This window comes from Methylobacterium sp. J-026 (assembly GCF_022829585.1).
GTDB lineage: Bacteria > Pseudomonadota > Alphaproteobacteria > Rhizobiales > Beijerinckiaceae > Methylobacterium.
The window spans coordinates 1-54888 of the sequence record NZ_JAKSYC010000113.1 but is presented as its reverse complement, the minus strand read 5'-3'; the positions used below and the strand labels follow the sequence as shown (position 1 = coordinate 54888).

Below are 54888 nucleotides of genomic sequence, written 5' to 3'. Positions count from 1 at the left end.
ACATCCTCGGGGTGCGGCCGACCGGAGGGCTTCCCGCCGGGCTCACGGAAGGTCTGCGCCGGAGCGCCGTCTTCGCCAGCGCGCGCTCCGGGGCGCTGCGGCTCAGCCCGCATGTCTGGGTGGACGGCGCGGATCTTGCGCGCTGCGTCGCGGCCCTGCGGACCCTCGTGCCCGGCCGGGGCCAGGACGGCGCGGATGATCATGGGCGCTCGAGCATCATCTCGAACGGTGGCCGCCGACGTTCGGAATAAGACGGTGTGGACTCAAAGAGCGACCGCATCGCGCCGGGTCCGATGCCCGTCACGATCCCGTCGGCCGATCTCCCCGGGGCGGCACCGGACTGGCGGAACCGATGCCGCGTCCCGGTGACCTCCTCCGGCTGGCCCGGGCGCTGCTCTCGGGACGCTATGCCGTGATCCTCTCCGGCGAGCTGGCCCAGAGCCTGTTCCACTTCGTCCTCAACATCCTGCTCGTGCGCGAACTCGGCGCGCACGATTACGGGCTGTTCGCCATCGTGTTCACCGTGGGCGCCGTCGGGATCACCTACATCCGTGCGCTGGTCGCGGTCCCGGCGACGCTCCACCTCGCCCGGAGCCTCGGCCGCCCGGCGGCGCGGGGCTACGACGTGATGTTCGGGTCCGGCGCCATCCTGGTCTCCGGCCTGCTGGCGGTGGGCGTCGGCGTCGCGCTCGTGCCGGTGATCGGCTTCGGCGCCCTGGCGGCCGGGGCCTTCGTGGGCCTCTACGCCTACCGCAGCTACCTGCGGATCGTGCTCCTGGCCCGCGGCCGTCCGCGGATCGCCGGCCTCAGCGACCTCGTCTACGCCGTCTGCGGGGGCCTGCTCGTGGCGCGCGGGCTCGATGGTGCCGGCGCGGCGCTCCTCGACCGCGCCTTCGCGGCGATCGCCCTGGCGCACGCCCTCGCCATCGCGGTGGCCTACGGGGCCCTGCGCGAGCGTCTGCGGATCGCGCTCCACGCCCGGGCCCGGGCCCGGTATCGGTCGATCTGGAAGACTCTGGCCTGGTCGCTCGCCGGCGTCACCGGCCTCACCGTGCAGGGCCAGGGCCTGACCCTGCTGTTCGCCCTGCTCGCCGGCCCGGCCGCCTATGCGCCGATCGCCGCGACGCTCGTCCTCTACGCGCCCCTGCGCATCCCGACGATGGCGCTGATGAACATGGTGCTGCCGGAGATCACCCGGCTGCTCGCCTCCGGGCAGGTCGAGGCCGCCCGGCGCATCGTCGTGCGCCGGGCGGCTTTGCTCGGCGGCGCCTGCGTCATCTACGGTGCGGCGATGGCGGCGCTCCTGCCGGCCGTCGAGGGGGTTCTGTTCAAGGGCCGCTTCGCCGGCGAGCCGATGGGCTGGATCGGGCTCGGCGTCTGGGCGGTGGTGACGGTCTCGCTGCTCTACGCGATCCCGCGCGCCTATCTGGAGGCGTCGGCGGCCTTCCGGAGCATCACCGCCGGAGCGGTGGCGAGCGCCGCCCTGGGTTTCGCCATCATGGTCCCGGCCCTGCTGTTCTTGCCGGCCGCGACCGCGCTCGTCGGCCTGCTCGCCTCCGAGGTCGCCACGCTGGCGTGGTCGCTCGGCGCGTTCCGCAACCTCGCGCGGGAGCCGCGCTTCTCCGCCTCCGCCGCCGGCGCAACCTGAAGGCGCGTCCGCGCGCCCGTCAGGCCGCAGCCTCCGCGACGGGATTCCCGCTGTCCGGCCGCCCGGGCCGGCCGAATCGGCGCTGCAGGGCGTGCCGCGTCCGGTCCACGAGATGCGCCGCGGCGCCCTGGGGCGTGCGCGCGCCCATCATCGAGGCCAGGGTCAGGGTCTGGGTGCCGAAGCGGCCCTTGAAGCCCTCGTCGCCGCACAGGAAATCGACCGTGTGCAGGCCGCGGTCGATCGACCACATGATGTAGTCCATCATCAGCACCATGCCGGGCGAGGCGCGCTCGGCCGCCGGATCGTAGGTGGTGACGAAGGCCATCATCGTGCCGCGCTGGACGAAGTTGATCGAGACCGCCACGACGGCGCCGCCGCATTCCAGCACGAAGGCGTGCAGGAGCCCCGCCTCGGCCAGCACCTGCACCATGGCGGGGAGCGCCCGGGAGCCCGCGTCGTAGAAGGCCGTCGAGGCCAGGCCGTGGGTCTCGAGCCAGGCCCTTTTGAAGGTGGTCAGCCGGTCGAGCACCGGGGCGAGCGGTTCTTCGGGTCCGAGCAGGCGGAAGGCGAGCGGCCCGCGCTCGCCGAGGAATTTCTGGCCGCGGCGGTAGTTCTGCCGGGTCTTCTTCGATTGCGCATCGAACCACGCCCGGCCGGTCGTCCAGGGGCCGCGCACCCGCCAGTTCGCCTCGTCGCGGTGGTTCAGGTGCAGCCGCACCCCGCCGCCGCCCGGTTCGAGCAGCGTCCGCGCCGCGGCGTCCGGCAGGAGCCGGTTCAGGTAGGCGAGGTCGAAGCCGCCGGCCCGGCCGGCCGCGCGCCACATCCGCCGGACTAGGTCGTGCCCCGTCCCGGGGGCAAGCAGCGCGTCGCCGAAATCCGAACAGTCCTTGGCGGCCCATTCGAGGACCCGGAACCCCTTCCGGCGGATCGTGGCCAGCGGCAGCACCCCGACGAGGTCGCCGCCTCGCCAGACCAGGACGATGTGGAGCGTCCGGCGCTCCCGGTCGGGCAGGCTCGCCCACCAGGCGGCGATCCAGGCGTGGCTCTGGAACACCAGGGCGCCGCTGCGGGCCCACAGCTCCGTCCAGGCGGCCCCGACCTCGGCGAGCCGCCCGGCCGTGCGGACCGTCTCGAGGCGCTCCGTCGCCATGGTCACGCCCCCGGCCGGGCGGGCGCGCCGCGCAGGCGCCGCACCTGCCGGGCGATCCGCCGGCCCATCTTCCGCAACGGCAGCAGGTAGAGCCCGGACAGGGATTGATAATCGGCCACGTCCCGGTCGACGAGCCCGAACTTGAAGTCCTCGTCGGGGTGCGGGACGTACAGGGTCCCGAACAGGCGGTCCCAGAAGGAGAACAGCAGGCCGAAGTTCTTGTCGTAGTGCTGCGGCGCGGTGGAGTGATGAAGCTGGTGCCAGTGCGGGCACAGGATCACGGAATTGAGACGTCCGAACGAGATCTTGAAATGCGTATGCCGGACGAAGTCCATCATCAGGATGTTGCGCATGATGTAGACGTTGATCCCGAACACGGTCAGCTCGACCGGGTCGAGGGCGACGAGGCTCCAGATCCCGAAGCAGATGCCGGGGATCACGCCGTCCCAGGCGCGGTTCATCAGCTCGTCGAGGGGATGGACCCGGTCCTTGGTGATTCCGACCATCACCTCGGCCGAGTGGTGGACCTTATGCAGCTCCCACAGGAACGGGTAGCGGTGCTGGGCCGTGTGGTAGAGGTAGTAGGACAGGTCGTAGGCCAGCAGCATCGTGGCGGTGAACACCACCACGGTCACCGGCCCGGGCTCCCCGAGGACCGGCTGATCGACCCCGAAGATCCCGCCCAGCACCCGGTTGGTCGCGTAGCCGACCGCGACCACGAAGGTCACCCCGGCGGGGATCAGCAGGAACGGCATGATCGCCTTGCGGGTGACGTAGAACAGCAGGTCCGCCCGCGCGGACGGGTGCGTCATCACCTCCCGCGGGAGCGCGAATTCGAAGAACTCCGCCAGGGAGTATCGCTCCGCCGTGCGCAGATAGGCGATCAGGGCGCAGCCCAGCGCGGTCGCGAACAGCAGGCCGGCGGCGAGCAGGTTCTCGCCGGAGACCTTCGCGACGATCCGCTGAATGAAGTCGGCCACATCCATGTCTACGCGTTCCCTTCGCCCGACCGGGCTCGATCCCCACCGGGCCGATTCACGGGCCGCCGAACCCGAGGGCAGTCCCGGAAGACGGCAAGAGATGCGATCCGCAGCAAGCGGACTATTTTGTCGCTATAATCGTCTGCCGGATATTGGTTTCGATTGCGGATCAATGAGTCGGGCACCATACGATATAGTGCGATCCTGTTCGATGCTGGAGACGATGCCATCGCGCGAATCCCCTCACTCCAGCGAGGATGTCGGCGGGTGAGCCGTTCGAGACCGTCGCAGGGTCGCCCGGACCACGGCGTCGATGCCCTCCGCCGCGGAGGCCTCGGAGAACACAGTCTCGTAGCGCGCCCGCGCGGCTGGTCCGAAACTCCGCCACGCCGCCGAATCGGCGATCAGGGCCGCCAGGGTGTCGGTGATCGCCTCCGGCCCGCCGGGCGGTACGACCCAGCCGGTCCGCCCATGCTCCACGACCTCCGGAAGCCCGCCGACTGCCGTCACCAGCGGCGGCACGCCATACGCCATGGCCTCGATCGCCACCCGGCCGAGGGATTCGGGCCGCTGCGACGGCATGGTCACCACGTCGGCCCAGCGATAGAGCGCCGACGGATTGGCCACGAAGGGCTCAAGGCTCACGTGGTCCGACAGGCCGGCCCCGGCGATCCGTTCCGCGAGGGCGCGTTCCCGCGCCGTGTCCTCGAAGGCGCTGCCGACGATGCGCAGCTCGATCCGCCGCCGCACCGCCTCCGGCAGCGCGGCCACCGCCTCGATCAGCACGTCCTGACCCTTGATCCGGCTGATGCGCCCGAGCATCAGCACCCGGAGCGGACGGCTGCCGTCGTAGCCGCCCCGGTTCGCCGCCGCCGGCCCGGCGATGCCGTTATAGACCACCCGGGCGGCGGTGCCTGTCGGCAGCGCGTAGGCCGCGGCGGTGGCGTGCGAGTTGAACACCACGTCGGCGCCGCTCCAGCGGATCAGCCCGCGCAGGACCGTCAGGATGGGCCCCTCGGGGATCTCGTGGACGTGGACGATGCTGCGTCCGGGCCGCAGACGCGCGGCGAGCAGGTAGTCGGCCACCACGGTGGTGTTGACGTAGACGAGGTCGCTCGCGCGGATGCGCCGGAGCGCCCGCAGGACCGCGACCGGCAGGGCCATCAGATCGACGGTGAGGCGCCGAGTCAGATCCTTCCGCCGGAGGATCCACAGGGGCTCGATCACGACGCGGCTGGCGACGGGTTCCAGCGCCGCCACGATCGGGCCGTGCCGGGGCAGGACCACGTCGATCCGCGCGGTCGGATAGGCGGCGCGGAGGGTGCGGACGGTCTCGATGAAGCAGCGGTCGGATCCGTAGAGTTCGAACCCCTGATGCACGCACGCGATGCGCAGCGCCGGAACCGCCCCCGGTCGGGACGCGGCTGGAGCGGCGCCGCTGCGGTCGGGCGCTGCGCAAGTCGAGCGCAATAACGGATCGTCTATCATAGGATTAAAAATCGCATAATCAGCAAACCAGGGGTTGAAATTCGCGCTGCCCGCTTGGACGAGGCGACAATTTACAATATGGGCGGTGAATTGGGAAGGAGAGACAATGCCTGACCCTGTACCCGCAGTGCTTATTCTAGGAACACGTGGGATCCCGGCCGCGCATGGCGGGTTCGAGACTTTCGCGGAACGGTTAGCCCGCTATCTGGTCGGCCGCGGCTGGCGCGTCGGCGTGTATTGTCAGCGGGAGGTCGACCGGGTGCACGCCCGGGTCTCGTCGCGGATCTGGGACGGCATCGAGCTGATCACCGTGGAGGTCGGCCTGAACGGACCGGCCGCGACGCTCGCCTTCGACGCGATCTGCGCGCACGATGCCGCGGCGCGGGGCGGCGTCTGCCTCGTGCTCGGCTATAACGGCGCGGTGTTCCTGCCCTACCTGCGCGCCCGCGGCGGCCGAATCCTGACCAACATGGACGGCATCGAGTGGCGCCGTCCGAAATGGTCGCTGCCCGTCCGGGCGTTCTTCTACGTCAGCGAGTGGATCGCCGCCTGGTCCTCGCAGCGGCTCGTCGCCGATCACCCGGCCATCGCCGACCACCTCGCCGGCCGGCGTCCGCGCCGCGCCATCGCGACGATTCCCTACGGGGGCGACCCGCCGCCCACGGATACGGGACCGCCGCCGCTGGGGCTGGAGGCCGGCCGCTATCTGGTCTCGATCGCCCGCATCGAGCCGGACAACAACATCCTGACGATGGTCGCGGCGTTCTCGCGCCGGCCCCGGGGCGTGCGGCTCGTGGTGCTCGGCACCATGCGGGTCCGCAACCCGTATCATCGCGCCGTCGAGGATTCCGCCTCCCCCGAGGTGCTGTTCCCCGGGGCCATCTACGAGCCCGATCAGGTCCAGGCCCTGCGGCTGCACGCGCTGGCCTATCTCCACGGCCATACGGTGGGGGGCACCAACCCATCGCTGGTGGAGGCCCTATGGGCCGGCAACGCGGTGATCGCCCACGACAATCCGTTCAACCGGGGGACCGCCGGCGACGGGCCGTTCTATTTCACGGACGGCGAATCCTGCGCCGCCGCGATCGAGCGGGTGCTGTCCGACGCGGAGGCCGTCGACCGCGCCCGCGCGGCCGCGCGCCGGCGCGCCGAGCGGTTTCGCTGGGACGACGTGCTGGTGGCCTATGAGGACCAGGTGCGCCGGGTCGGCGGGTATCCCCCGCTGGCGCAGGCCGCGACGCCGGGGGTCGAGGTTGGCGCCGCGGCGGGGTCGGGGTGGTGAGGGCGAGCCGCCGGGCGATGCTCGCCGGCGGCCTCGCCACCGCGGGGGCGGGGATGCTCCCGGCCGCCGCCGCGGAGCCGATGCCGCTGCGCCGGGGCATCGCGCTCTGGCCCTGGTTCTCGCTCACCACCGAGTTTCCGGCGCCGCGGATCGACTACGCCTGGCCGCCGTTCCAGGCGGACCGCCCCGTGCCCTGCCGGGCCGACCTGCATCGCCTCGCGGCCCTCGGCTTCGATTTCGCCCGCCTGCCCCTTGATCCCGGTCCGTTCGTGGCGTTCACGGGGGCCCGTCGGGCCGAACTGTTCGGCAGCCTGTCGGCGGCAATCGACGCGGTGCTGGCGGCCGGACTGCGCGTCCTGGTCAACGTCCAGGCCAATGCCGCGACCCACCACTACACGCCGGAGGCCTTCTACGGCACCGACCGGGCGCCGCTGTTCCCCGCCTACCGGGACCTCGTCGTCGAACTGGCCCGCCTGTGTGCCCGGAAGGGCGCCGACCGGGTGGCGCTGGAGCCGGTCAACGAGCCGCCGCAGGCCTGCGGTGCGATCGCGTGGATCCGGGTTCAGGACGGGCTGCTGGCCGCGGCCCGGGCGGCGGCGCCGTCGCTGACGCTGGTGGCGACGGGGTCCTGCGGCAGCCTCGTCGCCGGCCTGACGGCCCTCGACCCGGCGCCGCTCACGCGGTTCGCGCCGTTGGTCTACACCTTCCATTTCTATGAGCCCTACCTGTTCTCCCACCAGGGGGCGACGTGGCTCACCGAGGAGCCGTTCTATCGCTGGCTCAACGCCGTGCCCTGGCCGGGCACCCGGGACCGCCTTCCGGAGACGCTCGCGGCGGTGCGAGCGCGCATGGATGCCGACCGGTCGGTCCCCCGGGCCGAGAAGGCCCGCGACCTGGCGGTGATCGAGGCCAAGCTGAACGAGTATGGCGAGGCCGCGCCCGGACCCGCCTTCCTCGCCGCCGCCCTGGATCCGGTCTCGACCTGGGCCGAGCTCTACGGGATCCCGCCCCGGGCGGTGCTGATGGGCGAGTTCGGGGCCCTGCGCACCGATGGGCGCTACACGGCCGCCCGGGCCGCCGACCGGGCCGCCTATATCCGCGACGTGCGGCTGGCGGCGGACCGGGCGGGCTTCGGCTGGTCGTTCTGGAACCTGTTCGACGGCCTGGGCCTCATGGACGACGCCCATGTCGCCGAGCCCGCCCTGATGGCCGCGCTCGGGCTCCGGACGCCGCCCTAGGGCATCGTTCCGGAGGGTCGAGGCCGACCATCGGGACAGGACGCGGCGTCCGGCTCAGGCCGGCTGCCGGACCCGGCCCGGCGGGTACAGGACGATCAGCATCAGGGCGAACTTGGCCAGCAGCGTGGTCTTGCCGGCCAGCCCCTCGAAGGTGTTGACCAGGATCACGAAGCTGAGGATCGGCAGCCAGACCCCGCGCCGGCAGGCGCGCGCGATCTCCGCGAGGTAGAGGCCCACCGCCACCACGAGGAGCGTGGTCATCAGGATCCCGTGGTAGAGCACGTCCGAGAGGATCGAGTTCTCGATGCCCCATTCCAGGCCGTAGATCCGCCGCAGGGTGGTGACCTGGGCGAGATCGGGACCCAGCAGCAGGTCCCGGAACGGGATCGCGTCGAACACCGCTAGCATGTCGACCCGGGCCTTCGCGCTGCCCCCATCGGAGACGAAGCGGCTCAGCAGGGTGTCGAAGAAGCCGATGGCGGCCAGCAACGCCAGGGCGACCGGCACCAGCGTCAGCGCGAAGCAGGCGCAGGCCGCGCCGATCAGCGGGACCCGGCCGCCGCGCAGGAGGCCGGCGAGGGCGAACATCCCGACGCCGCCGCCGAGGACGAGGGTGGTCACGGTGGCGGAGCGGCCGCCGAAGGTGACCAGCGCCACGAGCTGCAGGGCGATCATCCCGGCGCGCAGGGCCGGACCGAGCCGGCCGCCGCCCGTGGCCAGGGCCAGGATGTAGCAGGCGGTGAGGGTCGCGTTGCCGAGCGGGTGGCCCTGGAGCGCCGCCGAGCGGGTATCGGTCTCAAAGGCCATGCCGTCCATGCGGAACGGGAAGAGGCGCTGTCCGCTGGCGAACTCGAACAGGCCGAGGGCCGCGTTGGCCAGCAGGACCAGATGGAAGACGGTCTCCAGCCGGGCCAGGGTCGCGGCGTCCCGGTTTAAGAGCAGGATCGGCACGAGTCCGGCCAAGACGAAGGTGTCGATCGCGCCGGCGAGCCCGGTCCCGCCCCGGGCCGCGATCAGGGCGAGGAGGAGCACACCGCAGACGGTCACCAGCACGCTGGCGGGCCGGCGGTTCAGGGCCTGCGCCACCGGGATCACCGGGTTGCCGGCGCGCAGCAGCGTCCACCCGGCCAGGGCGACCGCCAGGTAGGTTGACGGATGGATCTTGGAGGCGGCCGAGCCGCTGAGCCCGTCGTAATTGAGCCCCAGCGCCCAGAGTAGGCCCCCGGAAACCCCGACCAGGATCACCGCCCAGGCGACGAAGACGAGGGACTCCGCCCGCGCGACCACGCCTGCCGGACCGGCCCGTGTTGGTGCGCCGCCGCGCGCCGCGCTGGCCGATTGGCGGGCGGTGCTCACGCCCGGCGCCGGTCCAGGAGCAGGGAACCCGAGATCGGCCGGCCCAGCGCCTCGGAGGTGTCGACGAGGTCGATCAGGTCGCGCTGGCGCGTCGCGCCGTTGCAGGCGACCACCAGGACCCTGTCGGCCGCGGTCGCCAGGGGGCCGAGCCGCAGATTCTCGCTGAGCACGCCGCCGTCCACGATCACCAGTTCGAACCGGGCCTTCACCCCGGCGACGAACCGCTCGATGTTCTCCGGCGTGAGCGCGTCGCGCGCCGGCTTGCGGGTATCGCCGAGGCCGATCCGGCGCGCGCCGGTCTTCGGGTCGGTCTCGGTCACGGCGTTGAGGCTCTGCTCGCCGCGGAGCACGTCGAGGAGGCCGCCCGCGCCCGATCCGTCGGCGCGCAGGTCCGCATCCACCAGCAGGACCCGGTCGCCGCGCCCCACCGCCACCGCGGCGAGCAGCCCGATCACCGCCCGGCGCTGCACCTCGTCCGCCTCGCCCGAGGTCACGAGCAGCACCAGGGAGCGCCCGCGGCTGCCCGCGGTCGCGGCGAGCTGGTCCAGGGTGACGCCCGCCGCCGCCGCGTTGGCGCCCCGGGGCCGCAGGCCCGGCAGCACCGCCACCACCGGTGCGTTCGAGAGCCGTTCGAGCTGGCGCGGCGACAGCACCGTCGGCGCGAGGTATTCCCGGATCAGCGCGAGGCCGGCGCCGAGGCCCAGGCCGCCGAACAGGGCGGCCACGACCAGGATCAGCCGCGGCGGCCAGCTCGGATCCTCCGGCGGCCGGGCCGCCGTGATGATCCGCGCGTTCGAGCTGTCGATGCTGGTCTGTTCCTTGATCTCCCGGGCACGGACCAGGAAGCTGTTGTAGACCGAGCGCGCCGCCTCGACCTCGCGCTCCAGCTCGCGGAGCTGCACCGTCGACTGGGCGGTCACCGCCGCCTGCCGCTGGAGCCGTTCCAGCTCGGTGGCGAGTGTCCGCTCGTTGGCCTGGGCGCGCTGATATTCGGTCTCGGCGGCGCCCGCGATCCGGTTCAGCTCGGCGTCGATCAGCCGGCGGACATCCTGCATCTGGGTGCGCACGGCGGCGATGAACGGGTGGCGCTCGCCGAGATTCGTGCGCAGGTCCGCCTCCCGGGCGGCGAGCTCGGCATACTGGCCGCGCAGGCGGTCGATGGCGGCGGACTGGACCGCCTCCGGCATCGCGCCGGACCCGACCGCATGGCCGCGGGCGTCCCGGATCCCCTGGAGCCGCGCCTTCGCCTCGGCGGCCCGGGCGCGGGCTGCCACCAGCCGGGTGTTCAGGTCCGTGAGTTGCTGCTCGTTCACCAGCCGGCCGCTGGCGGTGATCAGGCCGTTGCGGGCCTTATAGTCCTCGAGCCTCTTGTCGGCGACGTTCACCGCATCGCGCAATTCGTCGAGCCGGCCCCGCAGATCGCCCGCGCCGCGCCGCGCGGCCGCGGCCCGCGCCTCGGTCTGGTCGGTGAGGTAGGCGTTGGCGATGGCGTTGACGATGCGCGCCGAGAGGTCGGGGTCCACCGTGGTGACGACCACATCGATCACGAACACCTTGTCGGCGCGCTTCACCGCGAGCCTGCGACGGAGCTGGTCGAGGGCGCGGCCCTGCGCGTCGACCGGCCGCTGCGGCTTCGGCCCGGTCACCAGAACCCGCAGGCTCGCTACGGCGCGACCGAGCCAGCTGTCCCGGGGCACGCCGAAGCCGGGTTCGGTCTCGAGGCCGGTCTGGGCCACGGCGCGTGCCAGGACCGCGTCGGACTCGATCACCTTCACCTGGCTCTCGACCTGCGCGATGCCGCCGTCCGGCGACAGCGCACCCGGGTTGACGTCGTTGGAGACGACCTGCCGGTCGCGGGGATCGATCAGGATCTGGGCGGTCGCCGTGTAGAGGGAGGGCGTGGTCGCGGCGTAGGCGAGGGCCAGCGCCGCGAGCAGCAGGGCGGTCCCGAACACGAGCCGCTTGCGCCGCCACAGGATGCGCCACAGGTCGCCGAACTCGGCCGTCGTCTCCGGCCGTCCCGGCCAGGGCCGCTCGGGAAGCGCGGGCTGCACCGGTGCCAGCCAGGTCGCGACGGCCAGATTAGGGTCGATCCGTGTCACGATCGGTCACCGTCGTCTCAATCCAGTCCAAACCCGTGCGGGCCGCATCCCTGATTGCAAGCGTCGTGCAGGCCGGCGGTACGCTCCAGACATTGAGATTGTCCCATCGAGATGTATCGATTACTGGAGTTCTGGTAAACACCGGGCGCAACTCCGAATAAGCGCCGCCGCGTTATCATTCCCGTTACGATTGGGAGTCTGACCTGAAGTCGGTTCGCCGATCAAAGGATCAAGGTGCCGTACGGAGCGCGCCAGTCAATGCACGTGCGGGTTCGTCTCGACGGCGCCAGGCCACTCGGCTGGCATGTGAAGCTGCTCCGGCGGATCGGCGAGATCCCCGGGATCGGTGTGCTCAGCGTCGACGACGCGCCGGGACCCGGGACGTGGCCGCACACGGCGGACCTGCTGTTCCGCCTCGAGGCGCTGGTCCACGGCCTCCGCCGGGTGGGTTCGGAGCCGATCCCGGGCGCAGAACTCGATCCTTGGCGGCGGGCCGCCCCGGCCCCCGATCTGGTCCTCGACCTGTGCGGCGACGTCCCGGCCGGGCCCGGGATATGGCGGCTCGTCTACGACGACCGGCCCGGTGAAGACGCCTTGCTGGCGGCCCTCGTGGCGGATGCGGTGCCGCATCTCGCTCTGGTCGAGGACGGGGCGACCCGCGCCGCCGGGCGCCTCGGGGCCGACCGGCCCGGGATCGTGCTGGCGAGCTTCGAGGACGCGCTGGCCCGGACGGTGACGCTGATCGCCGCGGCCCTGCGCAACCGGATCGCGGGACGGACCGGTGCGGGCGCCACCGGCCCCGGATCGGTCGGCCATCGGGGGGGCCTGACGGTGCCGCGACTCGGCTCACGCGCCGGACGCATGCTCGCCGGTGCCCTCGTCCACCGGCTGTACCGCCTGTGCTATCACGCGCCGCATTGGCGCTGCGGCTGGCGCGCCCTCTCCGGGCCGGACCTGATCGAACTGAAGCGCCATCCCGGGACGGGCTGGACCGTGCTGCCGGATGACGGCCGGCGCTTCTATGCCGATCCCTTCCCGATCGCGGTGGCCGGGGCCACGCACCTCTTCGTCGAGGATTTCCCGCACGCGACTGGCAAGGCGATCATCTCGGCGGTCCGCTTCGGCCCGAACGGTCCGGACGGGGCCCCGGTGCCGGTCCTCGAAGAGGCGCATCACCTCTCCTATCCCTTCGTCTTCGAGCGGCAGGGCTGCGTCTGGATGGTGCCGGAGAGCTCCGCCGCCGGGACGGTCGACCTGTACCGCGCCACGCGCTTCCCCGGCGGCTGGGTCAAGGAGGCCACGCTCCTCTCCGGCGTCGTGGCGAGCGACGCGACCCTGGTCGAGCACGCCGGTCGCTGGTGGATCTTCGCCGCCGTTCGCGATGCCGAAATCGACGCCCCCGCCGGGTCGGGCTCCTTCCACGACGCGCTCCATCTCTGGTCCGCGCCGGATTTCCGCGGGCCCTACACGCCGCATCCGGCCAATCCCGTGCTGGTGGATCCCGCCCTGGCGCGCCCGGCCGGGCGGATCGTCGCCCGCGGCGGACACCTGATCCGCCCGATCCAGGATTGCGCCGACGGTTACGGCCGCGCCCTCACGCTGGCGCGGATCGACCGCCTGGATTCGGACGGGTTCGCCCAGACCGTGATCGGCCGGATCGCGCCCGGCCCGGCCTGGCCGGGCAATCGGTTGCACACGCTGAACGCGGGCGGCGGCATCGAATGCATCGACGGATCCGGGCGCGCGTCACGTGCCCGGGCGATCGCGGGCGCCTGACGCTGCGGCCACGCCATTTTCCCGCGCGGACAGCCCTGGCGGGAACGCCTCCGGACAGCTACATATCGTCGGCGGGGCTGCAGAGTTCGTCAGGAGCACTATCCCCGGGGCCTTATCGACTCCCTCGGGAGCTGTCCCTGGCCTCGTCCCTGGACTTGGCCAACACGGCGCCCACCTACGCTGTAGGTTTCCCGGGATCGATCCTCCAACGGCTCACGTGGCTCCGCACTCGACCCTTCCTGAGACCCGGACGCAAACCGCGGATGCGGCGCGCAAGACCGAACTCCGGCGCGCGGCCCTGGCGGCGCGCGACGCCCTCGATCCGGCCGCCCGACAGACCGCCTCGGCGCTGATCGCGCGCACGCTCCTCGCCCTGCCCGAACTGGCCGACGCCCGGCTCGTCGGGGCGTTCTGGCCGATCCGCACCGAGGTCGATCCGCGCCCCGCCGCCGAGGCCCTGCTCGCCCGCGGCCAGGGTGTGGCGCTCCCGCAGGTCACGCCGGACGGCCTCGTCTTCCGGGACTGGCGCGCCGGGGACGCGCTGGTCGCCGGCCGCTTCGGCCTGAGCGAGCCGGACCCCGCGCGGCCGCCCGTAGAGCCCGACGCGCTGATCGTGCCGCTGGCCGCCTTCGATCGGACCGGCCAGCGGATCGGCTACGGCCGCGGCTATTACGACGGCGCGATCACGCGCCTGTCCCGCACCCGCCCGCTCTTCACCGTCGGCATCGGCTTCGCCGTCCAGGAGGTGGAGCGCGTGCCCGCCGAGCCGCACGACCGGCCCCTCCACTGCGTAATCACCGAAGCGGGCCTGGTCCGCTTCGACGGGACGTTCTGACCGATGCGGCTGCTCTTCCTCGGCGACGTCGTCGGCCGCTCAGGCCGTCTTGCGGTCTGCGAGCACCTGCCCCGGCTGCGGGAGCGGTGGCGGCTCGACTGCGTGGTGGTCAACGGCGAGAACGCGGCCGGCGGCTTCGGCATCTCCGAGGCGATCTGCGACGAACTGATCCAGGCCGGCGCCGACGCGGTGACGCTCGGCAACCACAGCTTCGACCAGCGGGAGGCGCTGGTGTTCATCGCCCGCCAGCCCCGGCTGGTGCGCCCGGCCAATTACCCGCCCGGCACCCCCGGCCGCGGCGCCACGGTGGTGGAGACCCAAGGGGGCGCCCGCGTCCTCGTGGTCAACATCATGGGCCGCGTCTTCCTCGACCCGTTGGACGACCCCTTCACCGCCGTGGAGCGCGAGATCACGGCCTGCCCCCTCGGGGCGGCGGCCGACGCCGTGGTGGTCGACGTGCACGCGGAGGCGACCAGCGAGAAGCAGGCCTTCGGCCACTATCTCGACGGCCGGGCGAGCCTCGTCGTCGGGACGCACACCCACACCCCCACCGCCGATCACCGGATCCTGCCCGGCGGCACCGCCTACATGTCGGATGCCGGGATGTGCGGCGATTACGATTCGGTCATCGGCATGCAGAAGGACGAGCCGATCCGCCGGATGATCCAGAAGACGCCCGGCTCCCGCTGGGAGGTCGCCACCGGCGACGGCACGCTCAGCGGCATCGCCGTGGAAACCGATGCGCGGGGGCTCGCCACCCGGGTCGCGGCGCTCCGCCTGGGCCCGCATCTCGAAGAGAGCCGGCCGCACTTCTGGGATTAGTACGCGTCAGCGGGATGGAGACGTGTTCGGCGCGGGAGAGTGCCGCCCGCACGACTTGATCGCGTGCGAGCGTGCCTCCACAGTGACTTCGACGGACGCCGCCGGCGGCCGCATCCCTGAGATCAGGCTAGAGCGACTGATGGCCGCCCGCGAGACCGGCGAAATCAACGGGGAACCGCTGGCCCGGCCCGGGATCTATCTCGGGCGGATGGTTGTCTTTCTGATCCTCGTCGGCTTCCTGGCCTTCATTCTGTTCAAGCAGATCACGCCGGCCTTCCTGGCCAATCCGGGGCTCAACGGCCTCATCCTGGGCGTGCTGCTCATCGCCATCCTGATCGCCTTCGGGCAGGTCGTCCGGCTGTTCCGGGAGGTCGCCGCCGTCAACGCCGCGGCGCGGGGCACCCAGGCGAGGCGTCCGCCCGCCCTGCTGGCCCCGATGGCGCCGATGATCGCGGCCCGGGTCGCCGGGACGACGCTGCCGGGCACGTCCGGCTATCTCGACACCATCGCGGCCCGCCTCGACGAGGGGCGCGAGATCCTGCGCTACATCGCCGGGATCCTGATCCTGCTCGGCCTGCTCGGCACCTTCTGGGGCCTGATCGACACGCTCTCGGCGGTGGGCGGCGTGATCAAGGGCATGCGCGGCGGCGGCGATGCCGGGGTGATGTTCGACGAGCTGAAATCGGGCCTGGCGGTGCCGCTGTCGGGGATCGGCCTCGCCTTCTCGGCCTCGCTGTTCGGCCTCGCCTCCTCGCTGATCACCGGGTTCCTGGAGCTCCAGGCGGGCCAGGCCCATGCCCGCTTCCACAACGAATTGCAGGATTGGCTGATGTCCGGCGAGGCCGTGGCCGGCGCGGCCGCGCCGGTCCGGTCGGCGGCCGGCACGCAGGACCTGAAGGAGGCGATCGAGCGGCTGACGGCGCTGGTGGCCGAGGGCGGGGGCAGCCGCGCCGCGACGCTCGCCATGACCAACCTCGCCGAGGGCATCCAGGGCCTCGTGCAGCACATGCGCGCCGAGCAGCAGATGATCCGCGACTGGGTCGAGGCGCAGGCGAGCCGGGAGCGCGAGCTGAAGCAGGTGCTCGACCGGCTCGGCCGGGAGCGGGTCTGATGGCGTCCACGGCGGCGCGGTCCCGGCGCACCCTCAACGTCTGGCCGGGCTACGTCGACGCGCTGGCGACGCTGCTGCTGGCGGTGGTGTTCCTGCTCACGGTGTTCGTGGTCGGGCAGTTCTTCCTGTCGCAGGAGCTGACCGGCCGGGACGAGACCCTGGCCAAGCTCAACCGGCAGATCTCCGACCTCACCGACCTCCTCGCCCTGGAGCGTTCGAGCCGCCGCACCCAGGAGGACGAGGTCCGCAACCTGCGCACGACGCTGGCGGGCGTCGAGGCCGAGCGCGATCAGGCGAAGTCACAGGCCGAGGCCGCCACCGTCAGCCAGGGCGCGGCGGGCGCCCTCGACAAGCAGCTCGACGCCGAGCGCGGCGCGACCAAGCGGGCCCTGTCCCAGATCGATCTGCTGAACGAGCAGATCAGCGCCATGCGCCGCCAGCTCGCCGCCCTCGAAGATGCGCTCGCGGCCTCCGAGAGCCGGGACCGGGAATCCCAGGTCCGCATCGCCGAACTCGGCAGCCGGCTGAACGTCGCGCTGGCGCAGAAGGTCCAAGAGCTGGCCCGCTACCGCTCGGACTTCTTCGGACGGCTGCGCCAGATCCTCGGCAACCGGCCGGACATCCGGGTGGTCGGAGACCGCTTCGTGCTGCAATCGGAGGTGCTGTTCCCGGCGGGCTCGGCGACCCTCAAGCCCGAGGCGGGTCCCGAGATCGACCGGATCGCCGGGGCGATCTCGGACCTCGCCCGGCAGATCCCGGCGGACCTGCCCTGGGTGCTGCGGGTCGACGGTCACACCGATGCCCGGCCGATCAGCACGCCGCAATTCCCGTCGAACTGGGCGCTCTCGGCGGCCCGCGCCATCGCGGTGGTGCAGTACCTCGCCGGCAAGGGGATCGCCCCGCAGCACCTCCTGGCCGGGGCCTTCGGCGAGTTCCAGCCGCTCGATCCCGGCACCACCGAAGACGCCTATGCCCGGAACCGCCGCATTGAGATGAAGCTCACCGAGCGGTAGCGGTAGCGGCCGCGTCCCGGTCCGCCTGAGCGCCCCGCTCAGCCCGCCAGCGCGTCCTTGTAGGCGAAGATCCCAGGCGTGCCGCCGGTCATCAGGAACAGCACCGCCGATCCCGCCGGGTACAGCCCGCCCCGGACATCGTGCAGCAGACCCGCGAAGGCCTTGCCGCTGTAGACCGGATCAAGGAGCTTGCCCTCGGTCCGCGCCAGCAGCCGGACGGCCTCCAGCATCCCGGCGGTGGGGATCCCGTAGCCGGGGCCGCGATGGCGCCCGTCGAGATCGATCTCCTGCGCCGTGACGCGCCGCGCCGCTCCGATCAGCGCCAGCGTGGCGTTGGCCTTCTCCAGCACCTCCGCCCGGGCGCGCCCTTCCTCGGCGAGCACCGCGTAGGATTTCGCCAGGCGCGGATCGATATCCATCGCGGCGAGCCCCGACACGAGACCCGCATGGGTGCCGGCGCTGCCGTTGGCGGTGACGATCTGCGCGAAGCTCAGGCCGAGATCCTCCGCCTGCGCCAGGATCTCGGCGGCGCAATTGGCGTAGCCGAGGCAGCCGGTCGGGCTCGAGCCGCCGGAGGGAAAGGTGTAGACGGCGCGGCCTTCGGCCCGAAGCTCCGTCGCCCGCGCCTCGGCGGCCGCCAGGGAATCGGCCTCGCCCGGCAATTCGTGAACGGTGGCGCCGAACACGTCGTCGAGCAGGCGATTGCCGTTGCCGGTGTAGTCCAGATCCTGGCGCGGCACGCTGCGGGTGAGGAACAGCTCGCAGGCGAGTCCCGCCCGCGCCGTGGCGGCCGCCGTCAGCCGCGCGTGGTTCGACTGGATGGCGCCCACCGTGATCGCCGTGTCAGCGCCCGCGGCCTTGGCGGCGCCGAGCAGGTATTCGAGCTTGCGCAGCTTGTTGCCGCCGAGCCCGATCCCCGCCACGTCGTCGCGCTTCACGAAGATCCGGACGCCGTTGAGGGTATCCCCGAGATGGGCCGCCAGCCCGTCCAGGGGCTCGATCGGCGTCGGGAGCGCCAGCAGCGGCAGGCGCGGGAAGCGGGCGAGGTCGAGCGTCGGCATGACGGCCTGTCTATACCGGGACGCGATCCCTGTCCCGGGGTCGCGGACTCATTCGGCCGCCGGCAGCCGCTCCCCGCGGGTGCGGGGCTCCTTGCCCCGGGCGGTCTCGTCGAGGGCGTCGGTGAATTGCAGGTTGGCGAGCTGCGCGTAGAGCGCACCTTGGGCCAGCAGGCTCTCGTGGGTCCCGGTCTCGACGATGCGCCCGTCGTCGAGGACGAGGATCCGGTCCGCGGCGCGGATCGTGGCGAGCCGGTGGGCGATGACGAGGGTGGTGCGCCCGCGCATCAGGGTGTCCAGGGCGGCCTGGACGGCCCGCTCGGATTCCGCGTCGAGCGCCGAGGTCGCCTCGTCGAGGAGCAGGATCGGCGCGTCCTTGAGGATCGCCCGGGCGATGGCGATGCGCTGCCGCTGGCCGCCCGACAGGGTCACGCCGCGCTCGCCGACCTGGGTGGCGTAGCCCTGCGGCAGGGCCGTGATGAAGCCGTGCGCGTTGGCGAGTTCGGCCGCGTGCCGGATCTCCGCCTCGCCGGCCTCCGGGCGGCCGTAGCGGATGTTCTCCGTGACGGTGCCGGAAAACACCACCGGGTCCTGCGGCACCAGGGCGATGCGGGCGCGCAGCGCCTCGGGATCGACCTGCGCGATGTCGGCGCCGTCGACCAGGATCCGGCCCCCCTGCGGGTCGTAGAAGCGCAGGAGCAGCTGCAGCACCGTCGACTTGCCGGCTCCGGACGGTCCCACGATGGCGATCCGCTCGCCGGGGGCCGCCGCGAAGGTCAGGCCGTCCAAAGCGGTGTGGCCGGGACGCGTCGGATAGGCGAAGCGCACGGCCTCGAAGGTCACGGCCCCGCGTGCGGGCTCGGGCAGCGGCAGCGCGGGGACCGGCGCGCGGATCGCGGGTTCCGTGGCCAGGATCTCGGTGAGGCGCTCGGCCGCCCCGGCCGACATGGCGAGGTCGCCGTAGACCTCGGAGAGCTGGCCCAGGGCCCCGGCGCCGAACACCGCGTAGAGGACGAACTGCGAGAGTTCGCCCCCGGTCATGGTGTGGGCGAGGACGCCCTGCGCGCCGTACCACATCACCCCCACCACCGAGGCGGAGATCAGGAAGATCGCCACGCCGGTGAGCAGCGCCCGCGCCTGGATCGAGGCGCGGGCGGCCCCGTAGGCCTCCTCGGAGGCGGTGGCGAACCGGGCCGCCGTGGTGCCCGACCGTCCGAAGGCCTGCATGGTCCGCACCGCCCCGACCGCCTCGGCGGCGTAGGCCGAGGCCTCGGCGAGCCGATCCTGGGCGGCCCGGGAGCGCCGGCGCACGCCCCGGCCCGACAGGATCAGCGGGAAGACGATCACCGGAATGGCGGCGAGCACCATCACGGACAGGCGCGGGCTCGTGATCACCATCATGGCGGTGGCGCCGACGAACAGGAACAGGTTGCGCAGCAGGATCGACACCGAGACCCCGAAGGCGGACTTGATCTGCGTCGCGTCGGCGGTGAGCCGCGAGACGATCTCGCCCGATTGCGCCCGGTCGAAGAAGGCGGGATCGAGGATCGTGAGCCGGGCGAAGACGGCGCTGCGCAGATCCGCCACCACACGCTCGCCCAGCGTCACCACCGTGTAGACCCGCGCGGCGCTCGACAGGGCGAAGGCCGCCACGACGCCGAGCAGCGCCAGGAAATAGGCGTCGATGACGCCCGAGCCGTCCGCCGTGAAGCCGTGGTCGATCACCCGGCGCATGGCCACGGGCACGACCAGCGTCGAGGCCGACGCGCAGACCAGGGCAACGAGACCTGCGACGATCCGGCCGCGGTAGCGCAGCGCGAACGGGACCAGCGGCCTGAGCGCGCTCAGCGGGGCTTTGGGACGGCTCTCGGCGGCCGCCTTGGTCTTACGGGCCATCACGCCTCTTGTGTCCGATCTCCGGTCCGCGGCGCTTGTGACCGGGGAGAGCCTGCGGTATACGCCGCCGCTCATCCGATTGCGTGTGTTCAATGGCCGCGGGCCGCCACCACGGTCGGCTTGGACGTGCCGTTGCCACGAACCTACGGTTCGGTGCAACCGGTGACATCTTCCGCATTCCGGGCCGGGCGGCGCCTCCTGCGCTTCCCGCCGGCGTGCCAGATCAGGGACCACAGGTCATGGCGAAGGACGCGGCCGCAAAGGCCAAGGGGACTGAGCATCCCGACTACCACTTCATCAAGGTCGTGATGACGGACGGGACCGAGTACAGGACCCGTTCGACCTACGGCAAGGAGGGCGACACCCTCAACCTCGACATCGATCCGCTCACCCACCCGGCCTGGACCGGCGGTGAGCAGAAGATGCTCGATCGCGGCGGCCGTGTCTCGCGCTTCAACTCGCGGTTCGGCAACCTCGGCAAGCGCTGATCCCGGATCCGCCGCCCCTCGGGCGCGGCGTTTTCAAAGCGGGCGGTCACCGAAAGCGGCCGCCCGTTCTTTTGCGTATCCCGGCGCCGGTTCAGCCCTCGCGCATGCGGAACGCCATCCGCAGCAGGCCATGCTGCTGGGCCACCGGGCTCTCCACGGGGGCCGGGGTCGGGCGATCCTCCGTGATCAGCACGTCGAGGTGGAGGATGCGGCTGTGCAGGCGGCGTGCCCGCACGATCAGGTGCTGAAGGCGCATCGGCAGGAGATTGAAATCCTGGGGCCTCGGCGGCTCGCTGCTGCCGAGCTTGACCCGGTGCTTCTCCTGGAGGGCCTCGGCCGGCGTCATCTCGCCCTCGGCGACCGCGCGCTGCACCAGAAGCCAGGACGCGATCTGCATGAGCAGCGTGGTGAGCCGCATGCTCTCGGCGGCGTAGCTCAGCGTCGCGTCGCGCGAGACCAGGCGCGATTCGTCCCGCCCCTCGCCATCGAGATAGGCCGCCGTCTCCTCAACCAGCTTCATCCCCTCGCGGAAGAGGGCCTTGAACGCTTCCGAGTTGACATAGGACTTGCCGAAATCGACCCAGTCCTGATCGTCCCGGAACGTGACATCGAAGCCGTTCATCCTGCCTCTCCTGTGCCGTCCGACGGCCCTGTCCGTCCGGATGTGGGACGCCTGGTCCCGTGCTGTCCGACGACGCTGCAATCCTAGCGCCGATCGACGGTGGCATCAGGGTTCATCCTTTCTTAACCTTAACGGATTGCCGAACCGTCAGATATGTTCTTCTTGATCGCATACCAGCGCTCAGAACGCCGCGCGTAGGCCGCCGAATACACTCCGGCCACTGCCCGGATAGAATGCCGCCAGTCCGCTCACGCCCCCGGCGGTCCTGGCATTGGCCACGACCGCGATGTCCGAAACATAGCGCGCGTCCGTGAGATTGCGCGCATCGACGAACAGGGCGACGCCGTTGGCGAAGTCGATCCCGGCCTCGACGCCGAAGAGCGCGTAGCCCGGCACCCGCAGGGTGTTGGCATGATCCGCGAAGGCGCCCTGGGGCACCCAGTCGACGGCCGGCGCGATGTGCAGGCCGCTCGGGTGGCGATAGGTCAGGACGGTGCGCAGCACGTCCGTGGGGATGCCGGCGATCCGGTCGTTGCCGAAGACCGGGTCGCGGACGAACCGGAAGTCGTTGTGGGTCCAGATCTGCGTCAGGCTCATGCCGTCGCCCGCTCCGACGAGGTCGCGGGCGAGGTCGAGGGTCACGGCCGCCTCGACGCCCTGGTGGATCGAGCGCGGCGTGTTGAAGGTCGCGGCCGGGATGTTGAGGCCGGGATTGGTCGAGAAGTTGATCAGCTCGTCGCGCAGGTCAGATCGATAGAGCGTCACGTCGAAGGCGAGGCGGTCGATCCGGCCGCGGGCGCCGGCCTCGTAGGTCCAGGCCCGCTGCGCCCGCAGGGGCACGAAGGTGGTGTTCAACAGGTTCTGCTGAACGAGGTCGCCGAAGTCCGGCACGTCCCTGGACCGGGTCACGTCGCCGAACAGCTGCACTTCGGGGAGCGGCTGCCAGAGCAGGCCGATCTTCGGGTTGATGCCCGCATAGGTCGCGTCGGCGAAACGCGGGGTCACGTCCCCGGGTAGGCCACCCTTGTCGCTGTAGGTGCGGTTCGACGAGAATGCCTTGGCGCCGGTCATCAGCGCCACGTCCGGCAGGAACCAGAACCGGTTCTCCCCGTAGGCCTCGTAGCTCGAGGCGCTCTGAAGCGAATTCAGCGTCTGCGTGCCCCGCTGGCCGCGGATGTTGACGAATTGCAGCGCCGAGTTCTGGCCGGCGAGGGCGCGCAGGCCCAGCACCACGTCATCGCGAAAACCGCCGAGATCGAAGGTCCCGGCCCAGTGCGGGTTGATCCCGTAGGTCCAGCCGTCCTGGTCGATCGCCTGGAAGATCGGGTGGTACAGGCTCTTGTGGATCGCCCAGCTGTCCACGTCGAGCTTGCCGACGTCGAGGAGGAACGAGGTGCGGTTGGCGATCCGCTCGGTCTCGACCTTGCGCGACTGGTTGCCGGTGATCGCGGTGGGATTGGCCAGGGTCGGGGTGGTGAGGCTCTGGCCCAGCGTCAGGCTGCCCGGCAGCTTCTGGTCGGTGAGGTAGGTGCCGAGATAGAAGCGGGTCTCGATGTCGGGGGCGATCCGGTAGCCGATATTGGCGTTGAAGTTCTTCGTCGCCTGCGCCTCGTGGGCGCGGAAGCCTTCGAAATTCGTCAGCGTCGCGTTGACCAGCACGTCGAGCGGCCCGTCGATGCGGGACATCTGCGCCTGCTCGCGGATCGTGCCGAAGCTGCCGCCGTCGATCCGCAGGATGTTGGGGGCAAGCGCCGTGTAGGCGGTGGGCGTGACGAAGTTGATCGCGCCGCCGAGCGTCGTCGCCCCGAAGGTGAGGGCGTTCCCGCCCTTGTAGACCTCCACCGCGCGCAGGGCGAGCGGGTCGATCTGGTAGAAGTCGCCGCTGCCATCCGCGAGGTTGAACGGGATGCCGTCCTGCAGCAGCTCGATGCCGCGCAGGTGATAGCCTCGGGCGATCCCGGAGCCGCGCACGGACAGGCGCAACTCCTGGCCGTAGCGTTCCTGCACGTAGACGCCGGGCACGTCCTTGAGCACGTCCCGGATGGTGTTGGCGTAGCGGTCCTGAAGGGTCGCGGCGTCCACGAAGGCGACGGATCCCACGGTCTGGTAGAGCGCCGCGCGCTGGCGATCGACGCTCGGGACGGAGAGCGAGCCGCGTGATTCCCCCGGGAGCGGCCCGGTGGGCGTGGCGCTGCCGACGACGCTGAGTTCGGGGAGGGCGACGGCGGGGTCCTGGGCCCGGGCCGCCAATGGCGTGGCGCAGGCGAGGAGCGACAGGGCGGCGCGGCGGCCGGCCCGGATGAGGCTGGGCATGGAATCGTGTCCGTGTCTGAGGATCGGGCAGGGGCGATCGGATCAGACGACGGGGGGAGGGGCTCGGGCGCGGGGACCCGCCGCGGGGGGCGCCCGTGGCAGCGCGCTGCGCGGCGGCCGCGACCGGATGAGCGCCACCGGGTAGAGGGCCGGCACCGCTTCGGCCGGCGCCGGGGCGGGAAGGGCGGCCGGGCTCGCCATGTGGCACGCGACGCAACAGGCCATCGGCCCAGGGGCCGGGATCTGCGGATGGTCCGGCCCCGACCCGTCGATCGTGCCGCCGGATAGGCACAGGACGTGTTCCGGCCCCGCCGCGGCGGCCATCGCGAGGCCGCCGAGGACGTTCTGGAGCGCGAGCGCATACAGGACGAGGATCGCCACGAGGCGGCGCCCGGTCGGACTCAGCCGGGATCGCCGCTCCGGGGCTCCGGTCCGGGTGCCGTAGGATCGGGCGCACGCCATGGGGCGCTCGGGACTGTCGATACGCGGTGCGTTGCTCCGGCCGGACCGCTAGTGCTGATGCTGGTGCTGGCCGCCGGGCGTGGACGCACCGATCGGCGCCACCGAGAAGGTCACCGGAACGGTGCCGGCCCGCTGGAAGGTCAGTGTCCCGGACACGGTCTCCCCGGCCTTGGGCGCGCCGGTGAGACCCTCGAACATCAGGTGATAGCCGCCGGGCTTCAGCTCCACGGTCTCGCCGGGCTTGATGGTCAGGCCCTCGGAGACCGGCGCCATCTTCATGACGCCCCCCTCCATCGCCATGGAATGGATGTCGCCCGTCTTGGCGAAGGGCACAGCGGCCCCCGTCAGCGTGTCCGGGGTGCTGCCGGTGTTGGTGATGCGGACATAGCCGCCCGCCACCTTGGCGCCGTTCGGGGTGGCGCGCAGCCACGGTGTCTCGATGCTGAGGTCGCCAGCCTTTACCGGGGTAGCGGTCGCGGTTGCCGCCGCGGCGGTCGTCTGGGCCGCGGCCGGTACGATGCGGAAGGCGGGCGCCGCCGCCTTCAGGTCATGGGCGTCCTGGCCGGCCTTCGGGATCTCGGACCAGGAATAGCCGCCCTCCGTGCAATCCTGCTGGACCGGGACGTAGACGGTCGCGCCGGGTTCGAACGTGTCGGCCACCTGCGCGAGGAAGGTGAATTCGTCGACCGCGTCGTCCGGCAGCGAGCCGCCGCTCCAGGTGATCGCCGTCACGCCCTCGGAGGCGGTGCCGTGGTGGGTGGTGTAGGTCCGGGCGTAGGCGCCGCGGGTCGTCGCCACCGTCCAGCCGGGCTTCGGCATCGGCTTGGCGCCGATCAGCCCCTCCGGGATCGTGACGCTCACCCGGGTGGTCGGCTTGCCGGAGCAGCCGTGCATGATCTGGACGACGCCGCGATAGGACGAGCCGGGGCTCGCCTGCTTGCGCTCCAGCACCGCGTGGGCCTGTGCCGCGGAGGCGACGAGGCCGAGGCCGAGGCCGAGCACGGCCGAAACGAGACTTTTCATGGGAATGCATCCGTCCTGAGGGATCCGTTGGCAAACGATCGCTCAGGCCGTCGGCGGTCCCCTGGGTGACGTGCCGCCCCCGGGCGGGGGGCGGGCGCCGGGTTCGGCGGGTTGTCCGAAGCCGGCGCAGGCGTGCGCCGGCGCGATCCACGCGACCGCCGAGGGGGCCTCCCGGGGCGGAAGCGCGGTGCCGGCGACCTGAGCCGCCGTGCAGCAATCGCCGTGACCGTGCGGGACCGCCTTGCCGAAATCCGACCCATCCGCGGAATGCTGCGCGCAGATCCCGTCGGCCGCCGCCGGCATCGGCATCAGGCCGCCGAGGAAGGCCTGAAGGACGAAGGCATAGAGCGCCAGCACGGCGATCACGGCACGCAGCGGCCGGGCCTGAGGACCCCCGCGACGATTCCCCGTGGTCGGACCCGGTCCCATGCTGCTCCCGCACCCCGTGCGCTTCCAACGCCTATGGCAGTCCTGCCACACCCGGAGGGTCGTGGCTGTTGCCGGCGGGCCGCAGCCGAACGCGGCGTGCGCTGGCGCACCGCGATGCCACAATCCGGCCCCTTCGATAGGGAGTCTTAAGCGTCAACCCGACAGCGTGGCGGCCGAGACGATCCCTCCCGCCACGATCCGAACAGACTCCGGACCAGAGCCAGCGACCGATGCGCATGACGGCACAAAACCGGTTCACCACCCTCCTGAGCGTGGCCGCCCTGAGCGCCCTGGGCCTCGGCGCCGCGGAGGCCCGTGACCAGGGCAATTACGCACAGGCCGAATGGGCGCAGGACTACGCGTCGCCCGCCGGCATGCAGGTGCAGCGCGAGACGGTGCCGATCCTCTCGCCCCAGACCGTGGCGGCGACCGAGCAGATGGTCGAGCGCTACAAGGACATCGTCACCCGTGGCGGCTGGCGCCCGGTCTCCGGCGCCGAGCACCTGCGCATCGGCTCCCGCGGCCCGGCCGTGGCCGCCGTGCGCCAGCGCCTGATCGTCACCGGCGACCTCGATGCCGCCGCCGGCGGCTCCGGCGTGTACGATTCCTACGTCGCCGCCGGCGTGAAGCGCTTCCAGTCCCGCCACGGCCTCAGCCAGACCGGCACGATGAGCCTCGCCACCCAGCAGGCGATGAACGTCCCCGCCGACGTGCGCCTGCGCCAGCTCGAGACCAACGTCGTGCGCCTGCGCTCCTATTCGGGCGATCTCGGCCGGCGCTTCGTAATCACCAACATCCCGGCCGCCCTGGTCGAGACGGTGGAGAACGGCCAGGTCGTGACGCTCCACGCCGCGGGCGTCGGCAAGATCGACCGGCAGTCGCCGATCATGAACACCAAGGCGACGCAGATCAACTTCAACCCGACCTGGACGGTCCCGGCTTCGATCGTGAAGAAGGACCTGATCCCGAAGATGCAGAAGGATCCGAACTACCTCACGGACAACCGGATCCGCATCCTGTCGAACGGCCAGGAGGTCTCGCCGAAATCGGTGAACTGGAACTCCGACGAGGGCACGCGCTACACCTACCGGCAGGATTCCGGCGCCGACTTCAACTCGATGGGCATCGTCCGGATCAACATCCCGAACCCCTACGGCGTGTTCATGCACGACACGAACACCAAGGGCGTGTTCGGCGACGATTTCCGCTTCATCTCGTCGGGCTGCGTGCGCGTGCAGAACGTGCGCGAGTACATCACGTGGCTCCTGAAGGACACGCCCGGCTGGGACCGCCAGAAGGTCGAGGAAGCGATCGAGAGCGGCAAGCGCGTCGACGCCAACATCGCCCAGCCGGTGCCGGTCTACTGGACCTACATCACGGCCTGGTCGACCCCGGACGGCGTGGTTCAGTTCCGCGACGACATCTACAAGCGCGACGGCGTGAACGTCCCCTCGACCATCGGCGCGCCGACCCCGGTCGCCAGCGCCGAGCCGATGCCGCAGACCTTCGAGCCCGGCGACGAGGAATAGTCCGCCGGCCGGCGCTGCCGACCCGCTTCCGAATCATCCGAGGCCCGCATCTCCCCCGAGATGCGGGCCTCGCGCGTTTGGGAACGCCGCTGTCATCGCCCGGTCAAACGGATCTGCTTGGCCGCTGGGGCCACGTCGCGGGAGCGGGTTTGCCGGCTTCCTGCCTCGGCACTGGCTTGGAATTCCGACAGGAGCCCCGATGTCGCGCGAATCGACCTCCGGAGATGGACGCCTCACCCGCCGGGAGACCGTGGCGGGCCTCGCCGGATTGGGGCTGGTGGCCGGCCGGGCAGAGGCCCAGGGGGCCGCGGAGGCCACCGGGATCGTCTATGCCGGCGCCACGGCCGGGGCCGGCCGGACTCCGCTCCCCGGCGTGCTGGTCTCGAACGGCCGCGAGATCGCGCGCACGGACGATCAGGGCCGCTATCGCCTGCCGATGCCGGGCGACGGCGCCGTCTTCGTGATCAAGCCGCCGGGCTACGCCCTCCCGCGCGACGCCGACAACGTGCCGTGCCATTCCTACATCCACCAGCCGAACGGCACGCCCGCCGAGATCGGCCTGCGCTATCCCGGGGTCGCGCCGACCGGGCCGCTGCCGGCGTCCATCGACTTCACCCTGACCCGGGTCGATGAGCCGGCGGATTTCGATGTCGTCCTGTTCACCGATCCCCAGCCCGAGAGCCGGTTCGAGCTCGACCACGTGCGGGATACGGCGGTCGCCCGCGCCATGGCGATCCCGGCGGCCTTCGGCCTGACCGCCGGCGACGTCCTGTTCGACGATCTCTCGCTCTACGGCCGGTCCAACCGCATCGTCGGGCGGATCGGGCTGCCCTGGTACAGCCTGCCGGGCAACCACGATCTCAATATGCAGGCTCCGGATGCCCGCTACAGCCGCGAAACCTGGAAGCGGGTCTACGGCGCGCCGACCTACGCGTTCCGGCACGGGCGGGCCTGGTTCGTGATGCTCGACAATGTCGAATGGCTGGGGCCGCCGGTCCCGGTCGGCGCCAACACCTACCGGGGGCATATCGGCGAGCGCAGCCTGGCCTTCCTGCGCAACCTCCTGCCGGAGATCCCGCAGGACGACCTGATCGTGCTGGCCATGCACATCCCGCTGTTCACCGATACGACGCCCGACGATCCCCACGGCATCACCATCGACCGCGCTGCCCTCCTCGATCTGCTGGCGGGGCGCCGGGTGCTGAGCCTCGCGGGCCACACCCACACGACCGAGCACCATTACCCGGCCGACGGGCACCACCATCACGTGCTGACCGCCGTCTCGGGCTCGTGGTGGAGCGGGCCCGACACGCGCACCGGCATCCCCTCGGCCGACAGCCGCGACGGGACGCCGAATGGCTTCCACGTCCTGTCGATCCGCGGCACCGACTACACGACCCGCTACGTCGCCGCGCAGGGCCAGCCCGACGAGACGATGCGCATCCTGTTCGAGAGCGAGGCGCGCGTCGGCGCCGTGGAGGTGATCCGCTCGACCCGGCCGGTCCAGGGTCTCCGGCCGCCGGTGCCGCAGGACGCGCTTCCCGACACAACCCTGGTGGTGAACGTGTTCGACGGCGGGCCGCGCACGCGCCTGACCGCCCGGATCGGCGACCGGCCGCCGCTGGCGATGGCGCGGACCCGCCGGCTCGACCCCTTCGTCACCGAACTCTTTGCGCGCTACCCAGAGACCAAGAAGAGCTGGGTGCAGGCGACGCCCTCGACCCACATCTGGACGGCACGGCTGCCCGACGACCTCGCGCCGGGTGCGCACCGCGTCACCGTCGAGGGGACCGACGAGTACGGGCGGCCGATATGCGGTTGCACGGTGCTCGAGATCGCGGGCGAGCGCGGATAGGCGGCCAATCTCGACGCCGAGCGCGTCGTTCCGGAGTCCAGCAGGGTTCCGAGCCCGCCACGCGGCCTCGGAACCCACACGAGCCCGGTCCGTTGGTCCCGATCCCAAGCCAACAGGAGCCGCGTCATGGCCAATCCCGGCCTACCCGAGCCCACGCCCGGCGATCTGCCGCCGCCCCCGCCGATCCCCGACGAGGAGCCCGATATCGGGCCGACCGGACCGCGCACACCCTATCCGGTGAACGATCCCGGCATCGGCGAGCCGGGCGGTCCGGGCTCCGAGCCCGACGTCTTCCCCGGCACACCCACCGATCCCGGCACACGCATGTGATCCGAGCGTCAGTGGCCGCCGTGCGAGGTGCGAACGTCGCGCGGCGCGTTGAGGATCTCCGAGAGGCTCGTCACCACGTGGCGGGCCTCTTCGTCGGTCAGGCGTAGCTGGAACGGCGGCAACGCGCCGGCCTGAAGAGCGACCACCGCCTGGCCCTCGTCGTCGGTGCCGATCTCGATCGCCGAGGACGTCACTTCGAGCATGGCGATGTCCTCGTCGCCCATCTCGTCTGTCATGTCCGGCTCGTCGGTGTCGTCGATCGCCGTGAGCAGCTGCCCGACGGCGCGCACCAGGGCGCGGGCGGCCCGGGCATCCATCACCACCGCCGTCGCTTGATCGTCCTTCTGGAAGGACAGCTGGATGTTCGCACCGTCCAGCGAGACCGATATGCCTGCCATGTATCGTCCAGAGCCGCGCGTCGTAACTGCTTGCACGCACTCCGTATATGCATCGCGGAGGCCCGAAAACACAGGGGGCGGCGCGCCGCGGCCGCGCCTTCGTCCCGGCCTGCGACGCAGAAGATACGCGGCCGGCGCCTTGTTGCGGCCGCAGCCAGCGATTAAATACGTCCTCGGGGGGCCTACCCACCGAGGCTGACGCTTTACACGGTTCAGCGTCTCGCGCCCCGCCACCCTGGCCAAATCCAGAAAGACCGTGGTGCATCACGCGGCCCTCGTGCCGCGCGAATGGCCCATGGACGAACGAGGTACAATACGTGAATACCGGCACTGTTAAATGGTACAATGAGACGAAGGGCTACGGTTTCATCCAGCCCGACGATGGCGGCAAGGACGTGTTCGTTCACATCTCGGCCGTCGAGCGCGCCGGAATGCGCAATCTCATCGAAGGCCAGCGGGTCTCTTACGAGATCCTGACCGACAAGCGCAGCGGCAAGGACGCCGCCAGCAACCTGCAGGCAGCCTGATCCATCCGGCTCTGCGGGTCCCGCGCCAATCCCCCGCGCGGATCGATGCCCGAGGGGCTCCCGCCCGGCGGGAGACCGGGGCGGGACCCTGATTCGGCCGCACGATGCGGCTCTCCCTTCCGAAGCTACCGTCCCGGGCGAAACCGCCCGGTCCCAGGTCGCGCCGGAGGCAAATTCCCAACACGATACCGGGCGGTACGAACGTCCGGTCCAGAAAAGACCAGAAAAGAAAAACACTTATGTTGTTCGAGTACACACGCCGCCGCGGCATCCGTTCACCGGTGACCGATGCCCCGACCTTCCGGGTCGGCAAGCTGGCCCAGGCCAGGACCGCGGACCATACCGGGATCGATGTCAGTCACCTGATCGACCGGTCCTACAACTACCATTCCTCACGGGAACTGCACTGGCATCTCGCCGACCGCCTCGGGCTCGCCCCCGCCGCGGTCATGGTGCGCGAAGCCGCTGCGGCGGCCTGACAACGGCCGGCGCCGCCGTCCTCAGCGGCCCCAGGCCGCCAGGACGGGATCGCGCAGGGCCGTCGAGGCGGCGAGGAGTTCGCCATGAACCGGGTCGGGCCGGTTGTAGGGGGTCGCTGCGCCCGTGAAGTCGCAGACGACCCCGCCGGCCTCCCGCAGGACGAGGTCCGCCGCCGCGAGGTCCCAGTCGCGGGCGTGACCGGACACCATTCCGATATCGACGGTCCCGTCCGCCACACGCGCGAGCCGCAGGGCGAGGGACGGGATCCGGGCGATCGATTCAAAGTCGGGATTCGGCCCGGCACCCCGTGCCAGGCGGTCGAGCATCGGCTTCGGGCCGGTGATGCGCGCGCCGGCGAGGCGCGCGCGGGGGTCGACCCGGATCGGTACGCCGTTCCGGGTCGCGCCGCGCCCGTGCACCGCCTCGTAATCCGCGTCGCCGACCGGCGCGTGGACGAATCCGATCACCGGCTCGCCGTCGGCCAGCAGCGCCACTGCGATCGACCAATCCGGATGGCCCGACAGGAACGCCCGGGTCCCGTCGATCGGGTCGACGATCCAGACGAGGTCGTGGCCGAGGCGGGCCGGATCGTCCGCAGTCTCCTCCGACAGCCACGCCGCCCGGGGTACGAGCGCGCTGAGGCGGACCTTCAGGAAGGCGTCCACCGCGACGTCGGCTTCGGTCACCGGCGAGCCGCCGGCCTTCGACCAGATCCGGGCGGAGGTCTGCCCGCCGGGCCGGAAGAAGGGCCGCGCGATGTCGGCGGCCTCGCGCATGACGGCGCGCAGCTCCGGCATCAGGGCGGATACCGCATCGTCGGTGAGAGGCTCGGGCATCGCGCTCCGCGTGAGATCCGTGAGGGCCGGAGAGCCCCGCCGCACCGTGCATCCGGTCGAACGGACGTCCGCGCATTCGGGCTGAGGGGGCCGGGCGCGGAAGGATCGCGCACCCGACCCTGCCGTTGTACGGCGCCGCCCGCACCGCCACAAGGATGCTGGTTGATCAATCGATAACGACCAATCCGCGCAAGGAAATGTTGAGCATTCAAGGAAGCATTGAGCATTCCGCAAATGACGGCGCCGTCCAGAATCGCTTAACGACGGCTCTTAAGCGGCGTGGAGGAGTTCGGGTGCGATTTTGCTTGGCATAACGGACGGCCCGGTCGGCGCCGCCACTTGCTCAAGGGATCCGGACCGATGAACACTTCGCCGTTCGTGGACGAACATCACGCGGGACAGCGCATGCAGGGTGCCGAGGCCCCCCCCCACCTGACGGTCTCGCCGCTTCCGGTGATCGGCCGCACCCCCGGCGCCCGCAGGGCCACCGGGATCGCGCTCGCCTACGCCGTCGAGGATGCCGAGATCACCGGGTCCGACCGGTTCAGCCTGATCCTGGTCGATGCCGAGGGCGAGGAACTGCAACGCCTCGGCAGCTTCGACGAGGACGACGTGGTCGCGGTGTGGCGCGACATCGCGGCCCGCGCCGGTCTGGCGCGGATGATCGTCCGCGAGGACGGGGTGCGCGTCCCCGTGACCGAACAACTCGGCCGCGTGATCCTCGGTCGGGTGCGCATCCGGCGGCGCCATGCCGGGCTCGGCGGCCGCCGCCCGCGGTTCCTGACCCGCCGCAAGACCGGCCGCCTCCCGGCGCGGCCGCAGATCTTCCGCGGCGAGAACGAGATCATCGCCCGCACCTGACCGTTTCGGCGGAGCTCAGGCGAGACCGCGCAGCAGCGCGTCCGTGGCGAGGCCGGCGAACAGGATCAGGCCGGCATCCCGGTTCGACCGGAACAGCATCAGGGCCCCGCGCCCGTCACGCTCCTTGAGCGACCGAATCTGCCAGGCAAGATGTCCGGCGAAGGCCGCGACCCCGAGGAAGCCCATCAGGCCCGCCCCGGCCGCCCAGGCGGCGAGCCCCACGAACAGGGCCGCCAGGGCGTAGCACAGGCCGACGGCGCCTCTCACATGCCGGCCGAACAGGCGGGCGGAGGAGCGGATCCCGGCGATCTCGTCGTCCTCGATATCCTGCACCGCGTAGATCGTATCGTATCCGACCACCCAGGACAGCGCGCCCGCGTAGAGCAGCAGCGCCGGCGCATCGAGGCGGGCGAAGACCGCGACCCAGCCCATCAGCGCCCCCCAGGCGAAGGCCAGCCCGAGGACGGCCTGGGGCAGGGGCATGACGCGCTTCATGAACGGGTAGATCGCCACCGGGAGGAGCGAGCACAGCCCGACGAGGATCGCCTGCTCGTTGAACTGCAGGAGCACCGCCAGCCCGACCAGGGCCTGGACCATCAGGAACAGGGCGGCATGGCGCGGGCGGATCTGCCCCGAGGGGAGGGGGCGCAGGCGGGTGCGCTCGACCTGCGCGTCGAGGTCGCGGTCGGCGATGTCGTTGTAGGTCGAGCCCGCCCCGCGCATCGCCACCGCCCCGATCAGGAACAGCAGGCAGTGCCAGGGATCGGGGAAGGACTGGTCCGCCGCGATCGCCGCCAGCGCGGCCGACCACCAGCACGGGAGGAGCAGCAGCCACCAGCCCACCGGCCGGTCGATGCGCGCGAGGCGCAGATAGGGGCGCCACGGCCGCGGCGCGACCCGCTCGACCCAGTGGCCTGTGACGGCGTCGGCCGGGCGCCCATCCTCGATCGCCGTCCCGCCCGTCGGTGGCCCGCTCATCGGTCGGCTCTCCGGTCGTCCCGCATCTCGATCCTCCCCCGCCGCAGAGGGAGGATCCGCGCCGGATCCGTGAGCCTCGCAGACGTGCTTACAGAGCGCCCTGCGGCAGCTTGAAGCTGCCGGTCAAGCCCGGGCCTCCGAGCAGGCCGCCGCCGCCGCCATTGGCCTGCGCCTGAGCCTGGGCACGGGCCTGCGCCTCCATCTTGGTCGCCTGGGCGGCGACGCTGCAGATCTTGGTGCGGATACCGCTGACCTTCATGTGGTCGGCCTTGAAGCCTTCGGCGAAGGAATCCGGGATCGAGCACCATTCCTTGTTGGCGGTGATCCACTTCATGCCCTCGGCGCCGTTGGTCTGAAGCTTCCCGAACAGGGCGCAGGCTTCCTGCGGCGTCATCTTCTTCTTCGTCTGGGAGGCCGCATTGGCCCGCCCGACCAGCGCCTTGCGCTCGGCCAAGGTCTTCTGGATGGCGCCGCATTCCGGCGCGGCGCCCTGTGCGAAGGCCGCCGTCCCGAACAGGACGGTGCCGGCCAGCACCGCAGCCCCCAGACCCAAGCTCCTCTTCGCCATCCCGCGACTCCCTCGACGACCCTGCCGAATCCGCGTGCGGCCGGCTTCCTTCACGTAACTGTGGGTTCGCCATAGGAATGTGGCGTCAATCGAGCGGCAAACGGGCGACGCCATGCGGCTGTGGGCCCGGCGCGAAAAACCAGGCGTCGTAACCTTTTCGCAACATGTCGAGGGATCGGTCCCGCGTTGACAGGCCGGCGGCGCCGGGCGACCACGCCCGCATGCCGGCCTACGACTTCACTGCTCCACGCCTCCACGTGGCGGCCGATCTCGCCGCGGGCGTGATTCTGCCCCTCGACCGGGCGCAGGCCAACTACCTGCTCACCGTGCTGCGCCGCGGGCCGGACGATCCCGTCCTGGTGTTCAACGGCCGCGACGGCGAGTGGCGCGCCCGTCTGGTCCAGACCGGGCGAAAGGGCGCCGACCTGCACGTCGCCGCGCAGACCCGCCCGCAGCCCGCGCCCGCCGACCTCCATTACCTGTTTGCACCCGTGAAGAGTGCGCGTCTGGATTACCTCGCGCAGAAGTCGGTCGAGATGGGCGCGGGTACGATCCGGCCCGTCATCACGCGGTACACGCAGGGCGAGCGGGTCAACATGGACCGGCTGCGCGCCAACGCCGTCGAGGCCGCCGAGCAATGCGGCATCCTGGCGATCCCCGACTGTCCGGAGCCCGAACGGCTGCCCGAGGCCCTGGCCGGCCTCGCCCCGGAGCGGCTCCTGGTGTTCTGCGACGAGGACGCGCCCGTACGCGATCCGGTGCGGGCGCTCGCCGCGGCGGCCGATCCGCTTGCGCCGCCGCCGCTCGCCGTGCTGGTCGGCCCGGAGGGCGGCTTCTCTGCGGAGGAGCGGGACCTGATCCGAGCGCGGCCCAACACCGTCGCCCTCTCCCTGGGACCGCGGATCCTCCGGGCCGACACCGCGGCCGTCGCCGTCCTGGCCCTGGTCCAGGCGGTGCTCGGCGACGCCCGGTAACGGGGCATCCCCGTCCCGATCGATGTGTGCCGGCGCACATGAGGGGGGCCAGCCGGCGATTGTTTCCCGGGATGGGACGGGTCGAAGCCCGCCGGTTCACGGCGCCGCGTTGTGGGTTCCCGGCGCCTCGACTATGTCCGTGGGCGGACGCCGCCCGCGCCGCGCGCTCGTCGGGGTCGGGGGCGGGTGTCCGCCCGGGCCCCGTTCGTGAGAGCGGGGTGGACCGGTCGGACCCGCCGGAGCAACCCCGGCGCGCCTACATCATAGGCTCAGTTCAGACGCACGGGCAGGCAGCGCATGGCGCGCGACAGCAACGACATCACGCCGCTCACCACGCGCGCTGAACTGATCGAATGGTTCGCGGCGGGCGAGAAGCCGCGCGGGCGGTTCGCCATCGGGACCGAGCACGAGAAGATCCCGTTCTACCGGGACGGCCGGGACCCGGTTCCCTATGACGGGGATCGGGGCATTCGCGCCCTCTTGGAGGGACTCGCCCGGGAGACCGGCTGGGAGCCGATCCTCGACCGAGGCAGCATCATCGGCCTGGCGGCCGAGGAGGGCGGGGCGATCTCGATCGAGCCCGGCGGCCAGTTCGAACTGTCCGGGGCGGCGCTGCCCGACGTCCACGCCACCGCGGCGGAACTCGCGACCCATCTGGCGGCGACGAAGCGGGTGGCCGATCCCCTGGGCATCGGCTTCCTGACCCTCGGCATGAGCCCGCGCTGGCGTCGCGACGAGACCCCGGTGATGCCCAAGAGCCGCTACCGGATCATGGCGTCCTACATGCCGAAGGTCGGCTCCCTCGGCCTCGACATGATGCTGCGCACCGCCACCGTGCAGGTGAATCTCGACTTCGCGTCCGAGGCCGACATGGTGCGCAAGATGCGCGCCTCCCTGGCGCTCCAGCCGGTCGCCACCGCGCTGTTCGCCAATTCCCCCTTCACCGATGGCCGGCCGAACGGGTTCCTGTCGCGCCGCTCCGAGATCTGGCGCGACACCGACGCCGACCGCACCGGCATGCTGCCCTTCGCCTTCGAGGCCGGGTTCGGCTACGAGGCCTATGTCGACTGGCTGCTCGACATGCCGATGTACTTCGTGAAGCGCGGCGACATCTATCACGACGTCTCGGGCGCATCATTCCGCGACCTGATGGCTGGCCGGCTGCCGCAGCTCCCGGGGGAATACGCCACGGTGGCCGACTGGGCGAACCATGCCTCGACCGCCTTTCCCGAAGTTCGGCTGAAGCGCTTCCTGGAGATGCGCGGCGCCGATGTCGGCGACCCCGGGATGATCGCCGCGCAGGCCGCGTTCTGGACCGGGCTGCTCTACGACGAATCGGCCCTCGACGCCGCCCTCGACCTCGTGAAGGGATGGAACGCGGCCAGCCGGGAGGCCGCGCGGGCGACTGCGCCGCGCCTCGGGCTCGCGACCCCGGTGGCGAACACGACGCTCGGCGCGGTCGCGGCCGAGGCGCTGGGGATCGCCCGGTCCGGCCTGCGTGCCCGCGGCCGGCGCGATGCCGAGGGTCGCGACGAGACGATCTTCCTCCAGCCGCTCGAAGCGATCGTCGCGGCCGGCAGGACCCGGGCCGACGAGCTGCTCGCCGATTACGAGGGCCGCTGGGGCGCCTGCGTGCGGCCCGCCTTCTCGGAATGCGTGTTCTGAGGGCTGTCTGATGGCGTGATCGCAGGCGCGACTCAACGTCGCGCATGCTATCGGAACGGTCCGAGGCTCAGCCAGCCGCCAATTGGAGACCGTTGCATGATCCGCTTCACCGCCGCCATCCTGGCCGGGGTGGCATTCCTTCCGTTGAGTGCCGGTACCGGCTTGGCCGCCGACCCGCCGCTCGACGGTTATGGGCGCGCGCCGGTCGGCCAGAGCCGGCGCCCGGTCGGCGGTGACGTCACGCGGGTACCGCCGCGCTACAGCTACTACGGCGAGTACCAATACCCGGTGCCGTTCGGCTACGGTTACGCCTACGCGCCGGTACGCCCGCGGGGGTTCGACTACGGATACAACGGTCCGCGCTACAGCTGGTCCGACCCGGCCGGCTATTACGGTCCGGCCTTCGGTTCCTACGAGTGGTGAGTGCCGGCCGGTTTTCGCCCGCGAGACGATGGGCTGACGGGACGAGCGCTTCCCGGCGATTCCGCTTCCGCGGGCCGTCCGCTATGAGGCTCCCGGCGTCGGCCCGGCGGGCGGCGCGGGAGTTTGCCGTGTGCGGGACGAGCCGGACTGCATCGCCCTCGACCTGAGCGGGCTGAAATGCCCGCTGCCGGTCCTGCGGACCCGCAAGGCGCTCCGGCGCCTGCCCGCCGGCCGGTCCCTCGTGGTCACCTGCACCGACCCGCTGGCGATGATCGACATCCCGAACCTCGTGCGCGAGGAGGGCGCCCGTCTCGACGCGGCCGAGCGGCTCGGGGATCGCTTGCGCTTCCGCATCTCGCTCTCCGCGAAGCCGCCGCATTCCTGAACGATCCGTCAGGATCTGATGGGCGGGGTGGGGCCGGCATGGCATTGCGGATCGGGGGCGTGCGCCTCGTGCACGACGGCTGGGCACGCTTTCTCGTGGCCGAAGTGATGCAGGCGGACGGGACACGCATCACCCGGGAGATCGAGGATCACGGCCGGGCGGTCGCTGTCCTGCCCTACGATCCGGACCGGCGGGTCGCCACGCTGGTCTCGCAGTTCCGCGCCCCGGTCCTCTATTCCGACGGTCCGCCGACCCACCTGGAGGTGCCGGCGGGACTGCTCGACGAGGGGGCGGCCGAGGACGAGGCGCGGCGCGAGGCGATGGAGGAGACGGGTCTTCGCCTTGGTCCGCTCGACTTCGTCGCCAGCGCCTGGTCGATGCCCGGAATCTCCACCGAGCGGATGGACCTGTTCCTGGCCGCCTATGGGGCGCAGGACCGGACCGGGGCCGGCGGCGGACTGGCGGCGGAGGGCGAGGCGGTGGCGGTCCACGAGATTCCGCTCCGGGAACTCGCCGCCATGAGCCGCGACGGGGGGCTCAACGACATGAAGTCGCTCGCGCTCCTCTTCGCTCTGCAATTGCGGCGGCCCGATCTGTTCTCGGATGCCGGTTGAGGTTGGAGTCTCGTCCCGGGCGCGATTTCCCACGGTCCACGAACGGCTGGCGAGTCCCGGTCTTCACGGGATTCGGGCGATCCGACCCGCGCCCTCCCTCCCCCACAGAGCTACGCTATTCACAGATCGCCGGCCGAGACGCTCTCTCCTCCCCTGGGCGATCCCGGGCTTGCCCGGGATCGCTCGCGCTTGCGGGGAGGCGTTGTGAGGTGGGGGTGGTGCGGTGCCTTCTACACCACCCCCACCCCCGGCCCCTCCCCGCAAGGGGGGGGAAAAGGGGTCTGTTCTCATGATGTCGGTGTCAGACTGCGAAGCGTGAGTCCGGCAACCCACAGAGGGGGAGGGCGCGTGGGTCCGGCCATTGCCTGCATCCGGAACCGATCTATAAACCTCGCAATCCGCATCGTGGGAAGGGTGGGATGCCGGCGGGACGGCCACGGCCCTGTCGCGTGGCGCCCTCCGGGCCCAGGCGCTAGCCGTCGCGACGGGCGAGCCGGTCCCGGGCGACGATCCCGATGAAGCGCCAGGACTTGATGAAGTAACGGTGGAACAGCCGTCGCGGCGCCTGGAGGAAGCGGAAGATCCATTCGAGGCCGAGGCGCTGCATCAGGCCCGGGGCGCGGTTCAGGTAGCCGGCGGCGACGTTCAGCGCGTCGCCGACGCAGAACACCACAGGATCGCCCAAAGCCGCCCGATTCCGGTCGACCCAGATCTCTGATTTCGGCGCGCCGACGCCCATCACCAGCAATGTCGTCCCGTGGGCCCGGATCCGTTTCGCCAGGGTGCGGCTGTAATCCCGGTCGGCCTCGAAGCCGAAGGGCGGCACGGCGCTCGCCACCGCCCCGTCCGGCAGGCCCTGCGCCCGCAGGCGGGCCGCCAGGGCATCCGCCGCGTCCTGGCGGGCCGAGACCAGGAAGATCCGCCGGGCGAAGGCAGGCGGGTCGTTCAGGACACAGGCCAGGAGATCGTGGCCGGTCACCCGATGGACAGGCCGGCGGCAGGCCGCCCGCGCCAGCCAGACCAGCGGCATGCCGTCGAGGGTCCGGGCGGCGGCCCGGTGGTAGGCGTTGCGGAAGCCCGTATCCGCGCTGAGTTGGACGATGTGGTCGACATTGGCCGTCACGATCATGCGCGGCCCGTCGTCCCGCCGGGCCGCCACCGCGGCCACGATCGTTTCGGCACTGGCGGTGTTGAAGCGCAGGCCGAACAGTTCGACGGTTGGGCTCGTCAGGGCCGGGCCGGGGTGCCGGGCGGTGGGCAGCCGCAGGGTGCCCACATCCCGATGAAGCGCGTCCGCCGCGTCGAGGTCGAGTGCGAGAGGCCAGAACTTACGCATCGGCGGCTCGGAAGCTCGCGGCGGGACGGATGGTGGCGCGCTGCGTGCGGCGGCGGTCGCTGCCGGCGCCGAGCGCCAGGGCGATGGCGCCGCCGAGGAGCAGGCCCAGCACCAGGGCCACCGGCAGGACGATCTTCGGGGACGGCGGGAAGGTCCGCTGGCGGGCGGGGATCGCCGCCGAGATGATTCGGACGTTGGTGGTGTTGAGCCGCTCCTGCTCGCTCGCCTCGCGGGCACGCTTCAGGTAGGCCTCGTAGACGCCCCGGCGGGCTTCGAGGGTCCGCTCCAGCTCGCGCAAGCCCACATAGGCCCGGTCGCTGGACACCGTCTCGGTCTTGACCCGGTCGAGACTGGACCGGATTGCCGTCTCGCTGGCGGCGGCGCGGTCGTAGTCCTTCTGGGTCGTGTCGATGATCCGCTCCTTCTCGCGCTGGATCAGGCGCTGGAGATCGCGCTGCTGGGCGTATTGCTCGGCCATGGCCGGGTGACGCTCGCCGAGGCGGGTGGCGAGCTCGGCGGTGTTGCGCGACAGCGTCGCGTATTGCTGGCGCAGGGCCTGCATCTCCAGCGATTGCAGCATCTCCGGGAGCGCCGTGCTCGGGTCCGAGGAGCGCATCTTGCGGGCCTGATCGAGGCGCGACTTGGCCTCCGCGGTCTTGATCGAGGCCGTGACCAGCTGCTGGTTGAGGTCGCCGAGCTGCTGGTCCGTGAGGAGGCGCCCGCTCGACGCCACGAGCTTGTGATCCTCGCGGTAGCGGACGACCGCGCCCTCGGCCTGCTCGACGTCGCGCTTCAGGCTGGCGAGCCGGCCGGCCAGGGCGTCCGAGGCGCGCCGCGCGGTCTCGGTCCGGGCCGCGGTCTCCTCGGCGAAATAGGCATCGCCGACGGCGTTGGCGATCTGCGCGGCCTTCTCGGGATCGCGGGACTGCACCGAGATGTCGATCACGAAGGTCCGCTCGGCCCGGCGGACGCTGAGCCGGTTCTGGAGCGTGTCGAGGGCGATGTTGACCGGGTCCCGGCTCGCGGCCGGGGGCAGCATGCCGAGCGCGCCCTTGATCCAGTCGAGGGTCGGATTGTTGCCGTCCGGCAGGGCGAACTCGTCGTCCTGATCGAGGTGCAGCTTCGCGATCACCCGGCGCAGGACGCTGTCGGACTGGATCACCCGCACCTGGCTCTCGGCGATGGAGACGCCGCTATCCGCCTGGGGCTGGCGGGCGTTCACGTCGTTCTCGACGACGCGCAGGTCGCTCGGATCGACCAGCACCTGGATGCTGGACGTGTAGCGCGGCGGGATCAGGCCGAGCAGCGCCACCGCCACCGCGACCATGAACAGGGCGCTCAGGGCGATGAACCCGCGTCCCCGCCACAGGCGTCGCAGGATCACCTGGGGATCCGTTCGTGGCGCCGTCTCCGGAAGTACGATCCGGACTGGCTGCTCACCGCTTATTCGTGTCGAGAAGTCGAACATACGCCTCGCTCCCTGACCTGCTGGGGCGGACCCTGCCGCCCACCATCCCCGTCGCCGTCCTGTTCCCGTTCTGATCAGCTCCGTGCCGATCCGGGACAGGACACCGGCGAGAACGGTGTCTTCGACGGTACATGAGCAATCGGCATACCGACAAAGTACTCCCGCCTTGTTCCGGAGGCGGCACCAGCGCGCGCCTAGATTAAGCCCCCGGCGACGAATTGAAATCCCACACCTTTAAGGCGATAAACGCTGCGCTCTTGTCGGGGACTACGTAGGTCGCCTCAGCCAAAATCCGCGGACGCGACAACGGAATCCGCGGCGCCGTAGGCGGCGGGATCGCCCGCGAGGAAGCGGTGAAAGCGCACTTCGTCGCCGGCTGCCGCGGCGTTCCACCGCACCACGTTGTCCCGGCTGGCACCGGCCGCGCGGGCCAGGCCGTCCCCGGACAGCCAGGCCATCAGGGCCGAAGCGGCGGCGTCCGGCTCTTCCGGGCGGATCAGCAGGCCGGAGCGGCCCAGCACCTCTCGGAAGACGGCCTCGTCCGGCGCCACCACCGGCAAGCCGCCATGCTGGACCTCCAGCAGCGGCAGGCCGAGCCCCTCCGCCTTCGACGTCGAGAGCAGCACGTGGCACGAGGCCACGAGATCCCGCAGCGCGGCATCGGACAGGTAGCCGTGCCGGTGCAGGAAGGGCGGGGGATCGTCCAGGAAGGCGTGCCGGCCCCAGCCGACCCGGCCCACGAGGTGCAGTTCGGCCGGCACGCCGGCGCGGATCAGCGCCGCCGTCAGGGCGAGGGCGGCCGGGTAGTTCTTCCGGGGCTCGACCGTCCCGATGGCGAGGAGCCGCACCGTGCCGCCGTGCGCGTAGGGCGCCGGTCCCGAGAGGTCGCCCAGGCCGAACGCGTCGCGCACGGGCGGCCGCAACAACGCGACCCGGGCCCCGCGCGCACAGACGGCACGCACGGCCGCGCCGGTGGTCCGGCTGTTGACGAACAGGTTCGGGCACCAGCGCAGGGCCAGGGCGAAGCTCGGGCTCATGTAGAGCCGGCTACGCAGGCTCAGATCCTCCGGGCGGGTCAGGAGGAAGGTGTCGTGCACGTAGAGCAGGCAGCGGGACGCCGCGAGCGCGCAGAGCGGTCCCGGCGGAAAGCCCGGGAACAGGACGAGCGCGTCCCGGTCCCGAATTGCGCGCAGGGGGAGCGTGAGTTGCTGCGCGCCGATCATGCCCGGCAGCGATCGGCTGGTGACCGGATGGACCGCGTGCGGGGCGAGCCGCTCGGGGGCGAACAGGTCGAGGGTGACCCGCTCGATCCCGGTGACGTGGCCGCGCAGGTGCGTCTGGTCGAGATAGATCCGCCGGATCGCGCCCGCCGGTCCCGCGCTCACGGGGCGCTCCGGCGCAGCGTTCCCGCGAGGTAGAGGCAGCGGCGCACGAGGAGGGGCATCCGCCGCCCGAGGACCATCTGCTTGGCTCGGCGCAGCCGGCGCACCAGCGGCGGCGAGGCCGGCGCAACGGTTCCGGCTGTGCCCGCCTGCCGCTCGGCCGCGAACGGGAAATGGCCGAGCATCGCGGGGGCGAAACGCGGCCGCACCGTCACGTCCCCGAGCCCGTGCCGCCGCAAGACGGCCTCGAGGGACAGGACGGCGGCGGCCGGGCTGTAGCGGCTTTCCAGGGCGATCCGCGCGAAGGCGCCGAGCCGGGCGCGCGCCTCCGGATCGCCGACCAGCGTCGCCAGGGCCTCGGCGAGGGCGCCGGGCTCCATGGGCACGAGGCGGCCCGACACGCCGTCGATCACCGCGGAGGTGAGACCGGAGGTGCGGTAGGCCAGGGTCGGCACGCCGCACAGGCCGGCCTCGATCGGCGTCTGCCCGAGGGTCTCGTGCCGGCTCGCGGTGACGTGAAGGTCGCAGGCGCCATACCAAGCCGCGAGGGTGTCCTCGTCGGCGATCAGCCCCGGCGCGACCAGGTTGGCGATCCCGAACCGGGCGGGATCGTCGAGGCGGCCCACCGCCACGAAGCCCACGCCCGGCCGCGCCACCGCCTGCAGGGCCGCCCGCAGGTCCTGGAAACCCTTGTCCGGCCCGTCGACGATCACCGCGGAGACTAGGATCAGCACGTCGTCCGGCGGCAGGCCGAGCCTCCGGCGCAGGGCGTCACGGTCGCCCGGGCGGAAGACCGCGGTGGGGAAGGCGAGACGGATCGGCTCCGCCACGGTGCCGGGAGGGGCCAGCGCCCGGGCGCGCGCCAGAGTCCAGTCGGAATTGGCGAGCAGCCAGGGGCCGGCGGGGCCGGCGAGCGTCGCGCGCTTGCGGGCATGCATGCCGGCGATCCGGCCGGGGGCGAGCTGCGGGTACTCGTCGGGACCCGGACAGGCGGCGTCGCAGCCGATCGCGGCGCGGCCGCAATCCCGGGGATGGCAGCACCGGCCGGTCAGGGGGAACAGGTCGTGAAGCACCAGGGCGACCGGGCCGTGCCGCCCGAGGCGGTCGACCACGTCGAGGCTGCGCGTCGCCCCGTGCAGGTTGCCGGCGAGGACGAGATCGGGTGCGGCCGCCGCGACCGCCGCCTCGGCCCGCGGGAAGGCATCGGTCCACTCGGCCGCTTCCGGGCGGTCGCTCAGGATAACCTGTGTGACGCGATGGCCTGCGAGCGCCAGGGCTTCGGCCAGCCGCCGCTGCGCCACGCCGGCCCCGCCCTGCGTTCCCGTTCCGGTCAGAGAAACGATCGACAGACCGTCGGGCGCGGCTGATCCCTGCGTCAGCCTGTGCAGCAGGACCGGGCGGCCGACGCAGCTGCGGCGGCCATCCGGGATCGCCGACCAGGCCGCCGGGTCGAGCGTCCCGTCGGCGTCGAGGCGGGCCTGGGTGCCGAGGCCCGCGCGTGCCCAGAGCACCCCGCCATCCGCAACGTCGAGACCGCGGACCGCGTCGTCGAACAGGACGCGCAGGCCCGTCACCGCGGCGGCGCCCGTCAGCGCCGCCTCCAGCGCCAGGGCGATCAGCGCCCCGGGGGCGAGGAGGTCGCCCGAAGCGAGCCAGACGAGATGGTCGATACCCGGATCGGCCAGCATCCGCGCGACGGCCGGCCCCGCGTCATCGGGCGCCACGAGGTCGTGCCGGAGGTCCGGATAATCCTGGCGCAGGACAGACGCCACGGTCTCGCGCAGGTCCGCCCCGGCCCCGGCCACGGTGACGACGCGGATCCGCGGCCAGGGCCGCCCATCGGGCAGCGATGCCGGCCGGGCCGGGCCGGTGACGGCCGGTCCGAAGGGCCAGCCGGCGATGCCATGGGCCGGCGATGGCGGGGCGGGGGTGTCGGTCAAGGGGGCTCGGGCGGCGTGTGCGGCGGCAGTCTGGACGCGAAGGTTGAAGATTGCCTCTTGGGCATCGTCCCGAAGGATGGCGGTCAGTAGCGTGTCGTCACCGTGTTGAGCCAGTCCGGCGAGGCCGCGACGAGGGCCGCCTCCGTGCGCTTGTCGAGGCCGGTCAGCACCAGCAGGCCCAGGACGACGAGCACGGCGCCCAGGGCGGCCTTCGCGGCCCGGCCGGCCGAAGCGAGGCCGCCGCGCCACCGCATCAGCGCCTCGCGGGAGACGAAGCCGAGCAGCATCAGCGGCAGGGCGGCCCCGATCCCGAACGCCAGCATCGTCAGGGCGACGCTCCCGAGATGCTCGCCCCGCGCCGCCATCAGCGAGGCGGCCCCGAGGGTCGGGCCGACACAGGGGCTCCAGGCCGCCCCGAGCAGCAGCCCGACGGCGAACTGGCCGGGCAACCCGCCCGGCCCGGCGCCGCCGAACCGCTCCTCGGCCCAGGCGCCGACCGGTCCCGCCACGGTCGCGACCCGGGCCTGGAGCCGCGGCAGCATCAGCACGAGGCCCACGCTCACCATGAGGATCGCGCCGGCGCTGCGGAACACGTCCCCGTCGAGGCCGATGGCGAAGCCGACGGTCGCCACGAACAGGCCGATCGCCGTGAAGCTGATCGCCAGCCCCGCGGCCAGGGCCAGGGGCCCGAGCCGGTGCTCTGAGGCCGCGGTCCCCAGCACGATCGGCACCAGCGGCAGCACGCACGGGGACAGGATCGACAGGCATCCGGCCAGGAACGCGAAGCCCACCGTCCCCAGCATCGTCGGATCCTCCCGCATCGTCTTTGACGCGCAGGCTTCGCCGCGGGCAGGGCCGCCGTCAACGGGCCCGCGCGTCACGTTTCGCGGGAACCCTCCCGGCCGCCACGCACTTCGGCGCGAGACAGCGTGCCGCCGCGCATCGTCTGTCGGGAAGCCTTCTCGTGTCCGGCGGAGCCGATCGGTGACCATCTTCTTCACGGGCGACACCCATTTCGGCGATCCGCGGGCCCTGCGCTTCGACCACAGGCCCTATCCGGACCTCGCCGCTCACGATGCCGGCCTGATCGCGGCCTGGAACGCGACCGTGGCGCCCGGCGACACCGTCTGGCACCTCGGCGATTTCGCCCTCGGCCCGACCGGAACCCGCATCCGCGAGATCCTCGCCGGCCTCGCCGGCGAGAAGCATCTGATCGCCGGCAACAACGACGGGCCCGAGACCCTGGAGGCGCCCGGTTGGGCCTCGGTGCGCCACTACGCCGAGTTCGACGTCGAAGGCCGGATGGTGGTCCTCTGCCACTACGCGTTCCGCACCTGGAACGGGATGAGCCGTGGCGCTCTCAACCTGCACGGGCACAGCCACGGCAAGCTGAAGCCAATGCCCAAGCAATACGATGTCGGTGTCGACCCGATGGGCGCCGCGCCCGTGACGCTCCCCGCAATCCTCACCTCCCGGCTGCGCGGGAAGCGCTGACTCGGCCGGAACCTTCACCACAGCTTCACCGTTTCAGCGGACAGAAAGGGGCAGTCATGCGCTGCCCCGAGAAACCGGGCGGCGCCGACCCGGCCCGCCCTACCAACGCGTGTGTGAGTGTCCCCGTGAGAGCCAGTTCGGCTGCTCTTCTCCGTTGCCTCGCCGGCCCCCTGGCCGGCCTCGCCCTGACCTCCTCGGCGCTGGCCCTGCCGGCGTGCCTGGAGGCCCAGCGCAAGGTCGATGAGGCGAATGCCCTGCGCTTCCAGGCGCGCCAGGAGGCGCGGCTGGGCAACCATGACCGCGTCTGCGACACGCTCGACGAAGTCGGCGACCGCTACGACGACGCCCGTGATGCATTCGAACGATGCGGCGAGGGCGTTGTGGCGATTGACTTGCGGAGCGAGCTGCGGGGCCTGCGGATCGCCAAGAAAATCAACCGCTGCGACTGAACCGTGCGCATCCGCACATCGGGCCGCCCGCTTCCGCAGCATCGTCCTGTCATGCGCGACGCATGTCGCCCACAAGGTTTTGCACCGATGACCTCCGCCACGCTCCCGAACGAGACCGAATCGTCCGCCGTCCGGACCGGCCCGTCCTTTGCGGCCGCCCTGTGCGGCTTCGTCAGCACCACCGTCGCGGCGACGATGCTGCTGGTGCTGATCGGAGCGCTCTGATCACGGCGAGACCGACCAGAATCGCTGGCGGTTGAACAGGATCTCCTGCGCGGCCCCCTTGGGGGCGGAATCCGTGCGCCGGCCGCAATCCGGCTCCGGCGGCTTGGTGACCACCGCCAGGGCCGCCGGGACCGGCGGCGGCTTCAAACCGAAGCGCGCCTGAACCTCCGGTTGCCGAACGGCCGCGATGGTCAGCACGCCGACGATGAGACCGCCGGCCACGGTTCCGAGAAAAAAATTCAGCATTGCTGACCTGATTCGAGGCCGGACTCTGGGGCCACACAGTGTGGTCGTTGTCCAACCCGGCGTTATCATGGCCGACCCGACGCACACGCAGTCTTAACTCCTGGTCTGCGACAGCTAACGGCAAGCCTGCCCGGACGGCAGGACTGATGCCGGGGTCCGCACCGCCGATGAACAACGCCGCCAATGCTTACGCCAGAACCGCCCACAGCGCGCTGACGCCCCGTGAGGCCGAATCCCAGCTCCTGCTGAAGGCGGCTCAGCGCCTGCTCGGCGCCAGCCAAGCGCTCGATGCGGGGGAGAATGCCCGCCTCCATGAGGCGCTGTCGTACAACCAGCGCGTCTGGACGCTGCTGAGTTCGGAGGCGACCGCCGACGAGAACCCGCTCCCCGTCGACGTGAAGCAGGGCGTGGGGCGCCTGGGCGTGTTCGTCCTGCGCAGCTGCGTCGACACGATGATCGCGCCGACGCCGGAGAAGATCGCGACGCTGGTCTCGATCAACAATCACGTGGCTGCCGGCCTGCAGGGCAACCCGGGCTGAACCCCGGCGTCGCCTACGGGGCGTCCGTCGGTGCCGGAGGGTCCGACGGGGGCGCCCGGCCCGCGCTCTCCCACTCGACGAGCTTCCGGCTCAGCTTGAGGGCGCGGTAATGCTCGCCGGTCTCGACGAGCTCCGCGATGGCGGCGATCTGCGGCGCGGCCGCCGGTGCCTGCCGGATCAGGTCGGTGGCTTGGCGGAAGAACAGGTCGATCCCCTGAGCCGGGTCGTCGGCCAGGTAGATCACCGTCAGCGTCAGGTGGAGCTGCTTGCAGGCCGTATCGGCCTCGCTCTCCGTGATGATCTCGCTCTCGCGGAGGAACTTGCACTGCGTCTCGATCAGGAAGGTCGAGCGGCGGTCCCCGTTGCGCAACAGGGCGCCGTTGACGATCAGGCGCTCGAACGGCTTGAGTTCCAGGCGCAGGGGCATGGCGCGTTCCTTTCTAGAAGACGCGCCGATCTCATTCGCGAATCGTTAACGTTTCGCCAATCCCCGAGCTGTCCCGCTCGGTTGCATGCCGGCGAACCCGTGGTAAAACTCATACAAGTCGGACCGGGGCGCGGTCCTATGAGCAGGCCAACCGATGCCATCCATGCCGGCGAACCGGGCGATCTATCCGAGCCTCCGCGATAAGCGCGTGCTGGTGACGGGGGGGGCGTCGGGGATCGGCGAGGGCGTCGTCGAGGCGTTCGTCGCGCAGGGCGCGCGCGTCCTGTTCTGCGACATCGCGGATGGCGCGGCCGAAACTCTGCTCGCGCGCCTCTCCCCAGACGCGGCGCACGCGCCCCTTTATCGACGCTGCGATCTCACGGATGTCACGGCCGTGCGCGCACTGGTGGTTGAGGCCGAGGCCGCGCTCGGCGGCCTCGACGTGCTGGTCAACAATGCCGGCAACGACGACCGACACAAGCTCGACGAGGTCACACCGGCCTACTGGGACGATCGGATCGCGGTGAATCTGCGCCACCTGTTCTTCGCCGCGCAGGCGGCGGTGCCGGCCATGCGCCGCGCCGGTGGCGGCGCGATCCTGAACTTCGGATCGATCAGCTGGCATCTCGGCCTGAAGGACTTGGCAGTCTACCAGACCGCGAAGGCGGCCATCGAGGGGATGAGCCGCGCCCTGGCCCGCGATCTCGGCCGCGACGGTATCCGGGTGGCCTCCATCCTGCCGGGCAACGTCCAGACCCCGCGCCAGGAGACGTGGTACACCCCGGACGGCGAGGCCGAGATCGTCGCCTCGCAATGCCTCGACGGGCGGATCCAGCCGGCCGACGTCGCCGCCCTGGTCCTGTTCCTGGCCTCGGACGACGCGCGCATGTGCACGGGCCACGGTTATTTCGTGGATGCCGGCTGGCGCTGAGCGGGATCCGGCGCTGTTTCAGGTCTGTTTGCGTACGGTGCAGCCCGCGCGGGCAACCCACCCATTTTCCGTCCGGCAGGTTTCAAGGGTCCGTTTGCCTGCGCACTTGCCGTCGCGTGACGGTTTTGACTGACGTCGGTCCCAATCTTCTCCTCATCCTGAGGTTCTGCGCAGCAGCCTCGAAGGAGGCCTCCAGCAATCGCGCGACTGGCTGGAGGACCCCGCTCCGCCGTCTGAGGATGAGGTCGCGACGGGGGAAGACCCGTCAAACAAGCTTTAAAACCTAAGGCGGCGTGACCGCGTCGGCGGGCCCCCCCCGACCAAACGCGCCGGACCAGAAAACCCGGTCCGGCGCCATGACGAGCCTCAGTCGCAGGATTCCTTCTGCACCGTCTTGGAATCCCCCATGTCGTTCTCCTTACGCACCGTCTTGGTGACGCAGCCGTCGCCGTGGTCGTGAACGGTGACGGACTTCGATTCGGAGGCCGGGTGATCGACCACGACGGCGGGGCGGTCGCGCTCGATGACTGTGGTCTGAGCCTGCGCGGTGGCGCAGAGACTGAGAAGAGCGGCGGCGGCGAGCAATGTATTGCGCATGCTGGGACTCCAAGACCGTAATTCGGCACCGTGTAACGGCGATCCCAGCTTGAGCGTTCCGCCGATCGGGAGGCGTGTGTGGCGGACCGAACCCGTAAGGGAACTTGGCTCGGTCCGCGCGCCGTTCGGCAGTGAGGGATAGCCGGAGCGACGGCTCCATTGGGGCCGCGGCCCGATTCGGTTCAAGCCCGGGGGACTACGTGCGCCGCTGCCGCCGGCCCTCAGCCGCCCGTCATCGGCGGGAAGAAGGCGATCTCGCCGGCGCCCGCGATCGGCGCGTCCGCCTTGGCATGGACGCGGTCGACGGCGGCCCGCACCACGTCCGGATCCGCGAACGCGTAGGCGTATTCCTCGCCGCGCCCCCGGAGCCACGTCACGAGGTCGGCCACGGTGGCGACCGCCGGCGGCGGCGTCAGCTCCTCCTCGGGGCGGCCGATCCGCTCGCGGACCCAGGCGAAGTAGACGAGCTTCATCCGATTACACCGTGGCGAGGGGGGGATGCCGGGAGCGCGCGGTCCGCGACCCAAGCGATCAGCGCGTGTCGTCGATCACGTGCTTGATCCCGGCACGCATGTAGTCCCAGCCGGTCCAGATCGTGAGCGCGGCGGCAAGCCACAGCAGCGTGAGGCCGATCCGCTCCGTCCCCGGGAGCACCGTCTCGCCGGCCGGGCCGGCCACGAGGAAGCCCAGCGCCACCAGCTGCACGGTCGTCTTCCACTTGGCGATCTTGCTCACCGGCACGCCGACCTTCAACTCGGCCAGGTACTCCCGCAGGCCGGAGACCAGCACCTCGCGGCACAGGATCACGATGGCCGCCCAGACGCTGGATCCAATGATCGTGTGGTCCGCCGCCAGCATCAGCAGGCAGGCCGAGACCAGGAGCTTGTCGGCGATCGGGTCGAGCATCCGACCGAGCGCGGAACTCTGATGGTAGGTCCGCGCGACATAGCCGTCGAGATAGTCGGTGATCGCGGCCACCACGAACACCCCCAGCGCCGTCCACCGGGCGGGGTTGGAATCGGGCCAGAACAGCAGCGCGACCATCACCGGCACCGCGACGAGGCGCCCGTAGGTCAGGCAATTCGCGAGCGTCCAGGCCGGCGACCGTCGTCGGGGAAGGACGGCGTTCATCGTCGGGGTGAAATCAGAGCGCGGCCCGGGCGTCAACGTCTCGGTGCCCGGCTCGGCCCCGGCGGCGGGGGTCTCAGGCGCCGGCATGGAAGAAGTCGTAGACCGCCCGCGCGGTGGCGGCGTTGACCCCCGGGGCCTTGGCCAGGTCCTCGAAGGCGGCGCGCTCGATCGCCTTGACGGTTCCGAAATGATGCAGCAGCGCGCGCTTGCGGCTGGGACCGATGCCGGCGATCTCGTCCAAGGGATTCTTCACCATCTCACGCTTGCGCTTGGCCCGATGGCTCCCGATGGCGAAGCGGTGGGCCTCGTCGCGGAGCCGCTGCACGAAGTAGAGCGTCGGGTCGCGCGGCGGAAGCTTGAACGGCGGCCGGCCGGGCACGAAAAACGTCTCGCGGCCGGCATCCCGGTCGCGCCCCTTGGCGACGCCGACGAGCGGCACCCCCGAGACGCCGGCCGCGTCGAGGGCGGCGCGGGCCGCGTCGAGCTGGCCCTTGCCGCCGTCGATGAGGACCAGGTCGGGCCAGGCGGGGAAGGCGTCGCCATCCTCGGACGGTGCCGGCACGGGCTCCGGCGCGCCGCCCTCGGCGGCGGCCGCGCCGGCCTCCTGCGGCGTGCGCGGCGCCTCCTTCACGAGCCGCTTGAAGCGGCGCTGCAGCACCTCCCGCATCATGCCGTAATCGTCACCCGGGGCGAGTTCCTCGGACTTGATGTTGAACGTGCGGTAATGCGTCTTCATGAAACCCGTGGGACCGGCGACGATCATGCCGCCGACCGCGTTCGTCCCCATGATGTGGGAATTGTCGTAGACCTCGATCCGGCGCGGCGTGTCCGCCATGCCGAAGGCCTGCCCCAGGGCCGCCAGCAGCTTGCCCTGCGAGGCGGTGTCGGCGAGGCGCCGGGCCAGGGCCTCCTTGGCGTTGCGCTGGGCGTAGTCGACCAGGTTCTTCCGCTCGCCCCGGCTCGGCCGGTGGAGTTCGACCCGGTACTCGACCCGGCTCGACAGGGCGGCGGCGACCAGTTCCGCGTCCTCGATCGCGTGGCTCGTCAGCACCGTGCGCGGCGCGGGCTTGTCGTCGTAGAACTGGCCGATGAACGAGCCCAGCACCTCGTCGGGGGTCATCGAGCGGTCGGCCTTCGGGAAATAGGCGCGGTTGCCCCAATTCTGGAAGTTCCGGAAGAAGAACACTTCGATGCAGAACTGCCCGGCCTGCTCGTCGAGGGCGAACACGTCCGCCTCCTCAACCCCCTGCGTGTTGACGCCCTGCACCCCCTGGATCGCCGAGAGCGCCGCGATCCGGTCGCGGTAGCGGGCGGCGCGCTCGAATTCCATGGCTTCGGAGGCGTCCTGCATCTCGGCGCGCATCCGATCCTTCACGGCGTTGGACTTGCCGGCCAGGAAAGCCCGGGTCGCATCCGCCATGGCGCCGTAATCCTCCGGGGTGATCTCCCCCGTGCAGGGTCCGGAGCAGCGCTTGATCTGGTAGAGCAGGCAGGGCCGGGTGCGGTTCTCGTAGTAGCTGTCGGTGCAGGTGCGCAGCAGGAAGGCACGCTGCAGGGCGTTCACCGTCCGGTTCACCGCCCAGACGCTGGCGAAGGGCCCGTAATAATTGCCCTTCCGGCGCCGGGCGCCGCGGTGCTTGACGATCTGCGGGGCCGGGCCGTCGTCGGTCACCAGGATGTAGGGAAACGACTTGTCGTCCCGCATCAGCACGTTGAAGCGGGGCTTCAACTGCTTGATCAGGTTGGCTTCGAGGAGCAGCGCCTCTGTCTCGGTCGCGGTGGTGACGAATTCCATCGCCGCCGTCTGCGAGATCATCCGGGCGATGCGGTTCGAGTGCGCCTGGCCCCTTGCATAGGAGCCGACCCGCGCCTTCAGGTTCTTGGCCTTGCCGACGTAGAGGACGTCGCCGCGGTGATCGAACATGCGGTAGACGCCGGGCGAGGACGGCAGCGTCGACCAGAAGCGGCGAATCACCTCGGTGCCGGCCTGGACGGCGCCGGGCTCGAAGTCGAAATCGATCTCCGGGGCGAGATCGTCGGACAGCGGCGCCTCGGGCGCGTCGGCGGTTTCGTCCCGCTCGGCGTCGCGACCGTCGTCGAAGGTGTCGGGGGGCAGGTCTGAGAGGGCTCTGCGGTTCATACCGCAGATCTAAGCGTTCCCGCGCTGAGCGGGGACCGGGGCGGCGAAGAAAATTCGCGCTCTCCCGTCCGGGGGCGACGAATCAGTCGAACAGCGAATCGATGTCGCTCTGATCGACGTGGCCGGGATCGTGGTCGAGCTTCGGCCCGTTGAGGAGCGAGCTCTCGTCGTCCAGGGCGGTCGAGACCGGCATGACGGTGATGAGTTCCTTGAAGCTGTCCAGCTCCGACCACGTGGTGATGAGCCGGTCGAGGTGCTCCTCGATGAACTTCATCACGCCGACGATCTTGGTGATCCGCTGCCCGGTCAGATCCTGGAAGTTGCAGGCCTCGTAGGCGGAGATCACCCGTTCCAGGATGACGTCGACATGCGCCTTCATGCCGGGCGGCAGCGTCGCCGCGTTGAGCATGCCCGCATGGATCTCGATTTCCTCGACGGCGCCGAGGAGCTTCGTCGTCGCGCGCTCGGTGGAATCCACCACCGCGTCGAGCTCGTCCGCGGCCCGGCGCATGCCCTTGCCGGTGTTCTCGGTGCGGTGGAGCGTCGCCAGTTCCGACTTCGTCCGGGTGATCGCCTCCTTCATCACGTCGAGTTCGGTCCGCATGGCAAGCGCTTCATGCAGCTCGCGGCGGCAGGATTCGATGGTCTCGCTCGCGCTCATCTGCGTGACGCGGCGCAACTCTTGAATGGCGGAGAAGATATCCTCCAGCCGCTCGGTCGACGCGGGAAGCCCCGGTGTCGGCGGTGGCGCTCCGGGAAGCCCGAGGCTGTCTTCGATGCGATAGCGCTTCTGAGTCATCGTCCGGGCGTTGGCGTTCAGGATTCGTCGTCGCGACTGTCTACCATATCGGTTAGCGGACTGTGACTGCCAAGCTTGCGCGGAGGTCGTCGGCGCGCTTTCCTGGCGCCGGGTCCGCGTGCGGCGCAGCAGCCGGCTGTTTTACCGGCGATTCACGCTGATGGGCATGGATCCGGGACGGCCGGGCGCCCGGAGCGGATTTACCACGTTCCTTCACCTGATTCGGTGGCGTTCGGCCGGATCGTGCCCGGGCCGGGGTCGGATGCCCCGGGGCGGGAGCATGGTGCGATGCGGGGTTCAGTCCGTCTGTGTGTGGGGGCCGCGGCGGCCGTCTCCCTGTGGTGCGCCCCCGCCGAGGCGCAGCAGGCGCGCTATGCCGAGGGCGGTTACGGCGGCGGCCTGATCGAGTATCTCGTCACAGGTGCCGGCGGAAGCGGCGGCCGGGCCGGGCCGCAGCGTTACCCTGCGGCGCCGCGATACGCGTCCCCGCAGCCGATCATGGCCCCGCAGCGGGTCGCGGCCTATTCCGGCGATTTGCTGCCCGCCGAGCCGGAGCCCGCCCAGGCCTATGCGGCACTAGCCCAGGCCTATGGTGCGCCTCCGGCCGCGGTCTACGCTGCGCCCCGTGCCGAGGGCGGTCGGATCGCCCGCGTCGTGGCGCCCGAATTCCAGCGCCAGGAGGTCGCGTTCGCCGGGCCGCAGAGGCCCGGGACGATCGTGATCGACACCTCCGGCAAGCACCTCTATCTCGTGCAGCCCGGCCAGCGGGCGCTGCGCTACGGCATCGGCGTCGGCCGGCCCGGCTTCGCCTGGAGCGGGCTCAAGACCGTCAGCCGCAAGGCCGAGTGGCCGGACTGGACGCCCCCGGCCGAGATGCTGGCCCGCCGCCCTGACCTGCCGCGCCACATGGCGGGGGGGCCCGAGAACCCGCTGGGCGCCCGCGCCCTCTATCTCGGCTCCTCGCTCTACCGGATCCACGGCACGAATGAGCCCAACACGATCGGCCAGTCGGTCTCGTCGGGCTGTATCCGGATGATGAACGACGACGTCGTTGATCTCTACGAGCGCGTCCCCGTCGGGACGCGGGTCGAGGTTCTCTGAGCCGCGTTCGACACCATCAAGGTCCAACGCGATCGAAGGAGGTCCGGCCGCACAACGGCGGGATCTCCGAGGCCGACAGCGGGCCGCTCAGGTCCAGTCGCTGTCGTCGCCGCCGCCGAGATCGCCGCCCGGGTCGCCGAAGCTCGCATCCTGGAAGTCGCCGCCGCCGCCGCTGTTGTCGAGGGCCGAGCCGAGATCCTGGTTGCCGCCGTCACCGTAGTAATTGTTGACGACCGTCTCGCCCCCGCCGCCCAGGCCCGCCGCCGCGGCGCTGCCGAGGCTGGAATGGCCGCCCGCGAAGGCGTTCGAGAGGGCGCTGCCGAGCAGCATCCCGCCCGCCGCGCCGGCCGCCATGGGGAGCGCCGAGGCGAGGAACCCGCCGCCGCGCGCCGGAGCCTGCGGCTGGCCGCCCCAGGGGCCGCCCTGCTGCTGCGGGTAACCCTGCTGCGGGTAGCCCTGCGGGGGATAGCCCTGCGGCGCGCCGCCCGCATTGCCCCAGGGTTGGCCTGCGGGGCGCTGCTGCCCGTAGCTGGGCTGCGGCTCCTGGCGCTGGCTGCCGCCGCCACCGAAGATGCTCGACAGGAAGCCGCCGCCGCCGGAGGGCTGGGCCGAGGCCGCCTGGCCGCGGGCCTGCTCGAGCTGCTGATTCAGGCTCTTGATCGCCTCTTCCTGCACGTAGATCAGCTGCGCCATCGCGTAGGGCGCATAGGGCTGCGCGCGGATCTTGTCGGCGATGAAGCGCTCGGCCTCGGCGTCGCGGGGCTGAGCCTGGGCCTTCTCCAGCCGTTGAAAGATGCCGGAAATGACGTCGCGTTCTTCGCTGTTCATGGAGTCGTCCTCCTCGAATAACGCCCGCGGGCCCGAACGCGCCGCATGGCCGACACGACATGGGTGCCCGGCGACGCTTTGTCAGGGGCGATGGCGAAAACTTCATTCCCGTGCCGAAAACGCGAGAAGCCCGGCCGCTAGGCCGGGCTTCTCCGTGTCGTCGTAACCGGGGGCGCGGCCGAAGCCGCGCCGGTAGCGGGTCTTAGTACGAGCCGAACTTGTAGTTCAGGCCGGCGCGGACGACGGCGAACTCGTCGGAGCGGCGGCCGATGCCGCTGCTGTAGACGGCGGGGAAGTTGCTGGCGGCGTTGATGACGAACGCGCCCTGGTTGCGGGTGTT

The 54888-nt window shown here is 71.2% G+C and carries 56 protein-coding genes, 1 other RNA gene and 1 pseudogene (1 of these 58 only partly in view); 28 read left to right on the top strand and 30 right to left on the bottom strand.

Annotation, left to right across the window (positions count from 1 at the left end; translation table 11 throughout):
* Nucleotides 1-251: the end of an aminotransferase class V-fold PLP-dependent enzyme gene (locus MKK69_RS11135; protein ID WP_243967889.1), read on the top strand. It extends 976 nt beyond the left edge of the window; the window shows 251 of its 1227 coding nt (coding positions 977-1227); the start codon falls outside the window, past its left edge; the stop codon is at nucleotides 249-251.
* 101 nt (nucleotides 252-352) lie between these two features.
* Nucleotides 353-1648 (top strand): hypothetical protein, encoded by a 1296-nt coding sequence (locus MKK69_RS11130; RefSeq protein WP_243967888.1) that lies wholly within the window; start codon nucleotides 353-355, stop codon nucleotides 1646-1648.
* 19 nt (nucleotides 1649-1667) lie between these two features.
* On the opposite strand, the gene MKK69_RS11125 is transcribed toward MKK69_RS11130, so the two are convergent.
* The 3 genes from MKK69_RS11125 to MKK69_RS11115 form a co-directional block, all read right to left on the bottom strand.
* Complete coding sequence (locus tag MKK69_RS11125) at nucleotides 1668-2798, bottom strand: GNAT family N-acetyltransferase (protein ID WP_243967887.1); 1131 nt, start codon at nucleotides 2796-2798, stop codon at nucleotides 1668-1670.
* A gap of 2 nt (nucleotides 2799-2800) precedes the next feature.
* Nucleotides 2801-3784: a sterol desaturase family protein gene (locus MKK69_RS11120; RefSeq protein ID WP_243967886.1), complete on the bottom strand. Its 984-nt coding sequence runs from the start codon at nucleotides 3782-3784 to the stop codon at nucleotides 2801-2803.
* A gap of 237 nt (nucleotides 3785-4021) precedes the next feature.
* Entirely contained in the window at nucleotides 4022-5158 is a 1137-nt protein-coding gene (locus tag MKK69_RS11115) for a glycosyltransferase family 4 protein (RefSeq protein ID WP_409564798.1), read from the bottom strand.
* Nucleotides 5159-5372: 214 nt separating this feature from the next.
* On the opposite strand from MKK69_RS11115, the gene MKK69_RS11110 reads away from it, so the two are divergent.
* Nucleotides 5373-6548, top strand: a complete 1176-nt coding sequence (locus MKK69_RS11110) for a DUF1972 domain-containing protein (protein ID WP_243967885.1) — start codon at nucleotides 5373-5375, stop codon at nucleotides 6546-6548.
* Nucleotides 6545-7786, top strand: a complete 1242-nt coding sequence (locus tag MKK69_RS11105) for a glycoside hydrolase family 5 protein (RefSeq protein WP_243967884.1) — start codon at nucleotides 6545-6547, stop codon at nucleotides 7784-7786. Before MKK69_RS11110 ends, MKK69_RS11105 begins: the two co-directional genes overlap by 4 nt.
* Nucleotides 7787-7840: 54 nt before the next feature.
* Here MKK69_RS11105 and MKK69_RS11100 read toward each other — a convergent pair whose 3' ends face one another.
* Together MKK69_RS11100 and MKK69_RS11095 are read right to left on the bottom strand one after the other, a co-directional pair.
* Entirely contained in the window at nucleotides 7841-9142 is a 1302-nt protein-coding gene (locus MKK69_RS11100; protein ID WP_243967883.1) for a VpsF family polysaccharide biosynthesis protein, read from the bottom strand.
* On the bottom strand, nucleotides 9139-11244 hold the full coding sequence (locus MKK69_RS11095; protein WP_243967882.1) for a GumC family protein: 2106 nt from the start codon (nucleotides 11242-11244) through the stop codon (nucleotides 9139-9141). Before MKK69_RS11095 ends, MKK69_RS11100 begins: the two co-directional genes overlap by 4 nt.
* Nucleotides 11245-11502: 258 nt before the next feature.
* Between MKK69_RS11095 and MKK69_RS11090 the strand changes: the two genes are divergently transcribed.
* The 6 genes from MKK69_RS11090 to MKK69_RS11065 all read left to right on the top strand — a co-directional run bounded on the left by MKK69_RS11090 (nucleotide 11503) and on the right by MKK69_RS11065 (nucleotide 16801).
* Nucleotides 11503-13020: a formyl transferase gene (locus tag MKK69_RS11090; protein ID WP_243967881.1), complete on the top strand. Its 1518-nt coding sequence runs from the start codon at nucleotides 11503-11505 to the stop codon at nucleotides 13018-13020.
* Between the two features lie 71 nt (nucleotides 13021-13091).
* Nucleotides 13092-13248, top strand: a non-coding RNA gene (gene ssrS / locus MKK69_RS11085) — 6S RNA.
* Nucleotides 13238-13855 carry a 5-formyltetrahydrofolate cyclo-ligase gene (locus MKK69_RS11080; protein ID WP_243967880.1) on the top strand — a complete coding sequence of 206 codons (618 nt, stop codon included), beginning with the start codon at nucleotides 13238-13240 and terminating at the stop codon, nucleotides 13853-13855. Before ssrS ends, MKK69_RS11080 begins: the two co-directional genes overlap by 11 nt.
* A gap of 3 nt (nucleotides 13856-13858) precedes the next feature.
* The gene (locus tag MKK69_RS11075) at nucleotides 13859-14677 is read left to right on the top strand and encodes a TIGR00282 family metallophosphoesterase (RefSeq protein ID WP_243967878.1); all 819 of its coding nucleotides are present in this window, start codon (nucleotides 13859-13861) and stop codon (nucleotides 14675-14677) included.
* Between the two features lie 139 nt (nucleotides 14678-14816).
* A complete protein-coding gene (locus tag MKK69_RS11070; protein ID WP_243967876.1) occupies nucleotides 14817-15788 on the top strand; it encodes a MotA/TolQ/ExbB proton channel family protein in 972 nt (323 codons plus the stop codon).
* Nucleotides 15788-16801, top strand: coding sequence for a peptidoglycan -binding protein (locus MKK69_RS11065; protein WP_243967874.1), 1014 nt, complete (start codon nucleotides 15788-15790; stop codon nucleotides 16799-16801). The genes MKK69_RS11070 and MKK69_RS11065 overlap by 1 nt, the downstream gene beginning before the upstream one ends.
* Nucleotides 16802-16839: 38 nt before the next feature.
* Here the strand turns inward: MKK69_RS11065 and MKK69_RS11060 are convergent, their stop codons facing one another.
* A complete protein-coding gene (locus MKK69_RS11060) occupies nucleotides 16840-17862 on the bottom strand; it encodes a D-cysteine desulfhydrase family protein (protein WP_243967872.1) in 1023 nt (340 codons plus the stop codon).
* A 48-nt stretch (nucleotides 17863-17910) separates the two neighbouring features.
* A complete protein-coding gene (locus MKK69_RS11055; protein WP_243967870.1) occupies nucleotides 17911-19755 on the bottom strand; it encodes an ABC transporter transmembrane domain-containing protein in 1845 nt (614 codons plus the stop codon).
* 239 nt (nucleotides 19756-19994) lie between these two features.
* Between MKK69_RS11055 and rpmE the strand changes: the two genes are divergently transcribed.
* On the top strand, nucleotides 19995-20243 hold the full coding sequence (rpmE, locus tag MKK69_RS11050) for a 50S ribosomal protein L31 (RefSeq protein ID WP_010682778.1): 249 nt from the start codon (nucleotides 19995-19997) through the stop codon (nucleotides 20241-20243).
* Between the two features lie 91 nt (nucleotides 20244-20334).
* On the opposite strand, the gene MKK69_RS11045 is transcribed toward rpmE, so the two are convergent.
* The 5 genes from MKK69_RS11045 to MKK69_RS11025 all read right to left on the bottom strand — a co-directional run bounded on the left by MKK69_RS11045 (nucleotide 20335) and on the right by MKK69_RS11025 (nucleotide 25092).
* Nucleotides 20335-20865 (bottom strand): DUF1465 family protein, encoded by a 531-nt coding sequence (locus tag MKK69_RS11045; RefSeq protein WP_243967869.1) that lies wholly within the window; start codon nucleotides 20863-20865, stop codon nucleotides 20335-20337.
* Nucleotides 20866-21045: 180 nt separating this feature from the next.
* Nucleotides 21046-23178, bottom strand: coding sequence for a TonB-dependent receptor family protein (locus MKK69_RS11040; protein ID WP_243967868.1), 2133 nt, complete (start codon nucleotides 23176-23178; stop codon nucleotides 21046-21048).
* Between the two features lie 42 nt (nucleotides 23179-23220).
* Nucleotides 23221-23640: a hypothetical protein gene (locus tag MKK69_RS11035; protein ID WP_243967867.1), complete on the bottom strand. Its 420-nt coding sequence runs from the start codon at nucleotides 23638-23640 to the stop codon at nucleotides 23221-23223.
* 48 nt (nucleotides 23641-23688) lie between these two features.
* Nucleotides 23689-24663: a DUF1775 domain-containing protein gene (locus MKK69_RS11030; protein ID WP_243967866.1), complete on the bottom strand. Its 975-nt coding sequence runs from the start codon at nucleotides 24661-24663 to the stop codon at nucleotides 23689-23691.
* Between the two features lie 42 nt (nucleotides 24664-24705).
* Nucleotides 24706-25092 (bottom strand): hypothetical protein, encoded by a 387-nt coding sequence (locus MKK69_RS11025; protein ID WP_243967865.1) that lies wholly within the window; start codon nucleotides 25090-25092, stop codon nucleotides 24706-24708.
* A 230-nt stretch (nucleotides 25093-25322) separates the two neighbouring features.
* Between MKK69_RS11025 and MKK69_RS11020 the strand changes: the two genes are divergently transcribed.
* The 3 genes from MKK69_RS11020 to MKK69_RS11010 all read left to right on the top strand — a co-directional run bounded on the left by MKK69_RS11020 (nucleotide 25323) and on the right by MKK69_RS11010 (nucleotide 28806).
* Entirely contained in the window at nucleotides 25323-26621 is a 1299-nt protein-coding gene (locus MKK69_RS11020; RefSeq protein ID WP_243967864.1) for a murein L,D-transpeptidase, read from the top strand.
* Nucleotides 26622-26820: 199 nt separating this feature from the next.
* A complete protein-coding gene (locus MKK69_RS11015; protein ID WP_243967862.1) occupies nucleotides 26821-28476 on the top strand; it encodes a calcineurin-like phosphoesterase C-terminal domain-containing protein in 1656 nt (551 codons plus the stop codon).
* Nucleotides 28477-28602: 126 nt separating this feature from the next.
* The gene (locus MKK69_RS11010; protein WP_243967860.1) at nucleotides 28603-28806 is read left to right on the top strand and encodes a hypothetical protein; all 204 of its coding nucleotides are present in this window, start codon (nucleotides 28603-28605) and stop codon (nucleotides 28804-28806) included.
* Nucleotides 28807-28814: 8 nt separating this feature from the next.
* Here the strand turns inward: MKK69_RS11010 and MKK69_RS11005 are convergent, their stop codons facing one another.
* A complete protein-coding gene (locus MKK69_RS11005; protein WP_243967858.1) occupies nucleotides 28815-29204 on the bottom strand; it encodes a hypothetical protein in 390 nt (129 codons plus the stop codon).
* A 317-nt stretch (nucleotides 29205-29521) separates the two neighbouring features.
* Between MKK69_RS11005 and MKK69_RS11000 the strand changes: the two genes are divergently transcribed.
* On the top strand, nucleotides 29522-29731 hold the full coding sequence (locus MKK69_RS11000; RefSeq protein ID WP_243967857.1) for a cold-shock protein: 210 nt from the start codon (nucleotides 29522-29524) through the stop codon (nucleotides 29729-29731).
* Nucleotides 29732-29970: 239 nt separating this feature from the next.
* Complete coding sequence (locus MKK69_RS10995; RefSeq protein WP_243967856.1) at nucleotides 29971-30210, top strand: AsnC family transcriptional regulator; 240 nt, start codon at nucleotides 29971-29973, stop codon at nucleotides 30208-30210.
* Between the two features lie 21 nt (nucleotides 30211-30231).
* Here the strand turns inward: MKK69_RS10995 and MKK69_RS10990 are convergent, their stop codons facing one another.
* Nucleotides 30232-31047: an inositol monophosphatase family protein gene (locus MKK69_RS10990; RefSeq protein ID WP_243967855.1), complete on the bottom strand. Its 816-nt coding sequence runs from the start codon at nucleotides 31045-31047 to the stop codon at nucleotides 30232-30234.
* Nucleotides 31048-31452: 405 nt separating this feature from the next.
* Here MKK69_RS10990 and MKK69_RS10985 point away from each other — a divergent pair, with 405 nt between their 5' ends.
* On the top strand, nucleotides 31453-31908 hold the full coding sequence (locus tag MKK69_RS10985) for a DUF6101 family protein (protein WP_243967907.1): 456 nt from the start codon (nucleotides 31453-31455) through the stop codon (nucleotides 31906-31908).
* Nucleotides 31909-31923: 15 nt separating this feature from the next.
* Here MKK69_RS10985 and ubiA read toward each other — a convergent pair whose 3' ends face one another.
* A complete protein-coding gene (gene ubiA, locus MKK69_RS10980) occupies nucleotides 31924-32886 on the bottom strand; it encodes a 4-hydroxybenzoate octaprenyltransferase (RefSeq protein WP_243967854.1) in 963 nt (320 codons plus the stop codon).
* 88 nt (nucleotides 32887-32974) lie between these two features.
* Complete coding sequence (locus MKK69_RS10975; protein ID WP_243967853.1) at nucleotides 32975-33454, bottom strand: hypothetical protein; 480 nt, start codon at nucleotides 33452-33454, stop codon at nucleotides 32975-32977.
* A gap of 221 nt (nucleotides 33455-33675) precedes the next feature.
* Between MKK69_RS10975 and MKK69_RS10970 the strand changes: the two genes are divergently transcribed.
* The 5 genes from MKK69_RS10970 to MKK69_RS10950 all read left to right on the top strand — a co-directional run bounded on the left by MKK69_RS10970 (nucleotide 33676) and on the right by MKK69_RS10950 (nucleotide 37515).
* A complete protein-coding gene (locus MKK69_RS10970; RefSeq protein WP_243967852.1) occupies nucleotides 33676-34428 on the top strand; it encodes a 16S rRNA (uracil(1498)-N(3))-methyltransferase in 753 nt (250 codons plus the stop codon).
* A gap of 297 nt (nucleotides 34429-34725) precedes the next feature.
* Complete coding sequence (locus MKK69_RS10965; protein WP_243967851.1) at nucleotides 34726-36093, top strand: glutamate--cysteine ligase; 1368 nt, start codon at nucleotides 34726-34728, stop codon at nucleotides 36091-36093.
* A 96-nt stretch (nucleotides 36094-36189) separates the two neighbouring features.
* Nucleotides 36190-36516: a hypothetical protein gene (locus MKK69_RS10960; protein ID WP_243967850.1), complete on the top strand. Its 327-nt coding sequence runs from the start codon at nucleotides 36190-36192 to the stop codon at nucleotides 36514-36516.
* A gap of 130 nt (nucleotides 36517-36646) precedes the next feature.
* A complete protein-coding gene (locus MKK69_RS10955) occupies nucleotides 36647-36901 on the top strand; it encodes a sulfurtransferase TusA family protein (RefSeq protein ID WP_243967849.1) in 255 nt (84 codons plus the stop codon).
* Nucleotides 36902-36939: 38 nt separating this feature from the next.
* On the top strand, nucleotides 36940-37515 hold the full coding sequence (locus MKK69_RS10950; protein WP_243967847.1) for an NUDIX domain-containing protein: 576 nt from the start codon (nucleotides 36940-36942) through the stop codon (nucleotides 37513-37515).
* Between the two features lie 472 nt (nucleotides 37516-37987).
* On the opposite strand, the gene MKK69_RS10945 is transcribed toward MKK69_RS10950, so the two are convergent.
* The 5 genes from MKK69_RS10945 to MKK69_RS10925 form a co-directional block, all read right to left on the bottom strand.
* Nucleotides 37988-38851, bottom strand: coding sequence for a WecB/TagA/CpsF family glycosyltransferase (locus tag MKK69_RS10945; RefSeq protein ID WP_243967845.1), 864 nt, complete (start codon nucleotides 38849-38851; stop codon nucleotides 37988-37990).
* Nucleotides 38844-40235 (bottom strand): GumC family protein, encoded by a 1392-nt coding sequence (locus tag MKK69_RS10940; protein WP_243967844.1) that lies wholly within the window; start codon nucleotides 40233-40235, stop codon nucleotides 38844-38846. The genes MKK69_RS10945 and MKK69_RS10940 overlap by 8 nt, the downstream gene beginning before the upstream one ends.
* A gap of 365 nt (nucleotides 40236-40600) precedes the next feature.
* Complete coding sequence (locus MKK69_RS10935; RefSeq protein WP_243967843.1) at nucleotides 40601-41704, bottom strand: glycosyltransferase; 1104 nt, start codon at nucleotides 41702-41704, stop codon at nucleotides 40601-40603.
* Nucleotides 41701-43641: a glycosyltransferase gene (locus MKK69_RS10930; protein ID WP_243967842.1), complete on the bottom strand. Its 1941-nt coding sequence runs from the start codon at nucleotides 43639-43641 to the stop codon at nucleotides 41701-41703. Before MKK69_RS10930 ends, MKK69_RS10935 begins: the two co-directional genes overlap by 4 nt.
* Nucleotides 43642-43724: 83 nt before the next feature.
* Nucleotides 43725-44444, bottom strand: a complete 720-nt coding sequence (locus MKK69_RS10925; RefSeq protein WP_243967841.1) for a cytochrome c biogenesis CcdA family protein — start codon at nucleotides 44442-44444, stop codon at nucleotides 43725-43727.
* A gap of 181 nt (nucleotides 44445-44625) precedes the next feature.
* Between MKK69_RS10925 and MKK69_RS10920 the strand changes: the two genes are divergently transcribed.
* The 3 genes from MKK69_RS10920 (at nucleotide 44626) to MKK69_RS10910 (ending at nucleotide 45809) form a co-directional block, all read left to right on the top strand.
* Entirely contained in the window at nucleotides 44626-45135 is a 510-nt protein-coding gene (locus tag MKK69_RS10920) for a metallophosphoesterase family protein (RefSeq protein WP_243967840.1), read from the top strand.
* Between the two features lie 125 nt (nucleotides 45136-45260).
* Nucleotides 45261-45584, top strand: coding sequence for a hypothetical protein (locus MKK69_RS10915; protein WP_243967839.1), 324 nt, complete (start codon nucleotides 45261-45263; stop codon nucleotides 45582-45584).
* A gap of 87 nt (nucleotides 45585-45671) precedes the next feature.
* Nucleotides 45672-45809, top strand: a complete 138-nt coding sequence (locus tag MKK69_RS10910; RefSeq protein WP_243967838.1) for a hypothetical protein — start codon at nucleotides 45672-45674, stop codon at nucleotides 45807-45809.
* On the opposite strand, the gene MKK69_RS10905 is transcribed toward MKK69_RS10910, so the two are convergent.
* Entirely contained in the window at nucleotides 45810-46055 is a 246-nt protein-coding gene (locus MKK69_RS10905) for a hypothetical protein (RefSeq protein WP_243967836.1), read from the bottom strand.
* Nucleotides 46056-46201: 146 nt separating this feature from the next.
* Between MKK69_RS10905 and flaF the strand changes: the two genes are divergently transcribed.
* Complete coding sequence (gene flaF, locus MKK69_RS10900; protein ID WP_243967835.1) at nucleotides 46202-46594, top strand: flagellar biosynthesis regulator FlaF; 393 nt, start codon at nucleotides 46202-46204, stop codon at nucleotides 46592-46594.
* 13 nt (nucleotides 46595-46607) lie between these two features.
* On the opposite strand, the gene MKK69_RS10895 is transcribed toward flaF, so the two are convergent.
* Nucleotides 46608-47021 carry a flagellar biosynthesis repressor FlbT gene (locus tag MKK69_RS10895; RefSeq protein WP_243967834.1) on the bottom strand — a complete coding sequence of 138 codons (414 nt, stop codon included), beginning with the start codon at nucleotides 47019-47021 and terminating at the stop codon, nucleotides 46608-46610.
* Nucleotides 47022-47175: 154 nt separating this feature from the next.
* On the opposite strand from MKK69_RS10895, the gene MKK69_RS10890 reads away from it, so the two are divergent.
* Nucleotides 47176-47952 (top strand): SDR family NAD(P)-dependent oxidoreductase, encoded by a 777-nt coding sequence (locus tag MKK69_RS10890; protein ID WP_409564797.1) that lies wholly within the window; start codon nucleotides 47176-47178, stop codon nucleotides 47950-47952.
* Between the two features lie 366 nt (nucleotides 47953-48318).
* Here the strand turns inward: MKK69_RS10890 and MKK69_RS10885 are convergent, their stop codons facing one another.
* The 5 genes from MKK69_RS10885 to MKK69_RS10865 form a co-directional block, all read right to left on the bottom strand.
* Nucleotides 48319-48549 (bottom strand): hypothetical protein, encoded by a 231-nt coding sequence (locus tag MKK69_RS10885; protein ID WP_243967832.1) that lies wholly within the window; start codon nucleotides 48547-48549, stop codon nucleotides 48319-48321.
* 221 nt (nucleotides 48550-48770) lie between these two features.
* Entirely contained in the window at nucleotides 48771-49022 is a 252-nt protein-coding gene (gene moaD / locus MKK69_RS10880; protein ID WP_243967831.1) for a molybdopterin converting factor subunit 1, read from the bottom strand.
* Between the two features lie 58 nt (nucleotides 49023-49080).
* Nucleotides 49081-49680, bottom strand: coding sequence for a CDP-diacylglycerol--glycerol-3-phosphate 3-phosphatidyltransferase (gene pgsA / locus MKK69_RS10875; protein WP_243967905.1), 600 nt, complete (start codon nucleotides 49678-49680; stop codon nucleotides 49081-49083).
* A gap of 73 nt (nucleotides 49681-49753) precedes the next feature.
* Nucleotides 49754-51820 carry an excinuclease ABC subunit UvrC gene (uvrC, locus tag MKK69_RS10870; protein WP_243967830.1) on the bottom strand — a complete coding sequence of 689 codons (2067 nt, stop codon included), beginning with the start codon at nucleotides 51818-51820 and terminating at the stop codon, nucleotides 49754-49756.
* Nucleotides 51821-51902: 82 nt separating this feature from the next.
* Entirely contained in the window at nucleotides 51903-52619 is a 717-nt protein-coding gene (locus tag MKK69_RS10865; RefSeq protein ID WP_243967828.1) for a protein phosphatase CheZ, read from the bottom strand.
* Between the two features lie 288 nt (nucleotides 52620-52907).
* On the opposite strand from MKK69_RS10865, the gene MKK69_RS10860 reads away from it, so the two are divergent.
* The gene (locus MKK69_RS10860; RefSeq protein WP_243967826.1) at nucleotides 52908-53720 is read left to right on the top strand and encodes a L,D-transpeptidase; all 813 of its coding nucleotides are present in this window, start codon (nucleotides 52908-52910) and stop codon (nucleotides 53718-53720) included.
* Nucleotides 53721-53807: 87 nt separating this feature from the next.
* Here MKK69_RS10860 and MKK69_RS10855 read toward each other — a convergent pair whose 3' ends face one another.
* Nucleotides 53808-54548: a DUF2076 domain-containing protein gene (locus tag MKK69_RS10855; RefSeq protein WP_243967825.1), complete on the bottom strand. Its 741-nt coding sequence runs from the start codon at nucleotides 54546-54548 to the stop codon at nucleotides 53808-53810.
* 202 nt (nucleotides 54549-54750) lie between these two features.
* Nucleotides 54751-54888 (bottom strand): annotated as a pseudogene (locus MKK69_RS10850) (porin family protein); the annotation flags it as partial.

Coding starts and splice junctions, on each gene's coding strand:
- MKK69_RS10855 (WP_243967825.1), bottom strand. CDS start 54,548: ATGAACAGCGAAGAACGCGACGTCATTTCCGGCATCTTTCAACGGCTG.
- flaF (WP_243967835.1), top strand. CDS start 46,202: ATGCCGGGGTCCGCACCGCCGATGAACAACGCCGCCAATGCTTACGCC.
- MKK69_RS10985 (WP_243967907.1), top strand. CDS start 31,453: ATGCAGGGTGCCGAGGCCCCCCCCCACCTGACGGTCTCGCCGCTTCCG.
- MKK69_RS11005 (WP_243967858.1), bottom strand. CDS start 29,204: ATGGCAGGCATATCGGTCTCGCTGGACGGTGCGAACATCCAGCTGTCC.
- MKK69_RS11130 (WP_243967888.1), top strand. CDS start 353: ATGCCGCGTCCCGGTGACCTCCTCCGGCTGGCCCGGGCGCTGCTCTCG.
- MKK69_RS10950 (WP_243967847.1), top strand. CDS start 36,940: ATGGCATTGCGGATCGGGGGCGTGCGCCTCGTGCACGACGGCTGGGCA.
- MKK69_RS11125 (WP_243967887.1), bottom strand. CDS start 2,798: ATGGCGACGGAGCGCCTCGAGACGGTCCGCACGGCCGGGCGGCTCGCC.
- MKK69_RS11060 (WP_243967872.1), bottom strand. CDS start 17,862: ATGCCGACGCTCGACCTCGCCCGCTTCCCGCGCCTGCCGCTGCTGGCG.
- MKK69_RS10970 (WP_243967852.1), top strand. CDS start 33,676: ATGCCGGCCTACGACTTCACTGCTCCACGCCTCCACGTGGCGGCCGAT.
- MKK69_RS11015 (WP_243967862.1), top strand. CDS start 26,821: ATGTCGCGCGAATCGACCTCCGGAGATGGACGCCTCACCCGCCGGGAG.
- MKK69_RS10990 (WP_243967855.1), bottom strand. CDS start 31,047: ATGCCCGAGCCTCTCACCGACGATGCGGTATCCGCCCTGATGCCGGAG.
- MKK69_RS11045 (WP_243967869.1), bottom strand. CDS start 20,865: ATGAACGGCTTCGATGTCACGTTCCGGGACGATCAGGACTGGGTCGAT.
- MKK69_RS11040 (WP_243967868.1), bottom strand. CDS start 23,178: ATGCCCAGCCTCATCCGGGCCGGCCGCCGCGCCGCCCTGTCGCTCCTC.
- pgsA (WP_243967905.1), bottom strand. CDS start 49,680: ATGAACGCCGTCCTTCCCCGACGACGGTCGCCGGCCTGGACGCTCGCG.
- MKK69_RS10865 (WP_243967828.1), bottom strand. CDS start 52,619: ATGACTCAGAAGCGCTATCGCATCGAAGACAGCCTCGGGCTTCCCGGA.
- MKK69_RS11065 (WP_243967874.1), top strand. CDS start 15,788: ATGGCGTCCACGGCGGCGCGGTCCCGGCGCACCCTCAACGTCTGGCCG.
- MKK69_RS10910 (WP_243967838.1), top strand. CDS start 45,672: ATGACCTCCGCCACGCTCCCGAACGAGACCGAATCGTCCGCCGTCCGG.
- MKK69_RS10890 (WP_409564797.1), top strand. CDS start 47,176: ATGCCATCCATGCCGGCGAACCGGGCGATCTATCCGAGCCTCCGCGAT.
- ubiA (WP_243967854.1), bottom strand. CDS start 32,886: ATGAGCGGGCCACCGACGGGCGGGACGGCGATCGAGGATGGGCGCCCG.
- MKK69_RS11030 (WP_243967866.1), bottom strand. CDS start 24,663: ATGAAAAGTCTCGTTTCGGCCGTGCTCGGCCTCGGCCTCGGCCTCGTC.
- MKK69_RS11090 (WP_243967881.1), top strand. CDS start 11,503: ATGCACGTGCGGGTTCGTCTCGACGGCGCCAGGCCACTCGGCTGGCAT.
- MKK69_RS11055 (WP_243967870.1), bottom strand. CDS start 19,755: ATGGCCCGTAAGACCAAGGCGGCCGCCGAGAGCCGTCCCAAAGCCCCG.
- MKK69_RS10925 (WP_243967841.1), bottom strand. CDS start 44,444: ATGCTGGGGACGGTGGGCTTCGCGTTCCTGGCCGGATGCCTGTCGATC.
- MKK69_RS11120 (WP_243967886.1), bottom strand. CDS start 3,784: ATGGATGTGGCCGACTTCATTCAGCGGATCGTCGCGAAGGTCTCCGGC.
- MKK69_RS11070 (WP_243967876.1), top strand. CDS start 14,817: ATGGCCGCCCGCGAGACCGGCGAAATCAACGGGGAACCGCTGGCCCGG.
- MKK69_RS10895 (WP_243967834.1), bottom strand. CDS start 47,021: ATGCCCCTGCGCCTGGAACTCAAGCCGTTCGAGCGCCTGATCGTCAAC.
- MKK69_RS10860 (WP_243967826.1), top strand. CDS start 52,908: ATGCGGGGTTCAGTCCGTCTGTGTGTGGGGGCCGCGGCGGCCGTCTCC.
- MKK69_RS10975 (WP_243967853.1), bottom strand. CDS start 33,454: ATGGCGAAGAGGAGCTTGGGTCTGGGGGCTGCGGTGCTGGCCGGCACC.
- MKK69_RS11110 (WP_243967885.1), top strand. CDS start 5,373: ATGCCTGACCCTGTACCCGCAGTGCTTATTCTAGGAACACGTGGGATC.
- MKK69_RS10965 (WP_243967851.1), top strand. CDS start 34,726: ATGGCGCGCGACAGCAACGACATCACGCCGCTCACCACGCGCGCTGAA.
- MKK69_RS11075 (WP_243967878.1), top strand. CDS start 13,859: ATGCGGCTGCTCTTCCTCGGCGACGTCGTCGGCCGCTCAGGCCGTCTT.
- MKK69_RS10945 (WP_243967845.1), bottom strand. CDS start 38,851: ATGCGTAAGTTCTGGCCTCTCGCACTCGACCTCGACGCGGCGGACGCG.
- MKK69_RS10960 (WP_243967850.1), top strand. CDS start 36,190: ATGATCCGCTTCACCGCCGCCATCCTGGCCGGGGTGGCATTCCTTCCG.
- rpmE (WP_010682778.1), top strand. CDS start 19,995: ATGGCGAAGGACGCGGCCGCAAAGGCCAAGGGGACTGAGCATCCCGAC.
- MKK69_RS10905 (WP_243967836.1), bottom strand. CDS start 46,055: ATGCTGAATTTTTTTCTCGGAACCGTGGCCGGCGGTCTCATCGTCGGC.
- MKK69_RS10885 (WP_243967832.1), bottom strand. CDS start 48,549: ATGCGCAATACATTGCTCGCCGCCGCCGCTCTTCTCAGTCTCTGCGCC.
- moaD (WP_243967831.1), bottom strand. CDS start 49,022: ATGAAGCTCGTCTACTTCGCCTGGGTCCGCGAGCGGATCGGCCGCCCC.
- MKK69_RS11010 (WP_243967860.1), top strand. CDS start 28,603: ATGGCCAATCCCGGCCTACCCGAGCCCACGCCCGGCGATCTGCCGCCG.
- uvrC (WP_243967830.1), bottom strand. CDS start 51,820: ATGAACCGCAGAGCCCTCTCAGACCTGCCCCCCGACACCTTCGACGAC.
- MKK69_RS11035 (WP_243967867.1), bottom strand. CDS start 23,640: ATGGCGTGCGCCCGATCCTACGGCACCCGGACCGGAGCCCCGGAGCGG.
- MKK69_RS11020 (WP_243967864.1), top strand. CDS start 25,323: ATGCGCATGACGGCACAAAACCGGTTCACCACCCTCCTGAGCGTGGCC.
- MKK69_RS11025 (WP_243967865.1), bottom strand. CDS start 25,092: ATGGGACCGGGTCCGACCACGGGGAATCGTCGCGGGGGTCCTCAGGCC.
- MKK69_RS10995 (WP_243967856.1), top strand. CDS start 29,971: ATGTTGTTCGAGTACACACGCCGCCGCGGCATCCGTTCACCGGTGACC.